Raw genomic sequence first — 55,174 nt, forward strand, 5'->3', positions numbered from 1 at the left:
ACTACAGCGGCAGAAATATGACAGCCACACCCGATGCCCCCGGGTCTCCCGATCCTACGAATGACCGCGAGTAACCCACGAAGAAAGGTATGGAGGTATGTGGCCTTGAGCTGCTCGGGGGTGAATCCGGCCAGCAGCAGTCCGGCCAGCGGATCGCCGTCCTCCAGCCGGGCGTACGCGGCTTTCCTGCGGAGTGCGGGGGCGGTGTCCGATATCCAGGGACGCAGCGGGCGTATCGCGCTCAGCTTGTCCGACACCCCGAGTGCCGAGGCCCTGGTGAACGCCTCGTCGAGCTTGTCCCCCGTGCCGCCGCGGCCGTCGAGCAGTCTGGCCAGTTGCTCGAGGTCCTGCGGGTTCACCACTCTGTTCAGCTTGCCCGTCACGAAGTTCCTTCGGGGGGTCGGTGCCGGCTCTCCGCGACGAGGAGGCCGCACAGGCGCCCGAACACCGTACCGAGGGCACGGCGGGGGTTTGAGGGCAGGCGGGCCCGAGACGCCCCTAGAGCTCGCGGGCTCGCGTGAGGGCGTCGAGCAGGGCGGCGCGGTCGTGGGTGGCGATCAGCAGCAGCTCACCCTGCGCGTTCTCCACCACGATCTGGTCCATGCCCAGCGGCACCGACCATCCTCCGCCCACCATCCGAGGCGGCACGGCCGCACTGCTCCTCCGTCGCATCTCCGCGAGTTCCTCACCCGACCGTGCGGCCAGGGAGGCGGCGAACTCCGCGTCCGTGGGCTGTTCGGCGGCCTCCCGGAGCGACGCGGCCGTCAACGAGTCCACCGCGAGTGTCTCCCGCCCCACGGTCAACCGCCCGTCCCGGAGGCGGATCCGGTGGTACACGCGTTTGGAGAGGGGCACGGCGTTGAGGACCAGGGCGAGGAACGCCGCACCGCCGAGGACGACGAACCAGACGGTGCCGTCCTCGGGAAGCAGGACGGCGCCCTGGTGGGCGACCCAGACGGCGAGCAGCGTCACGGTCGCCGCGGTCCAGCGTTTCGGCAGCTTCTCCTCGTACACCACCGCCCGGCCGTACGGCTCCGCCGTCGGACCCGGTCCGGGGCCTTTCGCGCCCTCCACGCCCGCTCCCCTCGGCCGGTTACGTCAGGCCCGCCGCCCGGGCCCGTTCCACCGCGGGGCCGATGGCCTTGGCGAGGGCCTCGACGTCCGCCTCGGTGGAAGTGTGCCCCAGGGAGAAGCGGAGGGTGCCGCGGGCCAGGTCGGGATCCGTACCGGTGGCCAGGAGGACGTGGCTGGGCTGGGCGACGCCTGCGGTGCACGCGGAGCCGGTGGAGCACTCGATGCCCTGGGCGTCGAGGAGGAGCAGCAGGGAGTCGCCCTCGCAGCCGGGGAAGGTGAAGTGGGCGTTGGCCGGAAGCCGGCCCCCGGGCGCGGGGTCGCCGCCGAGGACGGCGTCCGGGACGGCTTCGCGGACCGCGGCGACCAGGTCGTCGCGCAACTGCCCGATCTCGCGGGCGAACCACTCCTGCTGTTCGGCGGCGAGCCGTCCGGCTGCCGCGAAGGAGGCGACGGCGGGGACGTCGAGGGTGCCGGAGCGGACATGGCGCTCCTGGCCGCCGCCGTGCAGCACGGGCACGGGGGTGTGCTCACGGCCCAGGACCAGCGCGCCGATTCCGTAGGGGCCGCCGATCTTGTGGCCGGACACGGTCATCGCGGCGAGCCCGGACGCGGCGAAGTCCACCGGGATCTGCCCGAACGCCTGGACCGCGTCGGAGTGCAGGGGGACGCCGAACTCGGCGGCCGCCTCGGCGAGTTCGCGGACCGGCAGGATGGTCCCGATCTCGTTGTTGGCCCACATGACCGTGGCGAGGGCGACGTCGTCCGGGTTGCGGGCGACGGCCTCGCGCAGGGCCTGAGGGTGGACCCGGCCGTGCGCGTCGACCGGCAGGTACTCGACGGTGGCGCCCTCGTGTTCGCCGAGCCAGTGGACGGCGTCGAGGACGGCGTGGTGCTCGACGGGGCTGGCGAGGACCCGGGTGCGGGCCGGGTCCGCGTCGCGGCGGGACCAGTACAGACCCTTCACGGCGAGGTTGTCGGCCTCCGTGCCGCCGGAGGTGAAGACGATCTCGCTGGGGCGGGCGCCGAGTGCTTCGGCGAGGGTTTCCCTGGCCTCCTCGACGGTGCGCCGGGCGCGGCGGCCGGCCGCGTGGAGGGAGGAGGCGTTGCCGGTGACGCCCAGGTGCGCGGTGAGCGCCTCGACCGCCTCGGGAAGCATCGGGGTGGTCGCGGCGTGGTCGAGGTAAGCCATGGTGGGGCCGATTCTACGGGGCTCCGCGCCCCGGCCCCGGGCCACGGTCGGCCGGGATGCGCGCGGACTCAGAAGCTCCAGGAGATCGTGCCGTCCGCCTGCATGAACGCCAGGAGGACGAGGAGGTCGGCGACGCCGAGCCCGAGCCCCAGGAGGGCGCGGCCGCGCCGGGCCGTGCCGCGCCACAGCGCGACCGCCGCCAGCGCGATGGCGGTCGGGCCGAGGAAGACGTTGAGGACGAGCAGGCCCAGCAGGCCCAGGACGAAGGACGCGACGGCCATCCCGTCGGCGTCATGGATTCCGGTGCGCCGGCCGGCCGGTGCGGTGAGGTGCATGGTGATCGGCTCCCACGGTCGGGGGTGTGCGGTGCGGGCGGAAGGTGCTGCTTGTGCGCGGGTCAGTGCACGGAGGTGCCGCGTCGGCGGCCGTGGCGCTCGCGCACGGCGAAGACGCCGAGCCAGACGGCGATGACGGCTCCGGCCGCGACGGAGAAGGACAGCGGCGCGTGGGCCACGGTGCCGAGGACGACGCCCAGCAGCAGGAGCGCGGCGACGAGGAACAGCATGAGTGGATCCCCCAGGTTCGGTGACCAGGTTCGGTGAACAGTTCGCGGTGAACGTTTACGGTTACACTTGTTCACTGACTTACCAGTCTAACGGGATCCATGACTTTTCAATTCCGGCGAACAGTTGTTAACTGCATGGTATGAGTCACATTCCCGGCGTCCGGCAGGCCCAGAAGGCGAAGACCCGGCAGGCACTGCTCGACGCGGCGCTGGAACTGCTCGAGGGGCAGAGCCTGAGCAGCCTGGGGCTGCGTGAGGTCACCCGGGCCGCGGGGATCGCGCCGACCGCCTTCTACCGCCACTTCCGGTCGATCGAGGATCTGGGCGTGGCGCTGGTCGAGGAGGCGCTGGGAAGCCTGCATCCGATGATCCGGACGACGGTGGCCACGACGGGGGACGGCGAGGAACGCATCGCGCGTGCGCTCGAGCTGATCGCCGGTCATGTGGACGCGTACCCGGCGCACGTCCGGTTCATCGCTCGTGAGCGGCATGGCGGGGTGCGGTCGGTGCGGGAGGCGATACACGGCCAACTGGGCCGGTTCACGGCGGAGGTCGGGGAGGCGTTGGCCAAGGATCCGGTGTCCGCGGGATGGAGCGAGGAGGATGTGCTGATGCTGGCGCAGCTCTATGTCGACCTGATGCTGGGGACTGCGTCGCTGCTTCTGGAGGCGCCGGCCGGGGAGGCGGGGGCACGGGATCGGGAGCGGGTGGCTCGGGTGGCCGCTCGGCAGATGCGGCTGGTCGGGATCGGGCGGGAGCACTGGCTTGGCCGGCCGGGTGGGGCGGGCGCGGCGGGTGGGGGTGCGTGAGCCCGGTTTTCGCCCCCGCCGCCCCTTCCCGTCCCGTCCCCGGGGGCTGTGCCCCCGGACCCCCCTTCGGCCCTGAACGGGCCTCGTCCTCGAACGCCGGACGGGCTGGGTCGAGCCGGCGGGCCGATTAGGCCAGCCGCACTCTCGCCAGTTGGCGGGACTGGGCGACCAGGCGGTCGTCGGTGTCCCAGACCTCGGCGTCCTCCTCCAGGAAGCCGCCGGCGAGGTTGCGGGTGGTGATCGAGACGCGCAGGGGGCCCGGGGCCGGGCGGGAGCGGACGTGGGCGGTCAGCTCCACCGTGGGGACCCAGCCGGAGATGCCCATCTCGAAGGCGGTCGGCGGCAGGGCGTCCACCGCGAGCAGCAGCGCCAGCGGGTCCGGGTCCCGGCCGTCGGCGAGACCGAACCAGGCCCGCATCTCCCCCTTGCCGGAGGGCCGTCCGAGAGCCCAGCCGAGGGTCGAGGGGTCGAGCTTGAGCATCAGCCGCTCGGTGATGGCGGAGCTGCCGTCGACGGGGGCGGGTCCGTCCTCGGGGCCGAAGCACTGCTCCATCGGCGGGATCGCGGGCGGCCGGGCCGTCGTACGGACGTCGGCGGGAAGGGAGTCCAGGTCGCCGTAGGACGCGAGCACGCGGATGCGCTCCACCTCGCCGCCCTGCTCGTCGAACTGGAACAGGGACGCCTGACCGGTCGACAGGGTCCGTCCGGTGCGCACGGTCTCGGTGCGGACGACCGCCGGGCCCGGCTGGGAGGCGGTCAGATAGTGCGCGGAGATGGTGAACGGGTCCGGGTGCGGCAGGGCGTCCGCGAGCGCACGGCCCACAGCGGCCAGCAGATAGCCGCCGTTGACGGCGTTGATGATCGTCCAGCCGGCGGAGAGGTCGATGTCGTAGACGCCGGGCGCCCGCCGGGTGAGGGCGGTGTCGCGGTCGAACTCGCTGGCGCCGATCGTGGCCCGGGTGGCCTGGGCGGAGGCTGCTTCTGGCATGGCTGAACAGTACAAGAAGATAATACTAAGCGGTAGCTTTGTGGGAAGTCGCCGCTGAGCACCGTGAACCCGGTGGGCTTTTCCACCCTCTATCCGGACATGAGCCTCACCGGGACCCCGTTCCTCTGCACCCTGGCCGTGCTGGCCGTCGTCGCCCTCGGACTGCCGCTCGTCCTGTGGACCCGGGTGCGCGGGCCCCGGGCCGCGCGGGCCGCCGCCCGGGTGACGATGCTGCTCTTCGCCCAGGTCACGGCGGTTGCCCTGGTCTTCACCCTGGTCAACAACGCCAACCAGCTCTACGACGACTGGTCCGACCTGCTGGCCACCGGGGACCACGTCGAGCAGGCCGCGGACCTCGGCGCCGACGGCACCGGCGGGATCGTGGTGGAGCGGCTGCCCAAAGTCCGTCAGACGTTCCGGCCCGCGGGCGGGCCGGGCATGCGGGCGGCGGGCGGGGTCCGGGTCACCGAACTGACGGGCCGGGTCTCGGGCGTGCGGGCCGAGGTGTACGTCTGGCTGCCGCCGCAGTACGACGACCCCGCCTGGCGGGACCACCGGTTCCCGGTGGTGGAGCTGCTGCAGGGCTACCCCGGTTCGGCGAAGGCCTGGTTCGGCACGCTGGACGCGCACGAGCAGCTGCTGCCGCTGATGCGCGACGGGCGGATCGCCCCCTTCGTCCTGGTGGCGCCGCGCACCGCGCTGCTGCCGGGAGCGGACACCGGCTGCGCCAACCTCCCCGGCAGGGTGAACGCCGAGAGCTGGCTGAGCATCGACGTACCGCGCATGGTCATGGACAACTTCCGCGTACAGAGCGCGCCCCGGGGATGGTCGGTCGCCGGGTACTCGGCCGGCGGGCACTGTGCGACCCGGCTCGCCGTCGCGCACCCCGACCGCTACCGCGCGGCGGTCAGTCTGTCCGGCTACAACGACCCCGCCGTCGAACGCGCCTCGCTCACCGGGCGCGACCCGGCGCTGCGCGCCGCGCACAATCCGCTCCGGATGCTGCGCGAGGCCGCGGCGCCGCCCCGGATCTCGCTCTATCTCTCGGGTCAGGAGCACGACGGCTACGAGGACGCCATGGCCCTCGGACGGGCCGCGAAGGCGCCGACGAACGTGCAGGTGGTGAAGCTGCCCCGGAGCGCCGGCGGACACACCATGGCGCTGTGGCGGCCGCAGGTGGTGCCGGCCTTCCGCTGGCTGACCGAGGAACTGGGCGGCCACCGCACGGCCGGCCGGACTACTCCTCCCGGACCGTCGAACGGCGGTGCCACGCACGGGGAGCCCGCCAGTGGTAGCGCATCGCGAGCAGCCGCAGGACGAAGGCCGTGACGGCGGCGAACGAGCTGGTCATCGGGTTCAGCGCGTCGTAGCGGATGCACAGGGCGACCATGGTGGCGCCGACGATGGCCGGGACGGCGTACAGGTCGCGGTCCCAGCGCAGCAGCGAGGGCACCTCGTTGGCGAGCACGTCGCGCAGCACACCGCCGCCGACCGCGGTGGCCAGGCCCAGGCAGGCGGAGGCGGTGAGGCCGAGTCCGTAGTCGTAGGCCTTGGTGGTGCCGACGACGCAGAAGAGGCCGAGGCCGGCCGCGTCGAAGACGTTGACGGCCGCCTGGATGCGCTCCACGTGCGGGTGCAGGAAGAACACCAGGACCGTGGCGATGAGGGGCGTGAGGAAGTAGCCCAGGTCCGTGAAGGCGGCGGGCGGCACCGCGCCGATCACCAGGTCGCGGAAGAGCCCTCCGCCCAGGGCGGTGACCTCGGCGAGTACGGCGATGCCGAACACGTCGAAGTTCTTGCGGACGGCCAGCAGTGCGCCCGAGATCGCGAAGACGAAGATGCCGATCAGGTCGAGCGTGTGCAGGACGGACGGACTGAACAGTTGCTGAAGCACCCGTACATTCTCACCCAGCACGTATCGCTCACCTTACAAAGCGAGGTCAGGGTCCCCGCGAGCCTGTCATGTCCAGCGGGCTCCACGGACCCCTATCGCCCTTTCCGACCTCGCCCCCGCTCAGCCTGCGCGGCTCAGTGATGGATCGACGCACTCGGAGCACGGAAATAAATAGGAGTCTACAATTCCACTTTCATCCGAACCTCAGATGTTCCTCAGAAGGAGAAGAACAGCTGTACAGCGAGTGAATCCGGGTGCATGATCGTGCCATCCCCGAGGGGGAAGAAACACTGCCGAGAGGGCACCCGCGAGTTGGCCACCAGAAATCCGATCCGGGGCATTTCGGAGCGGCACTCACGGATGGACCCAAGAGCTTCGAACAATGACCAAGGAGAAGCTGTGGCCACATCACTCACTCGAATAACGGCCTGTGCGACCGCCACCTTGACCAGCGTGCTACTCCTGGCGGGTTCCGCCGAGGCCGCTGCTACGCCCAAGTGGAAATGCGAGGGCGGGTCCAGCGCCAGCTCGAAGGACGCGGGCGGCAGAGATGTCCGCGTCCGAGTTGCCTCCACCAATGGATACGGGTATGCGGAGGCGCGCTTCATCGCGCACGGCGAACACATCTACTTCGACAACTACGCAGGCGAGAACGGCCGCCCGTTCTGGATGGAAATGGAGATGGCCGGTTCCACGTGGAAGTACAAGTGGAACCTCGGCGTCGGGTACGGGCTCCATCACTCCTACAACGGGTCTTTCCCTGAGGGTGAAAAGGTCAGCGCCATGCTGTCCACCTACATCGGGACCGGGAAGACCTGCATCTACTACGGTCGCACGTGACAGCACGGGAGCGGGGTGCCGTCCGGAAACATTCCGCCGATGGCACCCTGCTCCCGCGCATGCGGCGAAGCACTAGGACCTGAATCCGCTACGGAACCGAGCTCCCCGTGACGAGACGCCTGGATTGAGTATGCAAATGATCAGAAAGACATTCGTGATGATTCTGCTGCTTACTGCGGGAACTTCTGGGTGTACCGAACCGAAAAGCGCTGCTGACGGGCAGCAAGCGTGTAAAGGTGCGGCCTACGAATGGGAACATAAGACCCGCTGGGTTCCGGTTGTGTTGGATCAGGCGCGCATCATCTCCCACGGCGATGAATTGAAGATCACCGGCGAGCCATATCAACCGTGGTCCTCGGCCATTGAACTCTCCCAGGACACGGAAGCTCCGAGCGGGGTTCTCAAGGAACTGAGCCGCGAGCTCGACAAGCCACTCGCAGACGTGGGAAAGAGCACCACATCCGAGGCAATGCCGATGACCACAGAGTTCACGGGCGACAAAGCGCAGGCAGTGTACTTCCAGGGCGTCGAGCGGATAGACGCCACATTCACCCTGACCTGCGCGGGTCAAGACCGTTCGATCACGGGAAAAGTAACAACATGGAACACCGGTTCCAATTCTTTCGGCACTGTCGACTGCCTCAAGCCGCTGAGCGCCAACCCGAACGACCCTCTCGCCAGGGTCGCGGCAGCCACACGGTGTCCGAAAGACAGCGTGTTGGCCAAGGAAACAACCGCAAACTGATTCAACAGGCCGCTCAGGAGCGCTGACGGTCACTCCATGGGACCGCATCACGAGTGGAGCGCCGGGCTCTTTGTCCGGCGCTCCACTGTGTCGTGCAGTCCGTCAGTCGGTTTTGTCCGAAGACGGGCCGGAGGCATGTGGCTGCGCGGTATCGGCGTCCTTCACCGCTGCGTCGGCTGTCCGGACGCTTGGGGCCTCGACCGCTGTAGGCACCTTCTCCTTCACCGCCTCGGGGTCCGGCTTGGTCGTCGAGTCGGCCGGCAGCAGGGCGGCGGAGCCCTCCCCGTCCCCCTCGGGCTGCTCCACCACCGCCACGTCGGTCTCCGTGACGGCCCCGATGTCCGTCGGCCGGGTCAGCCGCAACTCCCCCGACTCGATCTCGGCGGCGTAGTGGCAGGCCACCTTGTGCCCGTCACCCGCGTCGACGAGCGCCGGACGCTCGGTCGCGCACTTCGGCTGGGCCCACGGACAGCGGGTGTGGAACCTGCACCCCGTCGGCGGATTCGCGGGGGACGGCAGGTCGCCCTGGAGCAGAATGCGCTCACGCCGGTCCTCGGCCTCGGGGTCAGGCAGGGGCACCGCCGACATGAGGGCCTTGGTGTACGGGTGCTTGGGGCCGGCGTACAAGGCGTCGCTGGGCGCCTCCTCCACCAGGGAGCCGAGGTACATGACTCCGATGACGTCCGAGATGTGCCGCACCACCGCCAGGTCGTGGGCGATGACGAGATAGGTCAGCCCCAGTGACTCCTGCAACTCTTCCAGCAGATTGATCACCTGCGCCTGCACGGACACGTCGAGTGCCGACACCGGCTCGTCGCAGATGATCACGTCGGGTTCCAGGACCAGTGCCCGCGCGATGCCGATGCGCTGGCGCTGACCCCCGGAGAACTCGTGCGGGTAGCGGGAGAGCGCGTTCACGGGAAGGCCGACCTTGGCGAGGACCTCCTTGATCTTCTCCCGCCGTTCCTCCTGGTTCGCCCCGATCCCGTGCGCGGCCATGCCCTCGCTGAGAATCGACTCGATGTTCTGTCGCGGGTTCAGACTGCCCAGCGGGTCCTGGAAGACCATCTGGAGACGCCGGCGGAACCGGCGCATCTCCTCCTCCGGCAGCTTCGCCAGATCGGTCCCGTCGAAGACGACTTCACCGTCGGTGATGTCGACCAGTCGCAGCACGCCACGGCCCAGCGTGGTCTTGCCACAGCCGGACTCGCCCACGAGCCCGTACGTCTGACCGGCTTCGACCTTGAGCGACACGCCGTCGACAGCGTAGACGTGGCCGACCGTACGGTCGAACAGCACGCCCTTCTTGACCGGAAAGTGGACCTTCACGTCCTCGAGTTCGAGCAGGCTCATGCCGAGACCTCCGCCTTGGACTTGGGAAGGACCGGGTTGACGCACCGGACCCGGTGTCCAGCGGCGCGGGGTTCGGTCAGTTCGGGCGTGCCGGTCAGGCACTCCATCGTGTAGCGGTCACAGCGCGGCGCGAAGGCACAACCGTCCGCCCAGGCGATTCGGTCGTTGATCGAGCCGCGGATCGGGCTGAGCGGTTCCCCTCGCGGCGCATCGAGCCGCGGGATGGAACCGAGCAACCCGTGGGCATACGGGTGAGTCGGGTAGGTGAACAGGTCCCACCGGCCGGCGGATTCCACGGCCCGGCCGGCGTACAGCACATTGACCTGATCGCACAGGCCGGCCACCACGCCGAGATCGTGGGTGATCATCAGCAGGGCGGTCCCCTCCTGGTCGACCAGTTCCTTGAGGAGCTCCAGGATCTGGGCCTGAATGGTGACGTCGAGTGCGGTGGTCGGCTCATCCGCGATAAGCATCCGGGGCGCGCACGCCACAGCCATCGCGATCAGCGCACGCTGGCGCATACCGCCGGACATCTGGTGCGGGTACTCCTTGAGCCGCCGGGTCGGGTCGGGGATGCCGACCCGGTCCAGCAGGTGGGCGGCCTCCTTGCGAGCGGCCTCTCCCTTCACGCCGCGGTGGCGCTGAAGGATCTCGGTGATCTGAACACCGATGGGCACGACCGGGTTCAGCGAAGACAGCGGGTCCTGGAAGATCATCGCGAGCTGACTGCCGCGTATGTCCCGGCGCTCCTGCGGGGACATGGTGAGCAGGTCCTGGCCGTCGAAGACGGCCCGGCCGCCGACCCGGACGCCCTTGGCGGGCAGGAGCCCCATCAGGGCGAGCGAGGTCACGGACTTGCCGCAGCCGGACTCACCGACGAGGCCCACAACTTGACCTTCGTCGACATCGAAGGAGACACCGTCGACCGCGATCGAGTCCTTGCGGCCCTTTGCAGTGAAAGTGACGCTGAGTTCGTCGACTGAGAGTAGTGCCATGGAATTTCAGCCTCGCAGTTTCGGGTCGAGCGCTTCGCGCATGGCCTCGCCGAGCAGGGTGAAGCCGAGGGCGGTGATGATGATTCCGACTGCGGGGTAAACCGCCATCATCGGCTCATTGTCGAAGAACCGCTGGGCCTGGGCGAGCATGACGCCCCACTCCGGGATCGCCGGGTCGGGGTTGCCGAGGCCGAGGTAGGACAGGGCCGCTGCTTCGATGATCGCGGTGGCCAGGGACAGCGTCGCCTGGACGATGACCGGGCTGAGCGAGTTCGGCAGGATCTGGGTGAGGACGATCCGCCTCTTGCGGAGGCCGAGCGCCTTGGCCGCCAGAACGTAGTCCGAACCTCCCTGCACCAGCATCGACCCACGCAGCAGGCGTGCGAAGATCGGAATCTGCACGACACCGACAGCGATCATCACGGTGGTCAGCGACTGTCCCATCACGGCGGCGACCGACACCGCCAGGAGCAGCGACGGAAGCGACAGCATGACGTCGGTGAAACGCATGATGACCGTGTCGACACGCTGTCCCGCACGTCCGCCGAGCGTCGCGGCGGCGCCCGAGCAGACGCCGATGACGGCACCCACGACGAGGCCGATGAGCATCGACACGACACCGACGAGCAGGGTCTGACGAGCCCCGACGAGCCATCGGCTGAAAAGGTCGCGTCCCAGGTGGTCCAGGCCGAACCAGTTCCCGCTTCGCATGCCGACGAATTCACCGCGGTTGGGGAACACATCACCGCGCCAGGTCTGAGCGGTGGGTGCGTATGGGGCGATCCACGGTCCGATGAGCGCGACGACGACGAACAGAGCGATGATCACCGCGCCGATGACGGCCATCTTGCTCGCCCGGAGCCGGCGCATCGCCTCACGCCACAGGCTGGCACCACTGGTGACCTCGGTGGTCTGCATCAGCTCCGCGAGCCGGTCGATCTTGTCGGCCTTCTTGGTCACAGTCGTCACGTCAGTGCACCCGCACTCTCGGGTCGATGATGCTGTACGCGATGTCGACCAGAAGGTTGATGAGGACGTAGACCATCGCGATGAAGAGAATGAACCCGACGAGCACTGGGTAGTCACGGCCATCGATCGCCGTGCGAATGAAGGAGCCGATGCCGCCGAAGTCGAACACGGACTCGGTGAGCACCGCGCCGGACAAGAGGCTGCCGGTCAGCAGACCGACGGCCGTGATCACCGGAAGCAGCGCGTTGCGCAGCACATGGCGGCCACGTACCACACGCTTCTCGAGCCCCTTGGACTCGGCGGTACGCACGTAATCCTCACCCAGCACTTCCAGCACACTCGCTCTGGTCATGCGGACGATCACGGCGAGAGGGATGGAAGCCAGTGCGACAGCGGGCAGGATCAGATGCCAGATGGCGTCCCAGCTCGCGTCGAACTCGCCGGTCAGCAAACCGTCGAGAACCGCGAACCCGGTCACCTCGGTCGCGTTGATACCGGTGGTGAGTCGGCCCGAACTCGGGAACATGCCCAACTGAACGGAGAAGACCGACCTCAGCAGGATGGCGAGGAAGAACACCGGTATGCAGATGCCGACGAGCGACGTGGACACCGAGGCCACGTCGATCCAGCCACCGCGGCGCTTGGCCGCCAGGTATCCGAGCGGGATGCCGATGAGCACAGCGATGAGGATCGCGGCGATGCTGAGTTCCACTGTCGCCGGGAACCGCAGGGTGAACTCGTCCCACACCGGCTGTCCGGTCTGAGTGGAGGTTCCCAGGTCGAGTTCGAAGATGCGCTTGAGAAAGCGCCAGTACTGAACGTAGACGGGCTGGTCCAGCCCGAGCGCACGGTTGATGCGCGCCACTTCGGCCGCAGTGGCCTTCTCCCCCAGGATCGCTGAGGCGGGTCCACCGGGCAGCCGGTCGAGCCAGAGGAAGAGCAGAACCGACAGACCGAGCAGCGTGGGTATGAGCTGGAGCAGTCTTCGTACGACGAGACGCAGCACCCCGCATGCCCCTTTCTTGCGTGGTTTCTTACATGAATGGACCCGCCCGGCCGCCGAGTTGCGGCGGCCGGGCGGAACCCCCCGTTTCAGTTCACCTGCCGGTCAGGCTCCTACTTGAAGGAGGCCTCGGAGAAGACTTCCTGCGTCAGCGGGGAGACGTTCGGCGGGTTCACGTTCTTGGCGAACGCGATGGCCGGCGGGGAGGAGGAGACCGGGACACCCGGGAGGTAGTCCATGATGGCCTCGTTGGCCTTCTCGTAGGCGGCGGTGCGCTCGTCGCCCACGAGCTCCGAGCCGGCGTTCACGGCGTCGAAGACCTTCTTGTCCTTGAAGCCCCACTGCTTGTCGTACTCGGCGAACCAGGTACCGATGAAGTTGTAGCCGTCGTTGAAGTCACCGGTCCAGCCGAGCATGTGCAGGGCGCAGGAGCCCGCCTCGGTGGCGTCCAGGTAGTCCGGGGCCCACTTCATGGCCTTGGGCTTGACGGTGATGCCGGCCTTCTCGAGGTCGGCCTTCATCAGCTCGAACAGGTCCTGCGGGGCAGGCATGTACGGGCGGGTGACCTCGGTCGGGTAGCAGAACTCGATCTCGAGCTTCTCTTCACCGGCCTTCTTGAGGAGGCTCTTCGCCGCGGCGGTGTCGAACGGGTACTGCTTCACGTTCTTGGAGTAGCCCGCGATGGTGTCCGGCATGAACTGGTCGGCGACCTTGCCGCCCTCGGGCAGCTGTGTCTTGACCAGGTTCTCCTTGTCGATCGCCTGCGCGATCGCCTGACGGACTTCCTTCTTCTTGAGGGCCTTGTTGGCGCTCTGGCTCATGCCCACGTAGAAGAGGTTGAAGACGCCACGGGTCGGGACCACGAAGCCCTTGTCCTCGAGGGACTTGACGTCGGCCGGGGCGACGAGATCGTAGCCGTCGATGTCACCGGCTTCGAGCGCCTGGCGGCGCGTCTGCTCGTCGGAGATGGTGCGGAAGACCAGGTTCTTGATCTTCGCCTTGTCGCCCCAGTAGTCGTCGAAGCGCTCAAGGGTGACTTCCTTGTTGCCCTTGTTCCACTTCGTGATCTTGTACGGGCCGGTACCGGCGACCGTGCCGGCCTCCTGGCTGTACTTGGGGTACGTGATGGCGTCACCCTTGGCGGACGCGTCCTGCTTCTTGTACTCCTCGATGGCCTTCGGGGAGTGGATCGCGAGGGCGTTGAGGGAGAAGCCGCCAGGAAGGTTGGCGGAGGGCTTCTTGACCTCGATGACGGCGGTGTTCTCGTCCTTCGCGGTGCAGGACTTGTAGTTCGCCTCGGGCGTCTCGGGGTCTTCGTTCTTCTTGAAGCCGCCCATGACGGTCTGCCAGTAGTAGGAGACCGCGCTGGACTGGTAGGTGCCCGTCCAGTTGAACCAGTGGTCGTAGTTGGCGCAGACGGCCGCGGCGTTGAACGCCTCGCCGTCGTGGAACTTCACGCCCTTGCGGAGGTTGAAGGTCCAGACGGTGCCCTCGTCGTTGCTCGACCAGGTCTCGGCGAGGCCGCCGACCAGCTTGGTGCCGCCGGACTCGTGCTCGAGCAGGGCCTCGAACGCCTGACGCGTCACACGGAAGGTTTCGCCGTCACTCGCGAGGGCAGGGTCCAGGGAACCCGGGTCACCGGCACCGGCGAAGACAAAGGTGTCCTTCCCGCCGTCGCTCTTGTTGTCACTGTCCCGCTCGCTGGAGCAGCCCGTGGCAATCAGACCGACCGCCACCGCGGCCGTGATCGCCCGAGCGACTCGGGACTTGGGTATGCGCATATTGGGGCCACTCCGGGTCCGCTATGTGGATGCATCTTGACCGGCCGAACACTACAGACGTTCGCAGTCAGTCAGGAACAGTCCGGATAGCGGTGATACCTACCTGAGATCTGAACACTTGACATATGGGATGCTTCAGGCACCCCGCCGTCGACTTTTAACCCCCCGGACACAAAATCCGGCGTTCACAGGGCTGTTCGGAGAGCATCCGGCGACGTGAAGAAGGGGTGAAACCGCAGGTGACAGGGGGTCAACGGGTCGTCGCTCCACGCACATGGCCGAAAATCTGACGTGAAATCAGCGCCGGTCGCACCGGGCTCCGCCCTCGCCGGCGCCCGTGTCCACGTGGTGGACACGGTGACGCTGAGTCAGCATGAGCCGAAGGACGGTGGGGGGTGACCCCGGGATCAGGGATCCTGCCCGGTCAGCGGTGCTGCGCGGGCGGGTATCCGTACCCCGGGGCGGACGGCTGGACCGCGCCGTGCGCCTCCCGGTCGTAGAAGGGGCGGGCGTTGACGCGCAGCCACATCACGACCGGGTCGTGCTCGTCGGACATCGCGACCGTCGACACGGGCAGCCCGTCCGGGACCGCGCCCAGCGACTGCTGCATCATCGCGCGCACCGCGTCCACGGCGGGCGGGGAGGTGTCGTACACGTCCAGGCCGATGGCGAGGTACGGGGCGCCCAGCGCGGGCTGCACCCAGGCGCGGCGCAGGGCGCGGACGGCCGGGGTGCGGTGGGCGTTCTGCGCGAGGAGGGCGTAGAACTGCGGGATCTCGATGGCCGGTTCGGACAGCCGCAGCGGTCCGGCGGGCCGGCGGTCCAGTCCGCCGGCGATCCGGCGCAGGTCCAGCCAGGGGATGCCGACGCCGCCGCCCGGGGCGTGCGGATTGAGCCAGAGTCCGTAGCGGTCGGGGAAGAGGGCGCGGGCCACCTCGAGGCCGTCGACCACCTCGTACGACCGGTTCCAGCCGCTGGCGGACAGCTCCTGGGCGGAGGTGACGCAGGGCGCGTAGCCGAAGCCGTCGACGTCCATGTTCCCGTACTGGGCGTCCGGGGAGCCGGCCTGGCCGTGCCACAGCAGCATCCAGACCTGGCCGGTCGAAGGGGTCGCGAGAGCGCGCAGCAACGCCTCATAGGCGTCGTAACGCCCGGGCGTCACCTGGCGCAGCATGTGCTCGACCTGCCCGGCCGCCGCGGTGCCAGCGCTCACTTTGTATCGCCCCTCCGTAACACACCTCGCCAGCGAACGAACCTAGCTTAAGCCGACGGCCTCCGGCGGTCTGCGTTCAGTGCGCGGCAGGGGCCGCGTCCCCGGACGGTCACGGGTGGCGTTGGTAGAAGGGGGTGACCCGGGTGCGCATCCAGTCCGCCACCGGGTCCTGGGCCAGGTCCATCAGGATCAGGTTGACCGGCCAGCGGGTCGGGGTGCGGCCCAGGGCCCGCCCCAGGGCGTCCAGGGGCAGGGCGCGGGCGTCGCCCTCCGCGTGGGCCAGTTCCACGCCGACGAACAGGACCGGGTCCGCGGTCTCGATCGCGGCCAGGCAGCGGCGGGCGGTCGTCACGACGCCGATGGAGTCGAACTCCTCCGAGGCCGCGCCGAGGAAGTCCACCGGGTCGTCCTGCCAGTCGGGCTCGAACAGCCGGACCCGGCCGCCGCTCGCCGGGCCGTCCAGCGGGCCGCGTCCGGCCCGGCACAGTTCGGCGACGGCGCCCGGCGGCAGCGGCGCGGAGACCACGCCGCCGGGGTTCACCGCGATCCCCGCCTGCGGCGGCAGGCCGCGGGCGAACTCCACGGCGGGGGCGATCGTGTACGACATGTGGGAGCCGACGACCTGCCGGAACTGTTCCTCGGAGCTGAAGACGGGGACGTAGGCCTGGCCGTCGATCTCCATGGTGGGCAGGTCCAGCGGGCCGCTGTGCGGGCCGCCGCCGTTCGGCAGCGGGACCCAGACGAAGCTGCGGCCCAGCACCTCGATGATCCTGGCCCCCGCGGAGGGGACGCCGAGGGAGGCGGAGAGCACCTCCTCCAGCTCGTTACCGGGCCATCCGCCGTGCGGATGGGGGTGCGTCCGGTCCGAGAATTCCGCCGGGAAGTCCATCTTTCGCCTACCGCCTGCCTGGAACCACTGCTGTGGCTGAAAAGGCTATCGGGTCAGCCCGCGAAGCCGATCCGGTGCAGCGCGTCCACCGCGTCCCGGTCGATCAGCACCGCCGAGCCGCAGCCCGCCGGCACCCGGCCGCGCCGCACCGCGCGCAACAGCCGGTCGCTCGCCGCGCGGTGGCGCCGGAAGGCGTACCGGGAGACTCCGCGTCCGCGCTCGCGCTGGCCGGCCAGGGCCTGCTGCGGGGTGACGTCGAGCAGCAGCAGATGCAGGCTCGCGCCCCGGCGCCGGGCCTCGCGGGCCAGCCAGCGCCGCACCCAGGCCTGCGTGCCGCAGTCGTGGACGACGACCGGGCCGCCGGCGCGCAGTGCGCGGCGCAGCCCCGCGTAGTGGGCGAGGCGGACCAGCGGGCGGTACACGGCGTACGGCAGGAACCGCGGCATGCGGCGGTCCCAGCGGTCGCGGGTGTCCTGGGAGTCGACGCGGGTGCCCCGCACCGTGCGCCGCATCAGCGTGGATTTGCCGCTGCCGGGCAGTCCGGTGACCACGACGAGGTCGCGGGGTCCGAAGAGCAGCGCGCGCGGGCTGCGGCCGGCGCGTGCCCGCAGATCGCGGACGACGGGCGCCGGCAGTGCGCCGCGTGCCCGGCCGGCCCGAGCGGGCGGCTGCGCGGGCAGCGCGGCGCCGGTGGTGGTGGCGCACGCCGTGGTCCTGTTCACCGTGATGGTCCTCCCCTGGGGCCAGGTACGAGTCCCGTCCCCGCCGAGTGTAAAGAGAAGGTAATGCCAGGTGTCTCTCGTTTCCGTGCCTTTCGTGAAACAGGCCTGTCACAGCTCCCTGTGACCGTGCCCGCACATCCTGTGCACCCCAGGGAAGGGTCCCCCTGCCGGACCCCGGCGATGCGTGCAATGATGTGCGCGCCAACTGCATACCGGCCGTTTGAATCCGCGCGGGAGAGTCCCCGGCACCGTGTGCCGCCGGGGCGCCGAAGGAGCAAGTCCCTCCCTTGAATCTCTCAGGCACCGTTACCGCGTGGGCGAGGCACATCTGAAAAGCGGGCCGCTGCAGCCGTGCTCCAGCGACCCCACCCAAGGTGCAAGCCGTGACTCCTCCCCGGTACGGGCGGTCATGGCGAACCTCTCAGGTTCCGATGACAGATGGGGAGGATTTGCCCTCGCCTTCTCCCACGCTGGTATGAACTCGCGCGGGAGGGACCCCCATCGCCTCTGGGAGACCGACCGATGAGCAGTACCGAACCCCGCCGGACCGCGCTCGATGCCCTGCATCGGTCGCTCGGCGCGACGATGACCGACTTCGCCGGCTGGGACATGCCCCTGCGCTACGGCTCCGAGCGCGACGAGCACAACGCCGTGCGCACCCGGGCCGGCCTCTTCGACCTCTCGCACATGGGCGAGATCACCGTCGCCGGCCCGCAGGCCGCCGCCCTCCTCGACCACGCCCTGGTGGGCAACATCGGGAGCGTGAAGCCCGGCCGCGCCCGGTACACCATGATCTGCCGCGAGGACGGCGGCATCCTGGACGATCTGATCGTCTACCGGCTCGGCGAGACCGAGTTCATGGTCGTCGCCAACGCCTCCAACGCCCGGACGGTGCTCGACGCGCTGGTCGAGCGCTCGGCCGGTTTCGACGCCGAGGTCCGCGACGACCGCGACGCGTACGCGCTGCTCGCCGTGCAGGGCCCCGAGTCCCCGGCGATCCTCGCGTCGCTCACCGACGCCGATCTGGACGGTCTGAAGTACTACGCCGGTCTGCCCGGTACGGTCGCCGGTGTCCCCGCGCTCATCGCCCGCACCGGCTACACCGGCGAGGACGGCTTCGAGCTGTTCGTGAAGCCGGAGCACGCGGTCGAGCTGTGGCAGGCGCTGACCAAGGCCGGCGAGGAAAAGGGCCTGGTCCCGTGCGGGCTGTCCTGCCGGGACACGCTGCGCCTGGAGGCGGGCATGCCGCTGTACGGCAACGAGCTGAGCACCGACCTCACGCCCTTCGACGCCGGTCTGGGCCGGGTGGTGAAGTTCGAGAAGGAGGGCGACTTCGTGGGCCGCGCCGCCCTGGCCGAGGCCGCCGAGCGCGCCGCCGCGCAGCCGCCCCGCGTGCTGGTCGGCCTGGTCGCCGAGGGCCGCCGGGTGCCGCGCTCCGGGTACGCGGTCGTGGCCGGCGGCGAGGTGATCGGCCGGGTCACCTCCGGCGCCCCCTCCCCCACGCTGGGCAAGCCGATCGCGATGGCGTACGTCGACGCGGCGCACGCGGCGCCGGGCACCGAGGGCGTCGGCGTGGACATCCGCGGCAGCCACGAGCCGTACGAGGTCGTGGCGCTGCCGTTCTACAAGCGGCAGAAGTGACACCGTCGTAGGCAGCCCCCGGGCGGGGCACCGCACGCCCGAGCCGGCGCCCGCGTACCCGCTCAGCAGCGCTTTTCGCTGTCCCATCGTCATCAGCAGTCCCCCGCGTACAGGAGAATTCAGGCCATGAGCAACCCCCAGCAGCTGCGTTACAGCAAGGAGCACGAGTGGCTGACGGCCGCCGAGGACGGCGTGTCGACGGTCGGCATCACGGAGCACGCGGCCAACGCGCTCGGCGACGTGGTGTTCGTCCAGCTCCCCGAGGTCGGTGACACCGTGACCGCGGGCGAGACCTGCGGCGAGCTGGAGTCGACCAAGTCGGTCAGCGACCTCTACTCCCCGGTCAGCGGTGAGATCACCGAGGTCAACGAGGACGTGGTGAACGACCCTTCGCTGGTGAACTCCGCCCCCTTCGAGGGGGGCTGGCTGTTCAAGGTGCGTGTCGCCGACGAGCCGGCCGACCTGCTGACCGCCGCCGAGTACGACGCCCACATCGCGGGCTGAGGAGCCGTAGCCGCATGTCGCTTCTGAACACGTCCCTGCACGAGCTCGACCCGGCGGTGGCCGCCGCGGTCGACGCCGAGCTGCACCGTCAGCAGTCCACCCTCGAGATGATCGCCTCGGAGAACTTCGCCCCGGTCGCGGTCATGGAGGCCCAGGGCTCGGTCCTGACCAACAAGTACGCCGAGGGCTACCCGGGCCGCCGCTACTACGGCGGCTGCGAGCACGTCGACGTGATCGAGCAGATCGCCATCGACCGGGTGAAGGAGCTGTTCGGCGCCGAGCACGCCAACGTGCAGCCGCACTCGGGCGCCCAGGCCAACGCGGCCGCGATGTTCGCGCTGCTCAAGCCGGGTGACACGATCATGGGTCTGAACCTCGCGCACGGCGGGCACCTGACCCACGGCATGAAGATCAATTTCTCCGGCAAGCTCTACAACGTCGTCGCCTACCACGTCGGCGACGACGGACAGGTCGACATGGCCGAGGTCGAGCGGCTCGCCAAGGAGAACAAGCCGAAGCTGATCGTGGCCGGCTGGTCGGCGTACCCGCGTCAGCTCGACTTCGCCGCGTTCCGCCGGATCGCGGACGAGGTCGGCGCGTACCTCATGGTCGACATGGCGCACTTCGCCGGCCTGGTGGCCGCGGGCCTGCACCCGAACCCGGTCCCGCACGCCCATGTCGTGACGACCACCACGCACAAGACCCTCGGCGGCCCGCGCGGCGGTGTGATCCTCTCCACGGCCGAGCTGGCCAAGAAGATCAACTCCGCGGTCTTCCCCGGCCAGCAGGGCGGTCCGCTGGAGCATGTGGTCGCCGCCAAGGCGGTCGCGTTCAAGGTGTGCGCCTCCGAGGAGTTCAAGGAGCGCCAGCGCCGTACCCTGGAGGGCGCCCGCATCCTGGCCGAGCGTCTGGTCAAGGACGACGTCAGGGCCGTGGGCGTGGACGTGCTGTCCGGCGGCACGGACGTGCACCTGGTCCTGGTCGACCTGCGGAACTCGGAGCTGGACGGCCAGCAGGCCGAGGACCGGCTGCACGAGGTCGGCATCACCGTGAACCGCAACGCGATCCCGAACGACCCGCGCCCGCCGATGGTCACCTCGGGTCTGCGGATCGGCACCCCCGCCCTGGCCACCCGCGGTTTCACGGCCGAGGACTTCACCGAGGTCGCGGACGTGATCGCGGAGACGCTCAAGCCGTCCTACGACATCGAGGCGCTCCGGGCCCGAGTGACGGCACTCGCCGAGAAGCACCCGCTGTACCCCGGTCTGACGTAATTTTGTACGCTTTTCTTTGTACGGACATCCGGGGCATCGCGCACACTGGGTCGGTGAGCGCGGTGCCCCGCACCATGAACCGCAGGCGGACAGCGTCGTCCGCCGAACCCTTAGGAGTCCCCCCGTGGCCATCTCGGTCTTCGATCTCTTCTCGATCGGCATCGGCCCGTCCAGCTCGCACACGGTCGGCCCGATGCGGGCGGCCCGGATGTTCGCCCGGCGGCTGCGCAACGAGGACCTGCTGGACTCGGTCGCCTCGGTGCGGGCGGAGCTGTACGGCTCGCTGGGCGCCACCGGGCACGGCCACGGCACGCCCAAGGCGGTGCTGCTCGGCCTGGAGGGCGACTCGCCGCGCACGGTGGACGTGGAGTCGGCCGACGAGCGGGTGGAGAAGATCAAGGACGGTGGCCGGATCCGGCTGCTCGGCGAGCACGAGATCGCGTTCTCCTTCGACGACGACATGGTGCTGCACCGCCGCAAGGCGCTCCCCTACCACGCCAACGGGATGACGCTGTGGGCGTACGACGCCTCCGGCGCCGAGGTCCTGAGCCGGACGTACTACTCGGTGGGCGGCGGATTCGTCGTCGACGAGGAGGCGGTGGGCGCGGACCGCATCAAGCTCGACGACACCGTCCTGAAGTACCCCTTCCGCACGGGCGACGAGCTGCTGCGCCTCACCGAGGAGACGGGTCTGTCGATCTCCGCCCTGATGCTGGAGAACGAGCGCGCCTGGCGGTCGGAGGAGGAGATCCGCGCGGGGCTGCTGGAGATCTGGCGCGTGATGCAGGCCTGCGTCGACCGCGGCATGTCCCGTGAGGGCATCCTGCCGGGCGGTCTGAAGGTCCGCCGCCGTGCCGCGAACACCGCCCGCAAGCTGCGCTCGGAGGGGGATCCGCAGGCCCTGGCCATGGAGTGGATCACCCTCTACGCGATGGCCGTGAACGAGGAGAACGCGGCCGGCGGCCGGGTCGTCACGGCGCCCACCAACGGAGCGGCCGGCATCATCCCGGCCGTCCTGCACTACTACATGAACTTCGTGCCCGGCGCCGACGAGGAGGGCGTGGTCCGCTTCCTGCTCGCCGCGGGCGCCATCGGCATGCTCTTCAAGGAGAACGCCTCCATCTCCGGTGCCGAGGTCGGCTGCCAGGGCGAGGTCGGCTCCGCCTGCTCGATGGCGGCGGGCGCCCTCGCGGAGGTGCTGGGCGGATCACCGGAGCAGGTGGAGAACGCCGCCGAGATCGGCATGGAGCACAACCTCGGCCTGACCTGCGACCCGGTCGGCGGGCTGGTCCAGATCCCGTGCATCGAGCGCAACGGCATGGCCGCGGTGAAGGCGGTCACCGCGGCGCGGATGGCGATGCGCGGCGACGGCTCCCACAAGGTCTCCCTGGACAAGGTCATCAAGACGATGAAGGAGACCGGCGCGGACATGTCGGTCAAGTACAAGGAAACGGCCCGGGGCGGGCTGGCGGTGAACATCATCGAGTGCTGAACGGCATTCCGCGTCAACATGGTTGAAGCGGGGAATAAGACAACTCCCGTCCCCCCACGGCAATACACGGGAGACCCGCATGCTGCGTGGCATCGACGTGAGCTCGTACCAGTCCTCCTCGTACGACACGGACGGCCTTTCCTTCGTCTTCATCAAGGCGACGGAGGGCCGCTCGTATGTGAACCCCAAGCTCAGCGCCCAGACCAGGACCGGCAGGGAAGCCGGTCTGGTGGTCGGGTTCTATCACTTTCTCTGGCCGGGAAATCTCACCGCACAGGCCGAGTACTTCGTGAGCCAGGCTCCGGAGAAGGGGGGCGACATCCTCGCGGTCGACTGGGAGACGACGGGCGAGGGCTCGCACGCGAGCAACTCGGAGAAGGACCGCTTCATCCGCAAGGTGAAGGAGCTGCGTCCGAACAACAGAGTCATTCTGTATTGCAACAGGAATTTCTGGCTCAACGTCGATACGACGTCCTACGCCGGCGACGGTCTCTGGATCGCCGACTACGTCACCGCCGGGAAGCCCCGCATCAAGGCGAAGTGGCGCTTCCACCAGTACACCGACGACCCGCTGGACAAGAACGTCGCGGACTTCTCCAGCAGGTCGGCGCTGAAACAGTGGGCCGAGGACGCCTAGACCCGGGCGAGGGCGCCCCGGTCACGGCCCTCGGCCGGACTGTGGTGGACCTACTTGTTCAGGTGCGCCCAGAACTCGTCGAACGACAGGACCTTGTCGCCGTCCAGGTCGCGGGACTTGATCAGGGCCTCCGCGACCGCCTCGGTGACGTTCCAGTCCCCGCCCTGCGCCAGCGCGGTCTTGAACTCGGCAGCGGTGATGAACCCGTCCCCGTCCGTATCGATCCGCTCGAACTGCTTGCGCGCTTCCTCGATGTCCGCCACCGATCCGCCCCTCATCTCGTACTTTGCCGTCTTGCTGACGCAGGTCAGATTATCGGGCCGCCTGAGCCTCCAGTGCGGCGACCACCCACCCGAACTCCTCCTCGTGGGAGGACGGGGGTTCCACACCGTTCACGACCGCGGACAGCTCGCGGTAGCGGACGAGGCGCACGTCGGTCGCCGACGCGAGGCGTTCCCGTACGGCGGCCGGGTCGGCGTCGCCGATCAGCTCGCGCAGCACGGCGGCGGCACGCGGGGAGCCGGGGGCGACGCCGTCCTTCAGGGCACCCCCCGCGAGCTGGATCAGACGGCTCATGAACCACAGGGAACTGCCGGCGGGGACGTCCGGCCCCCGGTCCGCCGCGTTGAACTCGATCATCCTGCGCATCGTGGCCCGGAACTCCGGGTCCTGGATGAGCTCGGCCAGCTCCACCCAGGCGTCCACCTGGGCGGGGGTGGGGTCGTCGGGCAGGTCCGCCGCGGCGAAGCGCAGACGTTGGCGGATGTCGGGGTCCGCCGTGCCGATGCCCTCGAAGACCTCCGCCATGAAGTCGTCCAGGATGCGCCGGCGCTCTGCGGCGGACAGTCGGGCCAGTTTGTTCATGAGTGTCGTCTCCTCGGCGGTCGAGCCTCGTCGTGCCACGGTCGACAGCACCGCGCGGGTCACCTTCAGGGCCCGGATCTGCGCGTCCAGCGCGGTCACGTGCGCCTCCGCGACCTCCGCGACCGTCGTCTCGCCGGCCAGCACCCGGCGTACGTCGGCGAGGCCGAGGCCCAGCTCGCGCAGGGTACGGACCAGTTCCAGACGGGCGACGGAGCCGGCGTCGTAGAGCCGGTAGCCGCCCGCGGAGCGGGCCACCGGCGGCAGGGCGCCCTCGTCGGACCAGTAGCGGACGGTGCGCACGGACAGGCCGGTGGCACGGGCGAGCTCGCCGATGGTGAGACGTCCGGTGCCGTCTTCGATCATGTCTGCGAGTCTGGGCCTTCCAGTGGGTGGAGACTCAAGGAGCGGCTCGGTGGCGGACACTCTGCGGGACATTCTCGACTGACCGCGGCTGCGGCGGAGCGGCTGCTTGCAGTTGCGGCGGTCAGCGGTCCGGGGTGCGGATCTCGAACCAGGTGGTCTTGCCTCGGGGGAGGAGGTCGACGCCCCAGCGGTCGGCGAGTTTGTCGACGAGGAAGAGGCCCCGGCCGCTGATGTCCAGGTCCTGGACCGGCATGAGGCAGGGCAGTCCCCGGGACGGATCACGCACCTCGACGCGGATCCATCCGCGCCGGTGGCGCATACGGAGGCCGAAGACCCGGGCCCCGGTGTGGCGTACGGCGTTGCCGACGAGTTCGGAGACGAGCAGGACGGCGTCCTCGGCGGTCCTGGCGGTCAGACCCCAGTGGCGCAGGACGACGATCTGGACGAGCCGGCGTGCGGTGGCGGCGGACTCGGGACGGGACGGCAGCGGAACCTCTGCCTCCGTGGGGTCCCCGAACAACTCCAGTGCCTTCAGGGCGCGTTCGTCCTCGACCGTCGGCGACCAGCGCGACGCGGCCACGCGTCCGTCTCCCCGCGGCTGTTCCCTGCCATCCAGCCCCGCCATGCCCCCATCATGGCCGTCCGCGGGGCCCTCCGGGGCCGTTCCGGGGGAATACGCCCCCTGTGCGCTCCCGCCCGGCACCGGGCCCCCGGCATATGCGGATGGCACTTCGGCGTCGCCGAAAGCCTGCCCTACCTGCGGAAACGGCTCGCTCTCAGGCAATCGACGGGCTCCCTCGACACGAACGGCTTAAGGGTGCATCAAGGCTCCCACAATCCGCCCCATCGAGGGACCCGGATCAGACATCGCGTCAATTGCAAGAGGTCGAGGGGGAATTCACGGTGTCGTCAGAGGAACTTCGCCTTGCCGGGGCCCTCCTCGACGAAGCTGCGCATCCCGCGCTCGCGGTCCTCCGTGGCGAACAGGCCCGCGAACCAGTTGCGTTCCACGGCGAGGCCGGTGTCGATGTCCGTCTCAAGACCGGTGTCGACCGACTCCTTGGCCGCCCGCAGCGCGATCGCCGGGCCCTGGGCCAGCTTCGCCGCCCACGCGTGCGCCTGCGCGTAGACCTCGTCGGCGGGGACCACGCGGTCCACCAGGCCGAGCGTCAGCGCCTCGTCGGCCCGGACCTGGCGGCCCGTGAAGATGAGGTCCTTGGCCTTGGAGGGTCCGATCAGCCGGGCCAGCCGCTGGGTGCCGCCCGCGCCCGGGATCAGACCGAGCAGGATCTCGGGCTGGCCGAGCTTGGCGTTCTCCCCGGCGATGCGGTAGTCGGCGCAGAGCGCGAGCTCGCAGCCCCCGCCCAGCGCGTAGCCGGTGACAGCGGCCACGACGGGCTTGGGGATGCGGGCCACGGCGGTGAAGGAGTCCTGCAGGGCCCGGGACCGCGCGACCATCGCCGCGTGGTCCATGGCCTGCATCTCCTTGATGTCCGCGCCCGCCGCGAACACCTTCTCGCCTCCGTAGATCACCACGGCGCGCACGTCCTCGCGGCGCGTGGCCTCCTCGGCGAGTTCCTTCAGACGGTCCTGCGTGGCGACGTCCAGCGCGTTCATGGGCGGCCGGTCCAGCCGCAGCGTGCCGACGCCTTCGGCGACTTCGAGATGTACGGTCATGCTCCGCAGGTTAGCGGGCGTTCACACGCGGAGGCAGCACGGGTACGTGGCCGGCTCACATCCTGTGGCGAGGCCCTGACGCCCGCGCAGTGTCTCGTCAGGAGCGGCGAGCGCCTGTCACGGGCCGGTTCGGCGGGACCCGGGCGACTGACGCACCGGGCGGGGGCGTATGCCGGAACAGCCCCGTGCCGGGTGGGACCGGGCGCGGGGCTGTTCGTGTGCCTACTTCTTCCAGTCCTCCCAGGACATGTTCCAGCCGTTGAGGCCGTTGTCCGGGGCGACGGTGGCGTCGTTGGAGTTCTTGACGACCACCACGTCGCCGATCATGGAGTTCTCGAAGAACCAGGCGCCCGGCGCCTGCTTGTCCCAGCCTCCGCGCACGTCGCGCAGGCCGATGCAGCCGTGGCTGGCGTTGTAGTTGCCGAAGGCGCCGCCGCCCCAGTAGTTGCCGTGCAGGAAGGTGCCGGAGGTGGTCAGGCGCATGGCGTGCGGGACGTCCTTGATGTCGTACTCGCCGCCGTAGCCGACCGTCTCGCCGTTCATCCGGGTCACCTTCAGGCGCTCGCTGATCACCATCTCGCCGTTCCAGGTCTCCATGCCGGCCTTGCCGGTGGTGACGGGGATGGTCTTGATGACCTTGCCGTCCCGCTCGACCTTCATGGTGAGCTTCTTGGCGTCGACGACGGAGACCTGCTTGCGGCCGATGGTGAAGGAGACGGTCTTGTCCTGCTCGCCGTAGACGCCCTCGCGGCCCTCGACGCCGTCGAGGTTGAGGTCGACGGTGACCTTGGTGCCGGCCTTCCAGTACTTCTCGGGGCGGAAGTCGAGGCGGTCGTTGCCGAACCAGTGGCCCTCGACCTCGACGGCCGGCTCGGTGGTGATGCGGATGGCATTCTCTACGTCCTCGGGGTTGGTGATGCCCCGGGTGAAGCGCAGCGAGAACGGCATGCCGACGCCGACCTTGGAGCCGTCCTCGGGGGTGAAGGTTCCGATGAAGGTGTTCTTCGGCGTCAGGGTGGTGAAGCTGGAGTCCTCGGCGGCGGTGCGGCCCTCGGAGTCCTTGGCGACCGCGTGCACCGTGTACTTGGTGGAGGCGGCCAGGTGGGTGGACGGCGTCCAGGTGGCGCCGTCCGCGGATATCTCACCCTCGATCCTGTCGCCGTCGGGGTCCTTGACGACGACCTCGGTCAGCTTGCCCTTGTCGGCCTCGATCTTCAGGGCGCCGGTGGTCCTGACGGACTTGGCGCCGTCCTCGGGCGCGATGCCGATCACGGCCTCCGACTGCTTGCTCTGCGCCGCGCCGGAGTCCTTGCCCTTGCCCTTGCCGTCCCCCGAGCCGGATCCCGGATCCGACCCTCCGCCGCCGCAGGCGGTGACGGCCAGCATCACACCGAGCGCCAGCGCCGCGAGCTTCCTGCCGCGCCGTCCGCGCACGCCAACCGAAGCCCCGGATATCGGCCCCACGTTCACTTGTTTCTCCCCTCGGCGGGTCCGGCCGGACCCGCGCCCCCGCGCCCCTCGCGCACACGAGGGATGGTAACCACAGGCCAGAGGCGTTCGAGGCGGCGGAATTGTCACCGTTCCGTTCCAACTTCAACGGCCCGCCCGAGGGTTCGGGTCAGCGCTGCTTCACCGCGCCGCCCGCCTTCCATTCCTTCCAGTTCATGTTCCAGCCGCCGAGGCCGTTGTCCGGCGCCACCTTCTTGTCCTTGCTGTTGACGACCTCGACGACGTCACCGATGAGGCTGCGGTCGAAGAACCAGCCCGCCGGGGTGTCCGCGCCGCCGCCCTTCACGTCGCGCAGGCCGACGCAGCCGTGGCTGACGTTGCTGTCGCCGAAGACATCGGGCTCGGCCCAGTAGTTGCCGTGCAGGAACGTGCCGGAGCTGGTCAGGCGGATGGCGTGCGGGACGTCGGGGATGTCGTACTCGCCGCCGAAGCCGACCGTGCGGCTGTTCATTCGGGTCACCTCGAGCATCTCGGTGATCACCATCTTGCCGTTGTACGTGGGTGTCTTCCGCGCTCCCGCCGTGATGGGCACGGTGGTCAGCAGTTCCCCGTCCCGCCGTACCCGCATGGTGTGGGCGGCGGCGTCGACGACCGACACCTGGCTGCGGCCGACGGTGAAGGTGAAGGTGCGGTGCTGAAGGCCGTAGACGCCGGGTGCTCCCTCGACGTCGCGCAGGTTCAGGTCGACGGTGACCTTGGTGCCCGGCTTCCAGTAGCGCTCGGGGCGGAAGTCCAGGCGCGTGTCGCCGAACCAGTGCGGACGGATCTCGACGGCCGGGCGGGCGGTGACGCGGACGGCGCGCTCGACGGCCGCCCGGTGGGCGATCTTCCGGTTGAACTCCAGGGAGACGATCATGCCGGTGCCGACGGTGGAGCGGTCCTCGGGCGCCACGTAGCCGATGAAGCGTTCCTCCGGGACAAAGGTGGTGAACGTGGTGTGCCGGGCGGAGCGGCGGCCCTCGCCGTCCACGGCCACCGCGTCGACGGTGTACTTCGCGGCGAGCGCCAGCCGGTCGTCGTCGGGCTTCCAGGTCAGCCCGTCGGCGGAGATGCGGCCCGGGACCGGCGACTCCCGCGCGTCCTGGGACGCGACGACCTTCACCGACTCCAGCCGCCCGTCCGGTACCCGCACCCGCAGCCTGGAGTCGGGGCGTACGTCCTTGCTGCCGTCCGCAGGCGCCACCCGGATGACGTCCCCGCGGCCCGGGGGCCCGAAGGCCCCCTCGACGGGTCCGTCCGCGGTACACCCGGCGGCTCCGGTCAGCAGTCCTGCCCATGTCAGTACGACGGCCAGTGCGGCCCTCGCGCGCCGTGCGCGCCCTTGTACGTGCCTCACGCGGTACCCAACGACGGGCCTCGCCTCAGGGAAACGACCATGCCGCCCCCCGGGGAAACGTGAGTGCGAGGCGCGCTCTGGGCAGAACAGTGGGAGGACGACGCGCCGGGGAGCCACGGCCGAGCCGCTGAACGGGCCGTACACCCCTGTCCGCCGCCGTCCCCCACGAGCCGCGGGAGGCTGACAGGTGTCCAGCGCAGCCGAGCAGGAGGCGGTGGCCGGAGAGCGGGCCACCGGGGACGGGCGCCCGGCCGCCGTCGTGAACGGCGCGCGGCCGGCGCCGCCCGTGCCCACGGTGCCCGTGCGGCCGGGCCGGGCGACGCCGCTGGGCGCCCGGTTCCGGGTGGGCCCGGACGGGGTGGCGGGGACCAACTTCGCGTTGTGGGCGGGCGGCGCGGAGGGCGTCGAGCTGTGTCTGTTCGACGAGCGCGGCAAGGAGAGCAGGGCCCGGCTCACCGAGCTGACGCACGGGATCTGGCACGGTTTCGTCCCGGGTGTGCGCCCCGGGCAGCGCTACGGCTACCGGGTGCACGGCCGCTGGGACCCGTGGACCGGCGCCCGCTGGAACCCGGCGAAGCTGCTGCTGGACCCGTACGCCCGCGCGGTGGACGGTGACTTCCGGCTGCCGGCAGAGGTGTACGGGCACGTCCGGGACTGGCCGGAGCAGCATGTCGCGGACACCGTGCGCGACGACCGTGACTCCGCGCCGTACGTCCCCAAGGGTGTGGTCGTCCACGATGACGACGACTGGGCGGACGACCGCCGGCCGAAAACCCCGTGGGCGGACTCGGTGATCTACGAGCTGCATGTCAAGGGGTTCACGCAGCGGCATCCCGGCATCCCCGAGGAGCTGCGCGGTACGTACGCGGGGCTGGCGCACCCCGCCGCGGTCGAGCATCTGACCCGGCTCGGGGTGACAGCCGTGGAGCTGCTGCCGGTGCACCAGTTCGCCCACGAGGACCATCTGCTGCGCCGGGGGCTGCGCAACTACTGGGGCTACAACTCCATCGGCTACTTCGCCCCGCACGCCGGCTACGCGGCCTCCGGGACGACGGGGCAGCAGGTCGGCGAGTTCAAGCGGATGGTGCGGGCCCTGCACGCGTCCGGGATCGAGGTGATCCTCGACGTGGTCTACAACCACACGGCGGAGGCGGGCGAGCTGGGCCCCACCCTGTCCCTGAAGGGCGTCGACAACCGCGGCTACTACCGCCTCCAGCCGGACGCCCGCCGCTACGCCGACTACACCGGCTGCGGCAACACGCTGCACGTCGTCCAGCCGCACGTGCTGCGGCTGATCACGGACTCGCTGCGCTACTGGGTGACGGAGATGGGCGTCGACGGCTTCCGCTTCGACCTGGCGGCGGCGCTGGCCCGCTCGATGCACGACGTCGACATGCTGTCGCCGTTCCTCGCGGTGATCGCGCAGGACCCGGTGCTGCGCCGGGTGAAGCTGATCGCCGAACCGTGGGACGTCGGCTCCGGCGGCTATCAGGTGGGGGCGTTCCCGCCGCTGTGGACGGAGTGGAACGACCGGTACCGCGACACCGTCCGGGACTTCTGGCGGCACGCGCTGCCCGACGTCCGGGAGATGGGCTACCGGCTGTCCGGGTCGAGCGACCTGTACGCCTGGGGCGGGCGGCGGCCGTACGCCTCGGTCAACTTCGTCACCGCGCACGACGGTTTCACCCTGCGGGACCTGGTGTCGTACGACCGCAAGCACAACGAGGCCAACGGCGAGGGCAACCGCGACGGCTCGGACGACAACCGGTCGTGGAACTGCGGCGCGGAGGGAGAGACGCAGGACGAGGACGTCCAGGCCCTGCGGCGGCGGCAGCTGCGGAACCTGCTGACCACGTTGCTGCTGTCGACGGGCGTGCCGATGCTGGTCGCCGGCGACGAGATGGGCCGCACCCAGCGCGGCAACAACAACGCCTACTGCCAGGACAACGAGATCGGCTGGGTGGACTGGAGCCTGCTGGACGACCCCCGGTGGCGGCCCCTGTTCGAGCTGACCTCCCGTCTGATCGCCCTGCGCCACCGCCACCCGGTGCTGCGCCGCCGTTCCTTCTTCTCCGGCCGGGCGCACTCCGCGGACGGACTGCGCGACCTGGCCTGGTTCACCCCGCAGGGCACGGAGATGACCGAGGGCGACTGGTACGCGCCGGCCGCCACGCTCGGCATGTACCTCTCCGGCCGCGACATCCCGGGACGCGACGAGCAGGGGGCGCCGATCCTCGACGACAGCTTCCTGGCCGTTCTGCACGCGGGTGAGGAGCCGGTGGAGTTCGCGCTTCCGGGGACGCCGTGGGCGCGACGGTACGAGGTGGTCGTCGACACCGCGCGGGAGGAGCAGGAGGGGGCTCCGGGTGTGGAGCACCGCGCGGGGACAAGGATCACGGTGCCGGAGCGGTCGGTGCTGCTGCTGCGGGTGCGGCCCTGACCGGTGGCACCGGTCAGCCGAGGATGCCCCGGTCGTACCCCACCGCCACCGCGGCCGCGCGGTCCTTGGCGCCGAGCTTGCCGAAGATGTGGGTGAGGTGCGTCTTCACGGTCGCCTCGCTGATGAACAGTTCGCGGGCGATCTCGCGGTTGCTCGTGCCCTTGGCGACCAGGGCCAGTACCTCGCGTTCGCGGGCGGAGAGCGGCTCGTTGCCGGGGGCCGTTGGCGTGCGCACGGCGGAGACCAGGCGGGAGGCGACGGCCGGGGAGAGCACCGTACGGCCCTGGGCCGCGGCGCGGACGGCGGTGAACAGCTCCTCGCGCGGGGCGTCCTTGAGCAGATAGCCGGTGGCACCCGCCTCGATCGCGGGGAGCGTGTCGGAATCGGTGTCGTACGTGGTCAGCACCAGCACCCGCGCGCGGGCGCCCCGGCGGGACAGTTCTCGGATGGCGTCCACCCCGCCGCCGCCCGGCATCCGCAGGTCCATGAGGATCACGTCGGGGTCCAGGGCGACGGCCCGTGCCAGCGCCTCGACGCCGTCGGCGGCCTCGCCGAGGACGCGGAACCCGGACGCGGAGTCGAACATGCCGCGCAGGCCGTCCCGTACGACGGGGTGGTCGTCGACGACGAGGAGGGAGATGACGGCGTCGTCATGGGTCACGGCGTCGTGGGCCGGGGCGTCATGGGTCATGGCGAACCAACGGTACGCGAGCCGAGACCGCCGTGCCGCCCCCGGGTTCGGACTCGATCGTGAGCGCCCCGGCGACGCGTTCGGCGCGGGCCCGCATGCCGTCGAGGCCGAATCCGCCGGCGCCGGTGCGGGCGGGAACGGCCGTCGGGTCGAAGCCCCGGCCGTCGTCCCGGATGTCGAGGGTGACCTCGTCCCCCATGTAGGACAGGGTGACGCCGACCCGGGTGGCGACGGCGTGCCGGGCGGCGTTGGACAGGGCCTCCTGGACGATGCGCAGCAGGGTGGCCGCCACCTCGTCGTGCAGCGGCTCGGCGGTGCCGGTGACGGTGAAACCGGCCCGCACCTCCGTGCGTTCGCCCCAGGCCGCGACGGTCTTCGTCAGCGCGTCCGGCAGTCCGTCGTCGGCGAGCGCGGCCGGGGACAGGTTGTGCACGGAGCGGCGGGCCTCGCCGAGGCTGTCTCGGGCGAGGGCGAGGGCCCGGTCCATGTGGGTGCGGCCCAGCACCGGGTCCGGGGTGTTCGCCGCGACCTGGAGCTGCGCGATGATGCCGGTCAGGCCCTGGGCGAGGGTGTCGTGGATCTCGGCGGCCAGCCGACGGCGCTCGTCGGCGACGCCGGCCTCCCGGGCCTGGACGAGGAGTTGGGCGTGCAGGGCGGCGTTCTCGTCGAGGGCCTGCTGCAACGCCGTGTTGGTGCGCTCCAGTTCGGCGATGGTCTCCAGCCTCGCCCGGCCGCGGGCCTCCTCCAGGTCGGCGAAGTGGGCGAAGAGGAGGACCAGGGCGCTGTTCACGGCGAGGAGGGTGCCGAAGAGCACCCAGCCCAGCTTGCTGCCCGGCGGCAGCCCGCCCGACTGGGACCCGGCCATGGTCACGGCCGTGGCGAGCAGACCGGCCTTGCACAGACGGCGCGGAAGCAGGCGCTCGGTGCCGAAGTAGCCGAGAACGGCGTAGAAGGCGAACAGCGGGTTCAGCCAAGTGAGCACGAACCCGAACGTCCAGCGCAGGGCGTAGTGCACGGCTCCGGCCCCGGACGGCCCGGGACGGGCGCGCACCACCCTGCCCCAGCGCAGTTCCAGGACGGCGGCTGCGACGATCAGCGCACCGCAGACCCACCCTTCGCCGGTGCTCATACCGAACGTGTCGGCGGTCGCCCACGCGATCAGCGTGCTCATGAACAGCAGTCCGTACGGCCCCCAGCGGTCGAACACCGCCCACCGGTCGTCGAGCGCCGTCGTCTCCGTCATGGCGTCATTGTCGGTCACGTCCGCCACCCGCTCCTCGCCCTCATTCCCAGCGGAACCAGCGCGACGCCGCGGCCGTGAGCAGCACCGTCCAGCCCGCCAGTACCCCGAGACGGCTCCAGCCCGGCCAGTCGCCCGCTGCGGCCTCGTTCAGCGCCTGGGCCGCGGCGCCGAACGGTGTCCAGCCCACGATGCCGGCCAGCACGTCCGGCATGGCCTCGACCGGCAGCCACACGCCCGCGCAGAACATCGCGGGGAAGAGCGCGGTCGACCCGACGGCGGTGGCGATCTTCGCGGTGCGCGACAGGGCGGCGACCAGAGCGCCCAGGGCGAGGGAGCCGAGCAGGGCGAGCAGCAGGGCGACGAGGTAGCCGAGCGGCTGTTCGGGCAGCGCCACGTCGAAGGCGAGCCGGCCGGCCGCGAGGGTGACCAGGGCGGAGAGCAGCGAGGCGCAGCCGAGCACCAGCATCTGCGCGGTGAGCAGGGCGGCGGGACGCACCGGGGTGGTGAACATCCGGCGCAGGATGCCGGTCTCCCGGTAGCCGGTGAGGGTCGGCGGCATGCCCTGGAGCCCGCCGACGATCAGTCCGAGGAGGACCGCCACCGGCACATAGGCGTCGACCGGGCGCAGCCCGCCGAGGTGGGGGTCGGGCTCACGGAAGGACGGAAGGGAACCGAGGATCACCAGCAGCAGGGTCGGGAAGAGCAGGATCCAGAAGATGCTGCCGGGTTCGCGGCGGAAGAGGCGGACCTCGGTCCGCAGGACGGCGGTGTCGAGGATGCCGGTGTTCATGCCGGTGTTCATGCCGGTGTTCATGCCGTGGTCTCCGTGAGGTCCAGGAAGGCGTCGTCCAGCGTGGCGTCGGTGACGCGCAGCTGATGGGCCGTGACGCGGGCGCGGGCGAGCAGGGTGATGACGGCGTTGACCGTCTCGTCGGTGCCGGACAGCGTGACGCGGCCGTCCTTGTGCTGGACCGAGGCGAGCCCGGGCAGCGCAGCGAGGTCGTGGTCGTCCAGCGGGGCGGACGGGCTGAAGCCGATGACCGTGGCGCCGGCCGAGCGCCGGATCAGCCCGGCCGGGGTGTCCAGCGCGGCGACCCGCCCCTTGTCGATCACCGCGACGCGGTCGCAGAGGCGCTGCGCCTCCTCCATGAAGTGGGTGACGAGAAGGACGGTGACGCCCCCGGCGCGGATGTCCTCGATGAGTTCCCAGGTGTCGCGCCGGGCACGCGGGTCGAGGCCCGTGGTCAGCTCGTCCAGCACCACGACCCGGGGGGTGCCGATCAGGGCGAGCGCGATGAACAGGCGCTGCTTCTGGCCACCGGACAGCTTGGCGAACCGGGTGGTCAGCTTCGGTGCCAGTCCGAGCCGTTCGGCGAGCGGACGCCAGTCGGCGGGGTACGGATGGAAGGAGGCGTACAGCTCCAGGGCCTCGCGGACGGTGAGCTTGGGCTGGAGCGCGCTCTGCTGGAGCTGGGCGCCGAGGACGCGGGCGACCTCCTCGTGGTCGGCGACGGGGTCGAGGCCGGTCACGCGGACACGGCCCGCGTCGGGGACGCGCAGGCCCTCGACACACTCCACGGTGGTGGTCTTGCCGGCGCCGTTCGGGCCGAGGATCCCGAAGATCTCTCCCTCCTCGACGGTGAAGGAGACACCGTCGACGGCCGCACGGCCTCCGTAGGACTTGCGCAGATCGGTGACGTCGATGACGGACATGGCTTCAGCGTCGCCGCGTGGGGGGCACCGGCACATCGGCCGGTGCGCTCGGACCGGCATCGGCCGATCGGTTGATACGGGAGTACGACCTCGGCCGGCGGGCCGGGTGTCCGCGCAGGTCGTAGGACCAGCGGACGAGTGCGGTCCGGCCAAAACTCGGTGGGCAGTGTCAGTCGCAATCCGTAGGCTCGCTGCTGATGCCCACGACACCTCCTCCCCCGGAACCCCGCTCCGCCGTGCGCACGTTGCTGCGGCTGTGGCCGTATGTGCGGCCCGTGCGGGCGCGGTTGTTCACCGCCGCGTTCATCGCGATCCTCGCCTCCTGCATCGGGCTGGTCATCCCCCTCGTCCTGAAGTGGATGGTGGACGGCCCGGTCGCCGACCGGGACCCGGCGGGGGTGTGGCTGGGCGCGCTGTACCTGCTGCTGCTCGGGCTCGCGGAAGCGCTGCTGTTCGGGTTCCGGCGGTGGCTGGTGGCCCGTCCGCTGTCGCATGTCGAGGCGGAGATGCGCGCGGATCTGTATCGGCACCTGCAGCGGTTGCCGGTCGCCTTCCACGACCGGTGGCCCTCGGGGCAGTTGCTGTCGCGGGCCACCACGGACCTGATGCTGCTGCGCATGTTCCTGGCGTTTCCGCTGACGTTCCTGCTGGTCAACGGGGTGACCATCCTGGTGGGCGTGATCATCATGCTGGTGCAGGACTGGACGCTGGGGCTGGTCATCCTGATCCCGGCCGTGCCGGTGCTGATCACGTGCGTGGTGTTCGAGAAGCGCTACTCCGGTGCGGCGCGACGGGCGCAGGACCAGGTGGGCGATCTGACGACGGTCGTCGAGGAGAGTGTGCTCGGCATCCGGATCATCAAGGGGTTCGGACGGCACCGCAGTCAGGCGCGGGCGTTCCGGGAGCTGTCGGGCAGGCTGCGGGGGACGGAGCTGCACAAGGCGCGGCTGCTGGCGACGATCCTGGGCGTCATCGTGACGCTGCCGGAGCTGGCGATCGGGGCGGCGCTGGTGCTGGGGGCAGTGCAGGTGGCGGACGGGTCGCTGTCCGCGGGGACGTTGGTGGCGTTCCTGTCCACGGCGCTGGCGCTGCGGTGGCCGGTGGACTCGATCGGGTTCCTGCTGGCGATGAGCCAGGAGGCGGCGACGGCGACGGAGCGGTACTTCGAGGTGATGGACGCGGAACCGGAGTCGGGGGTGCGCGGGGGCGGGAGCGCAGCCGAGCGCTTGCGGGGTGCCGCCGCGCCCACCCTCCCCCACTCTCGGCTCCGCTCGAGCGGGGGGACCCCCATCGCCCTGGGGAAGGCACGACCGCCCGCAGTGACGCAAGGCTTGGTGTTCGAGAACGTCAGCTTCCGTTATCCGGACGCGCCGGCCGATTCCCCGCCCGTGCTGGACCGGATCGACCTGCACATCCGCCCCGGCGAATCCCTCGCGCTCGTCGGGGCCACCGGGAGTGGGAAGACGACGCTCACCGCGCTGGTGCCGCGGCTGCACGAGGTGACCTCCGGGCGGATCACCCTGGACGGGACCGACATCGCGGAGGTGTCCCGGGAGGAGCTGCGCTCCCGGGTCGCCGTCGCCTTCGAGGAGCCCACGCTGTTCTCGGCGAGCGTCGGCGAGAACGTGCTGATGGGCGGCGGGGCCGGAGCGGACGACCTGGGCCGGGCGCTCGCCGTCGCCCAGGCCGACTTCGCGCACGCGCTGCCGCAGGGTGTGGACACCCAGGTCGGTGAGCAGGGCCTCAGCCTCTCCGGCGGCCAGCGTCAGCGCCTCGCGCTGGCCCGTGCCGTGGTCGGACGCCCCGACTTCCTGGTCCTGGACGACCCCCTGTCCGCGCTCGACGTGCACACGGAGGCCGCGGTGGAGGCCGCCCTGCGCCGGGTGCTCGCGGACACCACCGCCCTCATCGTGGCGCACCGCCCCTCCACGGTCCTCCTCGCCGACCGCGTCGCCCTGCTCTCCGGCGGCCGGATCACCGCGGTCGGCACGCACCACGAACTGCTGCGCAGCAACCCCGAGTACGCCCACCTCATGTCCGGCGACCCGGCGGGAGAACAGGAGTACCAGCGATGACGGCGGCCACCACCGCACCGGTCCGGGACGAGGACGACGACCGGGCACCGCAGTCCGGCGACCCCTTCGACCAGGACCGGCTGCCCACTCCCCCGGGCGCCACCGGCACGCTGCTGCGTTCCCTGCTCGCGCCGATGCGGGGCAGGGTCGCCGTCACCGCGCTGTTGCTGCTGCTCCAGCAGGCCGCGGTGCAGGCCGGCCCGCTGCTGGTGGCGTACGCGATCGACCGGGCCGTGCCCGCGTTCCGCGGCGACGACAACGGGCCGCTGATCGCGGTGGCGGTGGGCTATCTGCTGTGCGCGGTGGCGGCCGGGGCGCTGCAGTACGCGTTCGTCACCGCGTCCGCCCGGGTCAGCCAGGACGTCCTGCTCGATCTGCGCGGCCGTATCTTCCGCCACGCACAGGAGCTCAGCGTCGACTTCCACGAGCGTTACACCTCGGGCCGGCTCATCTCCCGCTCCACCACGGACGTCGAGTCGCTGCGTGAGCTGCTGGAGGAGGGGCTGCAGGAGCTGGTGATGGTCATCCTGTCGGCCGTCTACATCTCGGTGCTGCTGCTCTGGCTGGATCTGGGCCTGGGTGCCGTGGCGGTGGCGTCCTTCGTTCCGCTGTATCTGCTCGTCCGGTCCTACCGGCGGCGGGCGGCGCAGGTGTACCGGAAACGGTCGACGGCCATCGCCGCGGTGATCGTGAAGTTCGTCGAGACGATGAACGGCATCCGGCCGGTGCGCGCCTTCCGCCGGGAGGCCGCGAACGACGCCGACTTCGCGGTGCTGAACCGGCGGCACGAGCGGACCAACGGCGACGCGCTGCTGGAGATGGCCCGCTATGTGGTCGGCTCGCGGGTCACCGCGAACATCACGGTGGCGCTGATCGTGCTGTGGGGCGCCTACCGGGTGGCGGACGGGTCGCTGGAACTCGGCGTGCTGGCGGCGGCGGTGCTGTACCTGCGACGGCTGTACGACCCGATCGACCGGCTCGGCATGTTCCTCAACTCCTACCAGTCGGCGGCAGCCTCGCTGGAGAAGATCGCCGGCCTGCTGGCGCAGACCCCCTCGGTGCCGGAGCCGGCCTCTCCCCGGAAGCTCCCCGAGCGGCGCTCCGGGCTTCCTGGCCGCGAAGTCGTCTTCGACGACGTTCGTTTCGCCTACCGCACCGGCGGCGAGGTGCTCCCCCGCTTCGACCTCACCCTCCCGGCCGGACAGACCGTCGCGGTCGTCGGCTCGACCGGCGCGGGCAAGTCGACGCTGGCCAAGCTGCTCGCCCGGTTCTACGACCCCACCGACGGCCGGGTGCTGCTCGACGGCGTGGACCTGCGCGACCTGCCGGGACGCGGGCTGCGGCGCGAAGTGGTGATGGTGACGCAGGAGGCGTTCCTGTTCTCCGGGACGGTCGCGGAGAACATCGCCCTGGGCCGGCCGGACGCCACCCGCGCGGAGATCGAGCAGGCGGCGAAGGAGATCGGCGCGCACGACTTCATCGCCGCCCTGCCCGACGGCTACGACACCGACGTCCGCAAGCGCGGCGGCCGCATCTCGGCCGGCCAGCGCCAACTGGTCTCCTTCGCCCGGGCGTTGCTGGCCGACCCGGCCGTCCTCATCCTGGACGAGGCGACCAGCTCCCTGGACGTCCCCGGCGAACGGGCGGTGCAGCGCGCGATGGCGACGGTGCTGAAGGGGCGTACGGCGGTGGTGATCGCCCACCGCCTGTCGACCGTCGAGATCGCGGACCGGGTGCTGGTCATGGAGCGGGGGCGGATCGTGGAGGACGGCAGCCCGTCCGAACTCATCGACCGCACCGGCAGGTTCGCCGACCTGCACCGGGCGTGGCGGGACAGTCTGGCGTAGCGGCGAGGGCGGGGTACGGGGGAGTGTGAGCGCATGATCGACGCGTACGAGGATCCCGGCACGCCCGACTGCCGGGGCGGGGCCCGGTATCTGTGGTGGCTCGTGCGGCGGCAGCCGGGGCGGTGCGCGGCGGGGGCCGTGTTCGGCACTGCGTGGATGGTGCTGCTGGCGGCGACGCCCTATCTGATGGCGCGGGCGGTGGACGACGGGCTGGCGCCCGGTGACATGGGGGCGCTGGCGCTGTGGACCGGTGTCCTGTTCGTGGTGCACGCGTTCAACGCCTGGCTGAGCATCATGCGGCACCGCACGATGACGCGGGTGCGGATGGACGCCAACTTCCGCACGGTGAAGGTGGTGGTCGGCCAGACGGTGCGCCTGGGTGCCTCGCTGGAGCGGCGGACCGGGGCCGGGGAGGTCGTCACCATCGGTGTGGGCGACGTGCAGGTGATCGCCCAGTCGCTCACGGCCGTCGGGCCGGGGATCGGCGCGGTCGTGGCGTACGCGGTGGTGGCGGGGCTGCTGCTGTCGGTGTCGCCGCTGCTGGCGGTGGTGGTGCTGCTCGGGGTGCCGGTGATCGGCCTGGTCGTCGGGCCGCTGGCGGGGCGCTTGCGGGGGACCGAGACGGAGTACCGGGAACGCCAGGGTGTGCTGACGGCGCGGATCGGTGATCTCGCGGGCGGGCTGCGGGTGCTGAGCGGCCTCGGCGGAAAGAGCCTGGTCTCCGAGGCGTTCCGCCGGGACTCGGGGCGGCTGCGGGAGCAGGGGTACCGGGTGGGGGCGGTGACCAGCTGGATCCAGGCGCTCGCCGCGGGGCTGCCGACGCTGTTCCTCGCGGGGGTGACCTGGATCGCGGCACGGCTGGCCGCGCAGGGCGGGATCACGGTGGGCGAGCTGGTGTCGGTGTACGGCTATGTGGCCGTACTGGTGTGGCCGGTGATGTTCCTCATCGAGTGCGGATACCAGCTGAGCCGCGGTGTGGTGGCCGGGCGGCGGGTCGCGGCGCTGCTGCGGCTGGAGCCGCCGGCCGACGCCGCCACCGCCGACCCGCCGGCCGAGCCCTCCGCGCTGGAGGACCCGGAGTCCGGGGTGCGGGTGCTGCCGGGCCGGCTGACCGCGCTCGCCGCCACGCGTCCCGCCGACGCGCTCGCCGTGGTCGACCGCCTCGGCCGGTACACGCCCTCGGCGGCCACCTGGGGCGGGGTCCGGCTGGACGGGATCGCGCTCGCCCGGGTGCGGGAGCGGATCCTGGTCGCCGATCCCGAGGCCGACCTGTTCACCGGTCCGCTGCGGGAGGTGGTGGCCGGGCGCGGGGATCCGTCCGACGAGGAGGTGCTGCGCGCGCTGCACGCGGCCGCCGCCGACGACGTCGTGCAGGGGCTGCCCGACGGGCTCGCCTCGACCGTTTCCGCTCAGGGCCGCAGCCTCTCCGGCGGGCAGCGGCAACGGGTGCGGTGGGCGCGGGCGTTGCTGGCCGACCCGGAGGTGCTGCTGGCGGTGGAGCCGACCTCGGCGCTCGACGCGCACACCGAGGCCACGGTCGCCGACCGGCTGCGCGAGGCCCGCGGGGGCCGTACGACGCTGCTGGTCACCACCTCACCGCTGGTGCTCGCGCGGGCCGACGAGGTGGTCTTCCTGGTCGACGGGAAGGTCGCCGCGAGCGGCAGTCACCAGGGACTTCTCGACCACGAACCGGGCTACCGGGACCTGGTGGCCCGGGACACCGAAGAGGAGGCCGTGCGATGAGCGGGGAGCGTCTGCCCCTCGCCGGGCCCGCCGATGTGCGCCGGGCGGCCGTGGGGCTGGTGCGGGCGGACCGGCGGGCCTTCGCCGGGGTGCTGGCGCTGAACGGGCTGGCGGCCGTGGCGGGGCTGGCCGGGCCCTGGCTGCTGGGGCGGATCATCGACGAGGTGCGCGACGGGGGCGGCGTGGCGGCGGTGGACCGGCTGGCGCCGGTCATCATGCTGTGCGCCGTCACGCAGTTGCTGCTGTCCCGCTGGGCCCGGTACGTGGGACACCGTTTCGGGGAGCGGACGCTGGCCCGGGTGCGGGAGCGGTTCGTGGACCGGGCGCTGGCGCTGCCCTCGTCGGTGGTGGAGCGGGCCGGTACGGGTGATCTGACGGCGCGGGGCACGGGGGACGTCACCACCGTGGGCACGACCCTGCGGGACGTGGGCCCCGCGCTGCTGGTCAACGCCGTGCAGTCGCTGTTCGTCATGGCCGCGGTGCTCGTGGTGGATCCGCTGCTGGGTGCGCTGGGGCTGCTCGGGCTGACGCCGATCTGGCTGGTGCTGCGCTGGTATCTGCGCCGGGCCCGCGACGCCTACCTCGCCGAGGGGGCGGCCAACTCGGACGTGGCGGAGATCGTCGCGGCGACGGCGGCGGGGGCCCGCACGGTGGAGGCGTTCGGGCTGGAGGAACGGCGCGTGCGGGCCTCCCGGGACGCGCTGGAGACCTCCCGGCGCACCCGGTTCCACACCCTGTTCCTGCGCTCGGTGTTCTTCCCGCTGGTCGAGGTGTCGTACATCGTGCCGGTGGCCGGGGTGCTGCTGTTCGGCGGGTGGCTGCACGGGCAGGGCATGGTGAGTCTCGGGGCGGTGGTGGCGACCTCCCTGTATCTGCTGCAGCTGACCGGGCCGCTGGACGAGGTGCTGATGCGGCTGGAGCAGTTGCAGGCCGGCGGCGCGTCCTTCGCCCGGGTGGAGGGCCTGGCGCGGGCGCCGCGCGCGGCGGAGCGGACGGACGCTCCGGATCCGGCCGGCGACCGCATCGACGTGACCGGGGTGCGCTACGCCTACGAGGGGGGCGTCGACGTGCTGCGCGGAGTCGACCTGACCGTGACACCGGGTGAGCGGCTGGCGATGGTGGGGCCGTCCGGTGCGGGCAAGACCACGCTGAGCCGGCTCATGGCGGGCGTGGACGCGCCGACCGCGGGGACGGTGACCGTGGGCGGGGTGCCGGTGGCCGGTCTCGACCCGGAGCGGCTGCGGCGGCAGGTGGTGCTGGTGACCCAGGAGCACCATGTGTTCCTCGGCTCGGTCCGTGACAATCTGCGGATCGCCGAACCGGCCGCAGCCGACGAGGAGTTGTGGGCGGCGCTGGCCGTGGTCGGCGCCGACGCGTGGGTGCGGGAGCTGCCGGAGGGGCTGGACACCGGGCTGGGCGAGGGCGGCCACGCCACCGACGGTTCGCAGGCGCAGCAACTGGCGCTGGCGCGGGTGGTGCTGGCCGATCCGCACACGCTGATCCTCGACGAGGCCACCGCGCAGCTCGATCCGACGACCGCCCGGCACACCGAGCGGGCGCTGGCCGCCGTCCTGGAGGGCCGTACGGTCATCGCCGTCGCGCACCGGCTGCACACCGCGCACGACGCGGACCGGGTGGCCGTCATGGAGGACGGCCGGCTCACCGAACTCGGCACGCACGACGAACTGGTGGCGGCCGACGGCGTGTACGCGTCGCTGTGGCACTCCTGGCACGGCGACCGCCCTTCCGGCCCGTCCGGGGGTTCCCCCCTCAGCGCATGACCGGCACCGCGTCGCCCTGGGGCCCGCACCGGACGGTCCAGGGCGTCCGGGACCGCGTGAGGTCCTCGTGGATGCGGATGTCGACCTCGGTGGCCGCCCGGCCGCCGGGAACCTCGGCGTGCGCGGCGGTGCAGGCGAGCTGGCTGATCGCCGTCACGTCCAGCTCGCCCGTGCCGACCGCGCCGGGGACGACGAGGTCGACCGCCCCGGTCGTCGCGGTGGCGGTGAGCAGTTCCTCCATGGGCGGCACCTCACTGGTCAGGCCCCGTTCCTTCTCGGCCGGGGTGGGGCCCTGCAGAAGGAGGTCGAGGGCCTGTTGCGGGGTGAGGGGCCGCTCGGCGGGCCGGGTGACGGCGCGGATGCCGTGAGGCCCGGTGAAGTAGAGGCGTACCGAGCGGTCCTCGGCACCGGGCCGCTGGATTCCCGACGCGGGCGCGCCCGCCCGCTCGGGGCCGGAGGGGCCGATGCCGCAGCCGGTGGCGGCGACGGCGAGGAGCGCGGCGAGCAGGGCGCCTCGGGTACGGGATGTCACGGCTGCTCCCGCGGGGTGCCGGCGAGGGGAAGGGTGAGGGTGAACACGGCTCCTGCGCCGGGGGCGTTGGCCGCGGTGAGCGTGCCGCCGTGCAGGACGGCGTTCTCGTACGCGAGGGCGAGGCCGAGGCCGCTGCCCTCGGAGCGGGTGCGGGCGGTGTCGGCCTTGTAGAAGCGTTCGAAGACGTGCGGGAGCGACTCCTCGGGGATGCCCGGGCCGTGATCGGTGACGGTGAGCCGGGCCCGGTCGTGCCCGGCGCGGGCCGAGACGGTGACCGGCGGCCGTCCGTGGCGCAGCGCGTTGCCGACCAGGTTGGCCAGGACGACGTCGATGCGCCGGGGGTCGACGCGTACCGGGACCGGCTCGTGGAGCAGGGCGGTGACGCGCTCGTCGCCGGTCCAGCCGCGCACCTGGAGGGTCTTGGCGACGACGGTGCGCAGGTCCACGTCCTCCAGGTGGACCTGGGCGGCTCCGGCGTCGAAGCGGGAGACCTCCATCAGGTCCTCGACCAGCCGGGCCAGGGTGCGCGTCTCCGCGCTGATGAGGCGGACGGCGTCGGCGGTGTCGGGCGGCAGCACGCCCGACGCGGCGTCCTCGTCGAGCACTTCGGTGACGGCGGACATGGCGGCCAGCGGCGTGCGCAGTTCGTGGGCGACGTCGGCGGCGAACCGGCGCGCCTGTGCCTCCATGCGGCGCAGATCGGCGTCGTCCTTCTCGAGGGTGCCTGCCATGGTGTTGAAGGAGCGGGTGAGGGCGGCGAGTTCGTCGTGGCCGTCGGCGTCGAGGCGGGTGCCGAGCTCCCCCGCGGTGATGCGTTCGGCGCCGTGGCGCAGGCGCCGTACGGGGCGCAGCACGCTGCGGGCCGCGAGCAGGGCCGGTACGAGGGCGAGCAGCAGCGCGGCGAGCGCGCCGGCCTGGGCGGCGGTGACCAGGGCGCCGACGTCCGTCTCGTCGTCGTCGAGCGGGAAGGCCACATAAGCCGTCAGCCCGGAGAGCCGGTCCGCGGCGTCGGTGGTGCCGGAGGCGTCCGCGTAGGCGACGGGCATGCCGAGGGCCAGCCAGGGGCGGCCGCCGTGTTCGACGTACTGGTAGGTCGCCGACCCGTCGTCCTCCACGGCGCGGCGGAGCGCGTCGGGCACCGGCGGGGTGCCTTCGGCGCGCGGGACCAGGGGACCGTCCCGGTATGCGGCGGCCGCGTGCCAGTCCCGGCTCCCGCCCGCCCGGTCGAGCTGGCTCGTCAGGTCCCGCAGGTCCTCGGTGGCGGGTGGGAGGGCCAGTTCGGGGGCGAGGGAGTCGAGCTGGGTACGCAGGTCGGCGACGGCGGCGTTCCGGGTGCGCTCCAGGATCGCGGAGCGGGCCTGCTGGAAGGTGAGGCCCGCGGTGAGCAGGGCGCCGAACGCGGCGGCGAGCAGGAAGGCGATGACGAACCTGGTCCGCAGGCCCTGGGGGAGGCGGAGCCGGAGGGCCATCACACGGGCCCGAAGCGGTAGCCGAAGCCGCGCACGGTCTGCACGTACACCGGATTGCGGGGCTCGTCCTCGATCTTGGCGCGCAGCCGCATCACACAGGCGTCGACGAGGCGGACGTCGCCGTAGTACGAGTGCTCCCAGACCTGTTCCAGGAGTTGCCGGCGGGAGTAGACCTGGCCGGGGGTGGCCGTGAGGAACAGCAGCAGTTTGAGTTCGGAGGGCGCGAGCGCCAGTTCGGTGCCGCGCTTGGCGACGACCAGGGAGGCGCGGTCCACGGTGATGCCGCCGTGCTGTTCCGGCCCTCCCGGGGCGGGTGCCGCCTGGTCGTCCTGGGCGGGCGCGACCCGGCGCAGGACGGCCTTCATCCGGGCGGCGAGAATCTCCGGGCCGGCCGGTTTGACGATGTAGTCGTCGGCGCCGGCCTCCAGTCCGACGATCACATCGATCTCGTCGCCGCGCGCGGAGAGGATGATGACGGGGAGCTGCTGGTTCTCCCGGATCCTGCGGCACACCTCCAGGCCGCTCATCCGGGGCAGCATCAGGTCGAGCAGGACCAGGTCGGGCCGGCGGCGTTGCAGCGCCAGCAGTCCCGTCTCGCCGCTGCCGGCGACCTCCACCTCGTGCCCCCGGCGTCTCAGTGCGAGGGTCACTCCCTTCTGCACGGCGGGGTCGTCTTCGATGAGCAGGACTCGGACCATGGGTGGTGCGCTCTTCTCCGGCGGGGCTGCGGGGTTGTCGGTTCGTGACCAGGATGACGGCAGCGTATGACGCCCGTTTCCGCGTCGTATGAGGAAACGATGACAGGCGTTCCGGGCGGCGCGGGCGTCGTCTGTGCTCGAGGCATGAACTTCGAGAACCTTCCCCTCCCCCGCCGTACCGCCCGACTCGCCCTGGTGTCGGCGGCGGCGCTGATCGCGCTGACCGCCTGCCAGGACGCGGGGGACTCGGCTGCGGGCGCGTCCGGCGGCGCCACCACGTCCGTCGCCGGATCCGACGCCCGGGACGACGGCGAGATGAGCGACACGAAGCCGCAGCGGCTGCTGTGGATGGGCGACTCCATCAGTGAGGCGCAGGTACCGGCCGTGGGCGCGGCCATGGAGGCCGCCGGCGTGGAGTTCGAGTCGATGGCCTCCACCGGCGGCGGCGGAGTGGTCGGCGAGATCGCCGAACCCACCTGGAAGGCCCTGCCGAAAACCCTGAAGTCCTTCCGGCCGGACGTCGTCGCCTACCAGATCACCACCTACGACTGGGGCACGCCCGACGAGCAGCGCGCCGCCTACACCCGGCTGGCGGAGGCCGTGGCCGACGCGGGCGCCGAGCTGCTCCTGGTGTCGGCGCCCCCGTTCGAGGTGGACGACTTCTACACGCCGCACGAGGCCGAGATCAAGGCCGCGCCGGGGTCCGCGAAGGCCGTCGCGGACGGGCGTTCCGACTCGGTCCGCTTCCTCGACTCCGCCTCCCTGTGGGGCACCGACAGCGGTGCGGCCATGGCTCAGCGCAGCAAGGACGGCATCCACTCCTGTCAGCAGGGGTCGGCCGCCTTCGCCCAGTGGTTCGGCAAGGAGCTCCACAGGCTCTACGGCTTCGCCCCGGCGCAGGCGGAGAAGTGGGCCACCGGGTCCTGGACCGGCGAGAAGGTCTTCAGCCGACTCGGCTGTGCGTGACACACGACACGACACGACCGCTTCGGCCCCACCCCCTGGAGACCCCACCCATGCGGACAGCACCCCTCAGGACGAAGCACCGGCGCACCGCCGGGCGGCGGCACATCGCACCGCTGGACGGGCTGCGGGGCGTGGCCGTCCTGGGGGTGCTGCTCTTCCACGCCGGTCATCTCGGCGGCGGCTTCCTCGGCGTCGATCTCTTCTTCGTCCTGTCCGGTTTCCTGATCACCGGCCTGTTGCTGAAGGAGGCGCGGGAGGGCGGCGGCCGTATCGATCTCGTTGCGTTCTGGGGACGGCGGGCACGCCGGCTGCTGCCCGCGCTCGCCGTCACCGTGGCGGGCACCCTGCTGCTCGTCCTGGCGTTCGGTCCGCCGTCCCTGCTCCGGTTCGCGCTCGACGACACCCCCTGGGTCGCGGCGAACCTCACCAACTGGCACTTCATCACCGACCGGGCCGGTTACTGGAACGGGGCGGACACCCGGGTCTTCGGCCACTTGTGGAGCATCGCCGTCGAGGAGCAGTTCTACCTGCTCTGGCCGCTGCTGGTGGGGCTGATCGCCCGGGGACTCGACGCGGACCGGCGCGTCGCCGCCGCGGCCGGGGCGGGGGCCGTCGTCTCGCTGGTCCTCATGGTCGCCCTCGCCGCCTCGGCGGGCCCCGGCGACACGACCCGCGTGTACGAGGGGACCGACACCCGCGCCTTCGCCCTGCTGCTCGGTTCGCTGGCGGCCACGGCGCCGGCCGCGCGACTGTTCGCCCGCGTCCGCGAGGCCACCCTGCGCCGGTCCGGTGCGGTCCTGGCCTGCGGGATCGGGGTGTACTGGGCGCTGGCCGACGGTCAGCGGACCCCGTCGCTGTTCCAGGGGGGTCTGTTCCTGCATTCGCTGGCCGCCGCCCTGCTCGTCGGCTGTCTCGCCCAGGCGCCGCTCGGCCCGCTGGGCCGTCTCCTCGCCGCATCCGTGCTGCGCCGGCTCGGCGGACTGTCGTACAGCCTCTACCTGTGGCACTGGCCGGTGTTCCTGCTGCTCGACGAGGAACGGCTCGGTCTGTCCGGCCCGCCCCGTACGGCCGTCGTCGTCGCCGTGTCGGTCCTGGCGGCCTGGCTGTCCAAGGTGCTGGTGGAGGATCCGGTGCGGTTCCGGGCGCGGTGGGCGACCGGCCGCCGCGGCGTCGTCGCGCTCGTCGTCACGTTCGCCGCGCTGGCCGCGCTGTGGGCGGCGATCCCCGCACCCCGGACGGGGGCCGGCTCCGTCGACGTCACGCGCCTCATGTCCGCGGACGGCTGATCCCGTCGCCCCCGCTGCTCGCGCCGCGCGGGTGACCCGTTCGTATACCGAACGCGAACTCCCGGACAACGAACGATTTCCGGCCAAAGTCTTGACGCGCTCCTGACAGCAACCGCGATCCCCTGCCACTCTTCCCACGGCCGCTGCACAGCAACCCCACAGCGTCATCGCTCCCGCTGCACGGCGGCCACGGCTCAGAGCACTTCCGTTCTGCCCGGGCGGCTCACCCGCCGGCCGGTCTCCCCAGGCCGCGCGACCCGCGGCCACGCAGAAGGAGTCAGCGTTGAGAACCAGGTCGTCCCACAGACGCACCCCCCACACCACGCACCGCCGCGCCGCCGCCGTCGCCCTCGCCGGGGTGGCCGCGCTGATCGCCACGGCCGTGCAGTCCGGCAGCGCCACCGCCGCCCCCGAACAGACGCCGGCGGCCGCGAGCAAGGCGAAGCCGGGTTCCGAGTCGGTCAAGCTCACCCCCGCCCAGCGCGCCGCGCTGATCCGCGAGGCGAACGCCACCAAGGCGGAGACCGCCAAGGACCTCGGGCTGGGTGCGAAGGAGAAGCTCGTCGTCCGTGACGTGCTCAAGGACCGCGACGGCACCGTGCACGTCCGCTACGAACGCACCTACGACGGTCTGCCCGTCCTCGGCGGCGATCTCGTCGTGCAGGGCGACACGGCCGGCGAGGCCGACTCCGTCGTCAAGGCCACCCGGGCCGCGGTGCAGCCCGCGACCACCACCGCCAAGGTGCCGGCCGCCGCGGCCGAGCGGCAGGCCCTGTCCGCGGCGAAGGCCGAGGAGGCCAAGGGCGCCGACGTCGATCGCGCCCCGCGCAAGGTGATCTGGGCTGCCGAGGGCAAGCCGGTCGTGGCGTACGAGACGGTCGTGGGCGGCCTCCAGCACGACGGCACCCCGCAGGAACTGCACGTCGTCACGGACGCCACCACGGGCGAGAAGCTCTTCGAGTGGCAGGCCGTCCAGAACGGGACCGGCCACACCGTCTACAGCGGCACCGTCGACCTGACCACCACGCAGTCCGGGTCGTCGTACAACCTCACCGACGGGGCGCGCGGCGGGCACAAGACCTACAACCTCAACCGGGGGACCTCCGGCACCGGCACGCTGTTCTCCGGGGCGGACGACGTCTGGGGCAACGGCAGCCCTTCCAACGCGGAGTCGGCCGGCGCCGACGCCCACTACGGGGCCGCGCTGACCTGGGACTACTACAAGAACGTGCACGGCCGCAGCGGCATCCGCGGTGACGGGGTGGGCGCCTACTCCCGCGTCCACTACGGCAACAACTACGTCAACGCGTTCTGGTCGGACAGCTGCTTCTGCATGACGTACGGCGACGGGTCGGGCAACGCCAACCCGCTCACCTCGATCGACGTCGCCGCGCACGAGATGACCCACGGTCTGACCTCGAACACCGCCGGCCTGATCTACAGCGGCGAGTCCGGCGGCCTCAACGAGGCGACCAGCGACATCTTCGGCTCCACGGTCGAGTTCTACGCCAACAACTCCTCCGACGTCGGTGACTACCTCATCGGCGAGGAGATCGACATCAACGGCGACGGCACGCCGCTGCGCTACATGGACAAGCCGAGCAAGGACGGCGCGTCCAAGGACTCCTGGTACTCGGGCATCGGCAACATCGACGTCCACTACTCGTCCGGCCCCGCCAACCACTTCTTCTACCTGCTGAGCGAGGGCAGCGGCACCAAGACCATCAACGGTGTCACCTACGACTCGCCCACCTCGGACGGCCTCCCGGTCACCGGCATCGGCCGCGCCAAGGCGGAGAAGATCTGGTTCCGCGCGCTGACCACCAAGTTCACCTCCACCACCAACTACGCGGGCGCCCGCACCGGCACCCTGGCGGCGACCGGTGAGCTGTACGGCACGGACAGCGCCGAGTACAAGGCGGTGCAGGACGCGTGGGCGGCCATCAACGTCGGCTCGCGCCCCGGTGACGGCGGCGGTGGCGGCACGTCCTTCGAGAACACCGCCGACGTGTCGATCCCGGACAACGGCGCCGCGGTGACCTCCTCGATCACCGTCACCGGACGGTCGGGCAACGCGCCCTCCAACCTCCAGGTGGCGGTCGACATCGAGCACACCTGGAGCGGTGACCTGGTCGTCGACCTGGTGGCCCCGGACGGCACCGTCTACAACCTGCGCAACCGCACCGGCGGCTCCGCGGACGACATCAAGGAGACCTTCACGGTCAACGCCTCCGCCGAGGCGGCCAACGGCACCTGGCAGCTGCGGGTGCAGGACCGGGCACGCTACGACACCGGCTACATCAGCGGCTGGAAGCTCACCTTCCCGTAAACCGGGAACGAGTGACATGAGCGGCGCCCCGCCTTCCCCGAAGGCGTGGGCGCCGCCCTACTCTTGGGTCCCATGTCTTCGGCGGACTTCACCTACGACCACGTCGGCGCGACCCGGGACCCCGGTTTCTGCCCTCCCGGCTTCCACCCCATGCGGGTGCGCACCCGGCTCGGCGAGGGCGAGCCCGTCTTCCGGCAGGCGGCGGAGGCGCTGCTCACCTGGGAACTGCACCGGGAGCTGGGCGTCGGCATCGACGCCACCGCCGACCGGGCGGCCCCGGACGTCGACGTCACCGTCACCCTCGCCGGGGTGGTCAAGGCGCCCTGCCGGGTGGTGTGGACGGTGGAGGAACACCGCAGGGCGGGCTGGGCGTACGGCACGCTGGCCGGGCATCCGGAGAGCGGCGAGGAGGCGTTCGTGGTGGACCGCACGGGGGACGGGACGGTGTGGCTGACCGTCTCGGCGTTCAGCAGGGCGGCGCGCTGGTACGCCCGCGCGGGGGGTCCCGCGACGCGGGGGCTCCAGCACGCCTACGCCCGCCGCTGCGGGAAGGTGCTGCGGCGGCTGGCCAACCGGGGCATCGACCAGGACTGACGTCCGGTTTTCCTACGCCGCAGCCTGCGTCCACGGTTGGTCGCCCCCGCCGCCCCTTCCCGTCCCGTCCCGTCCCGTCCCCGGGGGCGCTGCCCCCGGACCCCCGCTCCTCAAACGCCGGAGGGGCTGGATTGTGCCGGACCGGCCGAGTTTTGCCGAGGCTGAGTCATGCCGAGCGGGCCGGTGACGCTCACCGCATCAGGAGGCCCGCCGCCTCCGCCAGGTCCTCCGACGGGACCGCGAGCAGTCCCATCTCCGCGCCGGAGGCGAGCAGGCGGTGGCTGGGGAGGATGCGGACCGTGTAGCCGAAGGGGCCCGTGCGGTCCAGGGACAGCGGCCCCTCGTACACCCAGCGGCCCTCCTGGTCGGGCGCGCCCACCGGCTTCAGCGGTACGGCCGCCGCATCGGTGATGCGGTCCTCCTCGTCCACCCGCCCGGAGACCGCCTGCACCTCGACGTCCTCCGGCTTCAGACCGCCGAGCCCCACCCGCACCCGCAGCCCGAGCGTCGTGCCGAGTTCCGCGGTGACCGTCGTCACGGACGTCTCGACATGGTCGACCGTCACCCCGCGCCAGGCACCGCGCACCCTCGCCTTCCACGCGGCGAGCGCCCGGGCCGAGTCCGGGTCCATCGCGCGGTGCGCGTGCGCGGCGGGCACGTACAGGCGCTCGACGTACTCGCGGACCATGCGGCCGGCCAGCACCTTGGGGCCGAGCAGGCTCAGTGTCCGGCGCACCATCTCGATCCAGCGGTCGGGCAGCCCGCTGCGGCCGCGTTCGTAGAAGGACCGTGTCACCCGCTGCTCCAGCAGGTCGTACAGCGCCGCGGCCTCTATCTCGTCGCGCCGGTCCGGGTCCGTCCCTGCGCCGTCCGCCGTGGGGATGGCCCAGCCGAAGTCGGGCTGGAACCACTCGTCCCACCAGCCGTCGAGCACGGACAGGTTGAGGCACCCGTTGAGCGCGGCCTTCATCCCGCTGGTGCCGCACGCCTCCAGCGGCCTCAGCGGGTTGTTCAGCCAGATGTCGCAGCCGGGATAGAGCTTCTGCGCCATCGCCATGCCGTAGTCGGGCAGGAACACGATCCGGTGGCGTACGCGGGGGTCGTCGGCGAACCTGACCAGTTCCTGGATGAGCCGCTTGCCGCCGTCGTCCGCCGGGTGCGCCTTGCCCGCGATCACGATCTGCACCGGCCGCTCGGGATGCAGCAACAGGTCCATCAGCCGGTCCCGGTCGCGCAGCATCAGCGTCAGCCGCTTGTACGACGGAACGCGCCGGGCGAAACCGATGGTCAGCACGTCCGGGTCGAGCACCCCGTCGATCCAGCCGAGTTCCGCCGTGCCGGCACCGCGCTGCCGCCAGGAGGCGCGCAGCCGCTCACGGACCTCCAGCACCAGCAGTTCGCGCAGTGACCGGCGCAGCTCCCAGATGTCCTGGTCGGCGATGTCCGCCACGGAGTCCCAGCGGTCGGAGTCGCCGACGCTCAGCGCCTCCTCGGCGCGCTGGGTGCCGATCTGCCGGGCGCCGAGGCGGAACACCTCGGGGGCGACCCAGGTGGGCGCGTGCACCCCGTTGGTCACGGAGGTGATCGGCACCTCCTCGGGGTCGAAGCCCGGCCAGAGCCCGGAGAACATCTCGCGGCTGACCTGGCCGTGCAGCAGGGAGACACCGTTGGCGCGCTGGGCCAGGCGCAGGCCCATCACGGCCATGTTGAACAGGTTGGACTCGCCCCCGGGGTAGGTCTCCATGCCGAGCCGGAGGATGCGGTCGACCTCCATGTGCGGCAGTTCGGCGTGCGGACCGAAGTGCCGGGCGACCAGTTCCCGGTCGAACCGGTCGATGCCGGCCGGGACGGGCGTGTGGGTGGTGAACACGGTCCCCGCGCGGACCGCCTCCAGCGCCGCGTCGAAGTCCAGCCCCTCGGCGCGCAGTTCTGCGATGCGTTCCAGGCCGAGGAAGCCGGCGTGGCCCTCGTTGGTGTGGAAGACCTCCGGTTCGGCATGCCCGGTGAGCCCGCAGTACGTGCGGACCGCGCGGACCCCTCCTATGCCGAGCAGCATCTCCTGGAGCAGCCGGTGCTCGCTGCCGCCGCCGTAGAGCCGGTCGGTCACCCCGCGCTCGCCGAGGTCGTTCTCCTCGACGTCGGAGTCCAGCAGGAGCAGCGGGATCCTGCCCACCTGTGCCAGCCAGATCCGCGCGCGCAGCGACCGGCCGCCGGGCAGCGCGAGGGTGATCTGCGCGGGGGTGCCGTCGGACTCCTTGAGCTGGTCCAGGGGCAGCTCGTTGGGGTCGAGGACGGGGTAGTGCTCCTGCTGCCAGCCGTCCCGGGACAGGGACTGGCGGAAGTAGCCGTGCCGGTAGAGCAGACCGACGCCGATGAGGGGGACGCCGAGGTCGCTGGCCGCCTTCAGATGGTCGCCGGCCAGGATGCCGAGGCCCCCGGAGTACTGCGGCAGGGCGGCCGTGATGCCGAACTCCGGGGAGAAGTAGGCGACGGCGGCGGGCATGCGGTCGGTCTGCGCCTGGTACCAGCGGTCGCCGGTCATGTAGGCGTGCAGATCCTCCGCGACCGCGTCCAGGCGGTCCAGGAAGGCGCGGTCGCCGGCCAGCTCCGTGAGCCGTTCGGTCGCCACGCTGCCGAGCAGCCGCACGGGATCGCAGCCGGCGGCGGCCCAGCGCTCGGGGTCGACGGAGCGGAACAGGTCACGGGTCCCGGAGTGCCAGGACCACCGCAGATTGCGGGCCAGGTCACTCAGGGGGCGCAGGGGTTCGGGGAGCACGGGTCGGACGGTGAATCGACGGATCGCCTTCACAAGCCACCTCGGCGCGTTCGTGAGAGACGCGGTGTGCGTCCGGGCATCGCTGCCGACAGTACCCGCGCGAACACCGTCCGCGCGGGAAGCCGGGAGACACAGCCACCCCGCTCCGCCTACCCAAACGATTCGCCTCAAAGCCGATATGGCCGATTCCGCCCCCATGGGCGTCCTTGCCCCGCTTCTCCCCCGCACGAGACGCTGCCCTCCGGAGGTACCGGCCCGCGCCGGAGCCGTATCCCGCCGTCCGGACCGGGCCCCGGCCGAGGACATGGACCGGCGGCGCCGGGGACGGCGGGGCGGCAGGGCAACCCGGACCGGGCGGGGCGGCGGTGGGGGCATCCCGCCCGGGCGGGAGAAGGCGCCGGGAGCACCCGCGAGCCCGGTACGGCCGGACCAGCAGGGCTCGAAAGGACCAGGGAGGGGAACTCGGACCATGGCACGGACGCGGACACGGCGTCTGCGCCGGGTGGGGGGCGGCACGGCGGTGCTGTGCGCCGCGGCGGTCTCGGCCGCCACCCTGCCCGCGCACGCCGCACCTCAGGGGCCCGTGCGCGGAGCCGGTGCGCCCGGCTCCGTGGCGGGCAGTTACCTGGTGACGCTCGAGGAGGGGACGGCGGCCCACTCGGCGGCGGGCCGGGACCTCGCCGCGGCGTACGGGGCGAGAATCAGCCACACCTACGGCACGGTGCTGAACGGGTACGCCGTACGGGCCGACCCGGGGCAGGCCCGGCGTCTGGCGGCCGATCCCCGGGTCGTCTCGGTCGTGCAGGACACGCGTGTGGAACTGGACCGGACACAGCCGAGACCGCCGTCCTGGGGCCTGGACCGGATCGACCAGCGCGCCCTGCCGCCGAACCGCCGCTACACCTCGCCGGAGCGGGCGGGCGCCGGGGTGACGGTGTACGTGATCGACACGGGCGTGCGCATCACGCACAAGGAGTTCGCCGGCCGGGCCCGCCACGGCTGGGACTTCGTGCAGAACGACCGGAACGCCCAGGACGGAAACGGGCACGGCACGCATGTCGCCGGCATCGTCGCGGGCACGGCGTACGGGGTCGCCAAGAAGGCCGGGATCGTCTCCGTCCGCGTTCTCGACGACGCAGGTTCGGGCACCACGGCCCAGGTGATCGCCGGTATCGACTGGGTGACCCGGAACGCGAGGAAGCCCGCGGTCGCCAATCTCAGTCTGGGCGGCTTCCACAACGCACAGCTGAACGCCGCCGTCCGTACCTCCATAGCCTCCGGCGTCACCTACACGGTCGCCGCGGGCAACGAAGGCATGCCGGCGGCGCTCTACTCCCCGGCAGGCGTGAAACAGGCCGTCACGGTCGGCGCGACCGACCGGGGGGACAAGAAACCGGCCTTTTCCAACCACGGCTCGGCGCTCGATCTGTTCGCCCCGGGTGCGTCGATCACCTCGGCCTCCGCCGCCGGCGACACCGCACGGGCCACTCACTCGGGTACGTCGATGGCGTCCCCGCACGCGGCGGGCGCGGCGGCGCTGTATCTCGCCGAGCACCGGCGGGCGACCCCGGCCCAGGTGTCGAAGGCGCTGGTCAAGGGGGCGGTGAGGGGAAAGGTGACGCGGCGCGGGCTCGGTTCGCCGAACCGGCTGCTGCAGGTTCCGCGCTCCTGACGGCACCCCGGCAGAAGACCGGAGGCCGACGGCCCGGGAGTCGCGACGAGGGCGGTGGGAACGAGCCCACGGGGGGCGCTCCCGGGACCGGCTCCGTCCCGTGCGGACGGGGCCGGACTTGTGTGTCGACATACGCGTGAGTAGTTAGCAACGTGCCGGATTGCCCACCCGAGCAGTGTGGGAAGGCTCCTGCGGGTACACCCCACAGAAACCCCGCAGGACCCACCTCCCCACAGTCATCCGCCCACCCACGTTGACGCGGACAGGAGCGGTCATGCCCGCCAAGCACCACTCGTCATCACCTCCCGCGCCCGGCACCCCGGCGCCCGTGAAACGCGGCGCCGGGGCGGTCTCTCCCGGCCGCCGTACCGAGACCGGGCCCCCCTCGTCCCCCGACGCGGCCCCCGCACCGCCCGCCGCCGGTCCCCCGACCGCCGTGGGGCGCATCCCCGTGCTGGACGTCCGCCCGATGGTCCGGCAGGGGCGCCGGCCGGCGAAGGCCGTGACCGGTGAGACGTTCGAGATCTCGGCCACCGTGTTCCGGGAGGGGCACGACGCGGTGGCCGCCGATGTGGTGCTGCGGGACCCCGAGGGGCGCCGGGGACCGTTCACGCCGATGCGGGAGCTGGCGCCGGGCACGGACCGGTGGGGGGCGACCGTCACCGCGGGGGAGCCCGGGCTGTGGACGTACACCGTCGAGGCGTGGGGCGATCCGGTCACCACCTGGCGGCACCACGCGCAGATCAAGATTCCGGCGGGCATGGACACCGAGGTGGTGCTGGAGGAGGGCGCCCGGCTGTACGAGCGGGCGGCGGCCTCGGTGCCCGACACGGAGCCGAGAAGCGTGCTGCTCGCGGCCGTGGACGCGCTGCGGGACGAGAGCCGTCCGGCGGCGTCGCGGCTGGCGGCGGCGTTGACGCCGGAGGTGGACGCGGTGCTGGCCCGGCATCCGCTGCGGGAGCTGGTCACCAGCAGTGAACCGCTGCCGCTGCT

48 protein-coding genes, 1 pseudogene and 2 riboswitches are annotated in these 55,174 nt (G+C 71.3%); of the genes and pseudogenes, 20 read left to right on the top strand and 29 right to left on the bottom strand.

What is annotated here, in order from left to right; genetic code table 11:
- The 5 genes and pseudogenes from ACZ44S_RS36405 to ACZ44S_RS36425 form a co-directional block, all read right to left on the bottom strand.
- Positions 1–383: pseudogene (locus tag ACZ44S_RS36405) on the bottom strand (hypothetical protein); the annotation flags it as partial.
- 115 nt (positions 384–498) lie between these two features.
- Complete coding sequence (locus ACZ44S_RS36410) at positions 499–1,074, bottom strand: hypothetical protein (protein ID WP_466937182.1); 576 nt, start codon at positions 1,072–1,074, stop codon at positions 499–501.
- 19 nt (positions 1,075–1,093) lie between these two features.
- On the bottom strand, positions 1,094–2,263 hold the full coding sequence (locus tag ACZ44S_RS36415; protein ID WP_466937184.1) for a cysteine desulfurase family protein: 1,170 nt from the start codon (positions 2,261–2,263) through the stop codon (positions 1,094–1,096).
- A gap of 68 nt (positions 2,264–2,331) precedes the next feature.
- Positions 2,332–2,598, bottom strand: coding sequence for a DUF4190 domain-containing protein (locus tag ACZ44S_RS36420; RefSeq protein WP_466937186.1), 267 nt, complete (start codon positions 2,596–2,598; stop codon positions 2,332–2,334).
- A gap of 62 nt (positions 2,599–2,660) precedes the next feature.
- Positions 2,661–2,828, bottom strand: coding sequence for a hypothetical protein (locus ACZ44S_RS36425; RefSeq protein WP_466937188.1), 168 nt, complete (start codon positions 2,826–2,828; stop codon positions 2,661–2,663).
- 140 nt (positions 2,829–2,968) lie between these two features.
- On the opposite strand from ACZ44S_RS36425, the gene ACZ44S_RS36430 reads away from it, so the two are divergent.
- Positions 2,969–3,637 (top strand): TetR family transcriptional regulator, encoded by a 669-nt coding sequence (locus ACZ44S_RS36430; RefSeq protein ID WP_466937190.1) that lies wholly within the window; start codon positions 2,969–2,971, stop codon positions 3,635–3,637.
- Between the two features lie 127 nt (positions 3,638–3,764).
- Here the strand turns inward: ACZ44S_RS36430 and ACZ44S_RS36435 are convergent, their stop codons facing one another.
- The gene (locus ACZ44S_RS36435; protein WP_466937192.1) at positions 3,765–4,625 is read right to left on the bottom strand and encodes a thioesterase family protein; all 861 of its coding nucleotides are present in this window, start codon (positions 4,623–4,625) and stop codon (positions 3,765–3,767) included.
- 99 nt (positions 4,626–4,724) lie between these two features.
- On the opposite strand from ACZ44S_RS36435, the gene ACZ44S_RS36440 reads away from it, so the two are divergent.
- Positions 4,725–5,954: an alpha/beta hydrolase gene (locus tag ACZ44S_RS36440; protein ID WP_466937262.1), complete on the top strand. Its 1,230-nt coding sequence runs from the start codon at positions 4,725–4,727 to the stop codon at positions 5,952–5,954.
- Here ACZ44S_RS36440 and ACZ44S_RS36445 read toward each other — a convergent pair.
- A complete protein-coding gene (locus tag ACZ44S_RS36445; protein WP_466937264.1) occupies positions 5,863–6,519 on the bottom strand; it encodes a trimeric intracellular cation channel family protein in 657 nt (218 codons plus the stop codon). The two genes, ACZ44S_RS36440 and ACZ44S_RS36445, sit on opposite strands and share 92 nt — an antisense overlap.
- A 399-nt stretch (positions 6,520–6,918) precedes the next feature.
- Here ACZ44S_RS36445 and ACZ44S_RS36450 point away from each other — a divergent pair, with 399 nt between their 5' ends.
- Positions 6,919–7,359, top strand: coding sequence for a hypothetical protein (locus ACZ44S_RS36450; RefSeq protein ID WP_466937194.1), 441 nt, complete (start codon positions 6,919–6,921; stop codon positions 7,357–7,359).
- Positions 7,360–7,495: 136 nt separating this feature from the next.
- On the top strand, positions 7,496–8,104 hold the full coding sequence (locus ACZ44S_RS36455) for a hypothetical protein (RefSeq protein ID WP_466937196.1): 609 nt from the start codon (positions 7,496–7,498) through the stop codon (positions 8,102–8,104).
- Between the two features lie 102 nt (positions 8,105–8,206).
- Here the strand turns inward: ACZ44S_RS36455 and ACZ44S_RS36460 are convergent, their stop codons facing one another.
- The 8 genes from ACZ44S_RS36460 to ACZ44S_RS36495 all read right to left on the bottom strand — a co-directional run bounded on the left by ACZ44S_RS36460 (position 8,207) and on the right by ACZ44S_RS36495 (position 17,029).
- Complete coding sequence (locus tag ACZ44S_RS36460; protein WP_466937198.1) at positions 8,207–9,457, bottom strand: ABC transporter ATP-binding protein; 1,251 nt, start codon at positions 9,455–9,457, stop codon at positions 8,207–8,209.
- On the bottom strand, positions 9,454–10,452 hold the full coding sequence (locus ACZ44S_RS36465) for an ABC transporter ATP-binding protein (RefSeq protein ID WP_466937200.1): 999 nt from the start codon (positions 10,450–10,452) through the stop codon (positions 9,454–9,456). Before ACZ44S_RS36465 ends, ACZ44S_RS36460 begins: the two co-directional genes overlap by 4 nt.
- Positions 10,453–10,458: 6 nt before the next feature.
- The gene (locus ACZ44S_RS36470) at positions 10,459–11,421 is read right to left on the bottom strand and encodes an ABC transporter permease (RefSeq protein WP_466937202.1); all 963 of its coding nucleotides are present in this window, start codon (positions 11,419–11,421) and stop codon (positions 10,459–10,461) included.
- 1 nt (position 11,422) lies between these two features.
- Positions 11,423–12,427, bottom strand: coding sequence for an ABC transporter permease (locus ACZ44S_RS36475; RefSeq protein ID WP_466937204.1), 1,005 nt, complete (start codon positions 12,425–12,427; stop codon positions 11,423–11,425).
- A gap of 110 nt (positions 12,428–12,537) precedes the next feature.
- Positions 12,538–14,205, bottom strand: coding sequence for an ABC transporter substrate-binding protein (locus ACZ44S_RS36480; protein ID WP_466937206.1), 1,668 nt, complete (start codon positions 14,203–14,205; stop codon positions 12,538–12,540).
- 424 nt (positions 14,206–14,629) lie between these two features.
- Positions 14,630–15,379 carry an enhanced serine sensitivity protein SseB C-terminal domain-containing protein gene (locus ACZ44S_RS36485; protein ID WP_466937266.1) on the bottom strand — a complete coding sequence of 250 codons (750 nt, stop codon included), beginning with the start codon at positions 15,377–15,379 and terminating at the stop codon, positions 14,630–14,632.
- 148 nt (positions 15,380–15,527) lie between these two features.
- Positions 15,528–16,307, bottom strand: a complete 780-nt coding sequence (locus tag ACZ44S_RS36490; protein WP_466937208.1) for an enhanced serine sensitivity protein SseB — start codon at positions 16,305–16,307, stop codon at positions 15,528–15,530.
- A gap of 53 nt (positions 16,308–16,360) precedes the next feature.
- Positions 16,361–17,029 carry an AAA family ATPase gene (locus ACZ44S_RS36495; protein ID WP_190165652.1) on the bottom strand — a complete coding sequence of 223 codons (669 nt, stop codon included), beginning with the start codon at positions 17,027–17,029 and terminating at the stop codon, positions 16,361–16,363.
- Positions 17,030–17,250: 221 nt separating this feature from the next.
- Positions 17,251–17,351, top strand: a riboswitch (glycine riboswitch).
- Positions 17,352–17,477: riboswitch (glycine riboswitch) on the top strand.
- Positions 17,478–17,551: 74 nt separating this feature from the next.
- On the opposite strand from ACZ44S_RS36495, the gene gcvT reads away from it, so the two are divergent.
- From gcvT to ACZ44S_RS36520, 5 genes are all read left to right on the top strand, one after another.
- Complete coding sequence (gcvT, locus tag ACZ44S_RS36500) at positions 17,552–18,670, top strand: glycine cleavage system aminomethyltransferase GcvT (RefSeq protein WP_466937210.1); 1,119 nt, start codon at positions 17,552–17,554, stop codon at positions 18,668–18,670.
- Between the two features lie 126 nt (positions 18,671–18,796).
- On the top strand, positions 18,797–19,174 hold the full coding sequence (gene gcvH / locus ACZ44S_RS36505) for a glycine cleavage system protein GcvH (protein ID WP_190165654.1): 378 nt from the start codon (positions 18,797–18,799) through the stop codon (positions 19,172–19,174).
- Positions 19,175–19,188: 14 nt separating this feature from the next.
- Entirely contained in the window at positions 19,189–20,448 is a 1,260-nt protein-coding gene (gene glyA, locus ACZ44S_RS36510) for a serine hydroxymethyltransferase (protein ID WP_466937213.1), read from the top strand.
- A gap of 124 nt (positions 20,449–20,572) precedes the next feature.
- A complete protein-coding gene (locus tag ACZ44S_RS36515; RefSeq protein WP_466937214.1) occupies positions 20,573–21,940 on the top strand; it encodes an L-serine ammonia-lyase in 1,368 nt (455 codons plus the stop codon).
- Positions 21,941–22,019: 79 nt separating this feature from the next.
- Positions 22,020–22,577 (top strand): glycoside hydrolase family 25 protein, encoded by a 558-nt coding sequence (locus tag ACZ44S_RS36520; RefSeq protein WP_466937216.1) that lies wholly within the window; start codon positions 22,020–22,022, stop codon positions 22,575–22,577.
- Positions 22,578–22,627: 50 nt separating this feature from the next.
- Here ACZ44S_RS36520 and ACZ44S_RS36525 read toward each other — a convergent pair whose 3' ends face one another.
- The 6 genes from ACZ44S_RS36525 to ACZ44S_RS36550 form a co-directional block, all read right to left on the bottom strand.
- Entirely contained in the window at positions 22,628–22,840 is a 213-nt protein-coding gene (locus tag ACZ44S_RS36525; protein ID WP_190165658.1) for an EF-hand domain-containing protein, read from the bottom strand.
- A gap of 49 nt (positions 22,841–22,889) precedes the next feature.
- Positions 22,890–23,804, bottom strand: coding sequence for a helix-turn-helix domain-containing protein (locus tag ACZ44S_RS36530; RefSeq protein WP_466937219.1), 915 nt, complete (start codon positions 23,802–23,804; stop codon positions 22,890–22,892).
- A gap of 121 nt (positions 23,805–23,925) precedes the next feature.
- Positions 23,926–24,534 carry an ATP-binding protein gene (locus ACZ44S_RS36535; RefSeq protein WP_466937220.1) on the bottom strand — a complete coding sequence of 203 codons (609 nt, stop codon included), beginning with the start codon at positions 24,532–24,534 and terminating at the stop codon, positions 23,926–23,928.
- Positions 24,535–24,713: 179 nt separating this feature from the next.
- Complete coding sequence (locus ACZ44S_RS36540; RefSeq protein ID WP_466937222.1) at positions 24,714–25,481, bottom strand: enoyl-CoA hydratase/isomerase family protein; 768 nt, start codon at positions 25,479–25,481, stop codon at positions 24,714–24,716.
- 222 nt (positions 25,482–25,703) lie between these two features.
- Complete coding sequence (locus ACZ44S_RS36545; protein WP_466937224.1) at positions 25,704–26,951, bottom strand: L,D-transpeptidase; 1,248 nt, start codon at positions 26,949–26,951, stop codon at positions 25,704–25,706.
- 148 nt (positions 26,952–27,099) lie between these two features.
- Positions 27,100–28,326 carry a L,D-transpeptidase gene (locus ACZ44S_RS36550; protein ID WP_466937226.1) on the bottom strand — a complete coding sequence of 409 codons (1,227 nt, stop codon included), beginning with the start codon at positions 28,324–28,326 and terminating at the stop codon, positions 27,100–27,102.
- Positions 28,327–28,513: 187 nt separating this feature from the next.
- Between ACZ44S_RS36550 and glgX the strand changes: the two genes are divergently transcribed.
- A complete protein-coding gene (gene glgX / locus ACZ44S_RS36555; protein ID WP_466937228.1) occupies positions 28,514–30,766 on the top strand; it encodes a glycogen debranching protein GlgX in 2,253 nt (750 codons plus the stop codon).
- Positions 30,767–30,779: 13 nt separating this feature from the next.
- Here the strand turns inward: glgX and ACZ44S_RS36560 are convergent, their stop codons facing one another.
- From ACZ44S_RS36560 to ACZ44S_RS36575, 4 genes are read right to left on the bottom strand one after another with little or no spacing between them, the layout of a single operon-like run.
- A complete protein-coding gene (locus tag ACZ44S_RS36560) occupies positions 30,780–31,457 on the bottom strand; it encodes a response regulator (RefSeq protein WP_466937230.1) in 678 nt (225 codons plus the stop codon).
- Positions 31,447–32,700 (bottom strand): sensor histidine kinase, encoded by a 1,254-nt coding sequence (locus tag ACZ44S_RS36565; RefSeq protein ID WP_466937268.1) that lies wholly within the window; start codon positions 32,698–32,700, stop codon positions 31,447–31,449. Before ACZ44S_RS36565 ends, ACZ44S_RS36560 begins: the two co-directional genes overlap by 11 nt.
- Before the next feature lie 40 nt (positions 32,701–32,740).
- Positions 32,741–33,490, bottom strand: a complete 750-nt coding sequence (locus tag ACZ44S_RS36570; protein WP_466937270.1) for an ABC transporter permease — start codon at positions 33,488–33,490, stop codon at positions 32,741–32,743.
- 20 nt (positions 33,491–33,510) lie between these two features.
- Positions 33,511–34,413 carry an ABC transporter ATP-binding protein gene (locus ACZ44S_RS36575; protein ID WP_466937232.1) on the bottom strand — a complete coding sequence of 301 codons (903 nt, stop codon included), beginning with the start codon at positions 34,411–34,413 and terminating at the stop codon, positions 33,511–33,513.
- Positions 34,414–34,610: 197 nt separating this feature from the next.
- On the opposite strand from ACZ44S_RS36575, the gene ACZ44S_RS36580 reads away from it, so the two are divergent.
- From ACZ44S_RS36580 to ACZ44S_RS36595, 4 genes are read left to right on the top strand one after another with little or no spacing between them, the layout of a single operon-like run.
- Positions 34,611–36,488: an ABC transporter ATP-binding protein gene (locus ACZ44S_RS36580; RefSeq protein WP_466937234.1), complete on the top strand. Its 1,878-nt coding sequence runs from the start codon at positions 34,611–34,613 to the stop codon at positions 36,486–36,488.
- Positions 36,485–38,335, top strand: coding sequence for an ABC transporter ATP-binding protein (locus tag ACZ44S_RS36585; RefSeq protein WP_466937236.1), 1,851 nt, complete (start codon positions 36,485–36,487; stop codon positions 38,333–38,335). The genes ACZ44S_RS36580 and ACZ44S_RS36585 overlap by 4 nt, the downstream gene beginning before the upstream one ends.
- 33 nt (positions 38,336–38,368) lie before the next feature.
- Positions 38,369–40,078, top strand: coding sequence for an ABC transporter transmembrane domain-containing protein (locus tag ACZ44S_RS36590; RefSeq protein ID WP_466937238.1), 1,710 nt, complete (start codon positions 38,369–38,371; stop codon positions 40,076–40,078).
- Positions 40,075–41,859, top strand: a complete 1,785-nt coding sequence (locus ACZ44S_RS36595; RefSeq protein WP_466937240.1) for an ABC transporter ATP-binding protein — start codon at positions 40,075–40,077, stop codon at positions 41,857–41,859. Before ACZ44S_RS36590 ends, ACZ44S_RS36595 begins: the two co-directional genes overlap by 4 nt.
- Here ACZ44S_RS36595 and ACZ44S_RS36600 read toward each other — a convergent pair.
- From ACZ44S_RS36600 to ACZ44S_RS36610, 3 genes are read right to left on the bottom strand one after another with little or no spacing between them, the layout of a single operon-like run.
- Positions 41,849–42,391: a GerMN domain-containing protein gene (locus tag ACZ44S_RS36600; protein ID WP_466937242.1), complete on the bottom strand. Its 543-nt coding sequence runs from the start codon at positions 42,389–42,391 to the stop codon at positions 41,849–41,851. The genes ACZ44S_RS36595 and ACZ44S_RS36600 overlap by 11 nt on opposite strands.
- The gene (locus ACZ44S_RS36605; RefSeq protein ID WP_466937244.1) at positions 42,388–43,860 is read right to left on the bottom strand and encodes a sensor histidine kinase; all 1,473 of its coding nucleotides are present in this window, start codon (positions 43,858–43,860) and stop codon (positions 42,388–42,390) included. Before ACZ44S_RS36605 ends, ACZ44S_RS36600 begins: the two co-directional genes overlap by 4 nt.
- Positions 43,860–44,558, bottom strand: coding sequence for a response regulator (locus ACZ44S_RS36610; RefSeq protein WP_466937246.1), 699 nt, complete (start codon positions 44,556–44,558; stop codon positions 43,860–43,862). Before ACZ44S_RS36610 ends, ACZ44S_RS36605 begins: the two co-directional genes overlap by 1 nt.
- 144 nt (positions 44,559–44,702) lie before the next feature.
- Between ACZ44S_RS36610 and ACZ44S_RS36615 the strand changes: the two genes are divergently transcribed.
- The 4 genes from ACZ44S_RS36615 to ACZ44S_RS36630 all read left to right on the top strand — a co-directional run bounded on the left by ACZ44S_RS36615 (position 44,703) and on the right by ACZ44S_RS36630 (position 49,733).
- Positions 44,703–45,524 carry an SGNH/GDSL hydrolase family protein gene (locus tag ACZ44S_RS36615; protein WP_466937248.1) on the top strand — a complete coding sequence of 274 codons (822 nt, stop codon included), beginning with the start codon at positions 44,703–44,705 and terminating at the stop codon, positions 45,522–45,524.
- Positions 45,525–45,574: 50 nt separating this feature from the next.
- Positions 45,575–46,810: an acyltransferase family protein gene (locus ACZ44S_RS36620; RefSeq protein WP_466937250.1), complete on the top strand. Its 1,236-nt coding sequence runs from the start codon at positions 45,575–45,577 to the stop codon at positions 46,808–46,810.
- Positions 46,811–47,093: 283 nt separating this feature from the next.
- Positions 47,094–49,139: a M4 family metallopeptidase gene (locus ACZ44S_RS36625; protein ID WP_466937252.1), complete on the top strand. Its 2,046-nt coding sequence runs from the start codon at positions 47,094–47,096 to the stop codon at positions 49,137–49,139.
- A 72-nt stretch (positions 49,140–49,211) separates the two neighbouring features.
- Entirely contained in the window at positions 49,212–49,733 is a 522-nt protein-coding gene (locus tag ACZ44S_RS36630; RefSeq protein ID WP_466937254.1) for a DUF1990 family protein, read from the top strand.
- A gap of 190 nt (positions 49,734–49,923) precedes the next feature.
- On the opposite strand, the gene ACZ44S_RS36635 is transcribed toward ACZ44S_RS36630, so the two are convergent.
- Entirely contained in the window at positions 49,924–52,542 is a 2,619-nt protein-coding gene (locus ACZ44S_RS36635) for a glycosyltransferase family 1 protein (RefSeq protein ID WP_466937256.1), read from the bottom strand.
- Between the two features lie 436 nt (positions 52,543–52,978).
- On the opposite strand from ACZ44S_RS36635, the gene ACZ44S_RS36640 reads away from it, so the two are divergent.
- On the top strand, positions 52,979–54,181 hold the full coding sequence (locus ACZ44S_RS36640; protein ID WP_466937258.1) for a S8 family peptidase: 1,203 nt from the start codon (positions 52,979–52,981) through the stop codon (positions 54,179–54,181).
- A 274-nt stretch (positions 54,182–54,455) separates the two neighbouring features.
- A partial coding sequence (locus ACZ44S_RS36645; protein WP_466937260.1) for a maltotransferase domain-containing protein occupies positions 54,456–55,174 on the top strand: 719 nt, incomplete at its 3' end.

This window comes from Streptomyces malachitofuscus (genome assembly GCF_055571035.1).

Coding starts and splice junctions, on each gene's coding strand:
- ACZ44S_RS36455 (WP_466937196.1), top strand. CDS start 7,496: ATGATCAGAAAGACATTCGTGATGATTCTGCTGCTTACTGCGGGAACT.
- ACZ44S_RS36435 (WP_466937192.1), bottom strand. CDS start 4,625: ATGCCAGAAGCAGCCTCCGCCCAGGCCACCCGGGCCACGATCGGCGCC.
- ACZ44S_RS36440 (WP_466937262.1), top strand. CDS start 4,725: ATGAGCCTCACCGGGACCCCGTTCCTCTGCACCCTGGCCGTGCTGGCC.
- gcvH (WP_190165654.1), top strand. CDS start 18,797: ATGAGCAACCCCCAGCAGCTGCGTTACAGCAAGGAGCACGAGTGGCTG.
- ACZ44S_RS36605 (WP_466937244.1), bottom strand. CDS start 43,860: ATGGCCCTCCGGCTCCGCCTCCCCCAGGGCCTGCGGACCAGGTTCGTC.
- ACZ44S_RS36570 (WP_466937270.1), bottom strand. CDS start 33,490: ATGAACACCGGCATCCTCGACACCGCCGTCCTGCGGACCGAGGTCCGC.
- ACZ44S_RS36560 (WP_466937230.1), bottom strand. CDS start 31,457: ATGACCCATGACGCCCCGGCCCACGACGCCGTGACCCATGACGACGCC.
- ACZ44S_RS36540 (WP_466937222.1), bottom strand. CDS start 25,481: ATGACCGTACATCTCGAAGTCGCCGAAGGCGTCGGCACGCTGCGGCTG.
- gcvT (WP_466937210.1), top strand. CDS start 17,552: ATGAGCAGTACCGAACCCCGCCGGACCGCGCTCGATGCCCTGCATCGG.
- ACZ44S_RS36585 (WP_466937236.1), top strand. CDS start 36,485: ATGACGGCGGCCACCACCGCACCGGTCCGGGACGAGGACGACGACCGG.
- ACZ44S_RS36415 (WP_466937184.1), bottom strand. CDS start 2,263: ATGGCTTACCTCGACCACGCCGCGACCACCCCGATGCTTCCCGAGGCG.
- ACZ44S_RS36615 (WP_466937248.1), top strand. CDS start 44,703: ATGAACTTCGAGAACCTTCCCCTCCCCCGCCGTACCGCCCGACTCGCC.
- ACZ44S_RS36490 (WP_466937208.1), bottom strand. CDS start 16,307: ATGGACTTCCCGGCGGAATTCTCGGACCGGACGCACCCCCATCCGCAC.
- ACZ44S_RS36420 (WP_466937186.1), bottom strand. CDS start 2,598: ATGCACCTCACCGCACCGGCCGGCCGGCGCACCGGAATCCATGACGCC.
- ACZ44S_RS36565 (WP_466937268.1), bottom strand. CDS start 32,700: ATGACGGAGACGACGGCGCTCGACGACCGGTGGGCGGTGTTCGACCGC.
- ACZ44S_RS36610 (WP_466937246.1), bottom strand. CDS start 44,558: ATGGTCCGAGTCCTGCTCATCGAAGACGACCCCGCCGTGCAGAAGGGA.
- ACZ44S_RS36425 (WP_466937188.1), bottom strand. CDS start 2,828: ATGCTGTTCCTCGTCGCCGCGCTCCTGCTGCTGGGCGTCGTCCTCGGC.
- glyA (WP_466937213.1), top strand. CDS start 19,189: ATGTCGCTTCTGAACACGTCCCTGCACGAGCTCGACCCGGCGGTGGCC.
- ACZ44S_RS36595 (WP_466937240.1), top strand. CDS start 40,075: ATGAGCGGGGAGCGTCTGCCCCTCGCCGGGCCCGCCGATGTGCGCCGG.
- ACZ44S_RS36465 (WP_466937200.1), bottom strand. CDS start 10,452: ATGGCACTACTCTCAGTCGACGAACTCAGCGTCACTTTCACTGCAAAG.
- ACZ44S_RS36590 (WP_466937238.1), top strand. CDS start 38,369: ATGATCGACGCGTACGAGGATCCCGGCACGCCCGACTGCCGGGGCGGG.
- ACZ44S_RS36530 (WP_466937219.1), bottom strand. CDS start 23,804: ATGATCGAAGACGGCACCGGACGTCTCACCATCGGCGAGCTCGCCCGT.
- ACZ44S_RS36630 (WP_466937254.1), top strand. CDS start 49,212: ATGTCTTCGGCGGACTTCACCTACGACCACGTCGGCGCGACCCGGGAC.
- ACZ44S_RS36580 (WP_466937234.1), top strand. CDS start 34,611: ATGCCCACGACACCTCCTCCCCCGGAACCCCGCTCCGCCGTGCGCACG.
- ACZ44S_RS36460 (WP_466937198.1), bottom strand. CDS start 9,457: ATGAGCCTGCTCGAACTCGAGGACGTGAAGGTCCACTTTCCGGTCAAG.
- ACZ44S_RS36620 (WP_466937250.1), top strand. CDS start 45,575: ATGCGGACAGCACCCCTCAGGACGAAGCACCGGCGCACCGCCGGGCGG.
- ACZ44S_RS36430 (WP_466937190.1), top strand. CDS start 2,969: ATGAGTCACATTCCCGGCGTCCGGCAGGCCCAGAAGGCGAAGACCCGG.
- ACZ44S_RS36520 (WP_466937216.1), top strand. CDS start 22,020: ATGCTGCGTGGCATCGACGTGAGCTCGTACCAGTCCTCCTCGTACGAC.
- ACZ44S_RS36575 (WP_466937232.1), bottom strand. CDS start 34,413: ATGTCCGTCATCGACGTCACCGATCTGCGCAAGTCCTACGGAGGCCGT.
- ACZ44S_RS36480 (WP_466937206.1), bottom strand. CDS start 14,205: ATGCGCATACCCAAGTCCCGAGTCGCTCGGGCGATCACGGCCGCGGTG.
- ACZ44S_RS36640 (WP_466937258.1), top strand. CDS start 52,979: ATGGCACGGACGCGGACACGGCGTCTGCGCCGGGTGGGGGGCGGCACG.
- ACZ44S_RS36485 (WP_466937266.1), bottom strand. CDS start 15,379: ATGCTGCGCCAGGTGACGCCCGGGCGTTACGACGCCTATGAGGCGTTG.